The 46,560-nt window shown below is 60.9% G+C and carries 29 protein-coding genes and 2 pseudogenes (1 of these 31 cut by a window edge); 3 read left to right on the forward strand and 28 right to left on the reverse strand.

Annotation, left to right across the window (positions count from 1 at the left end):
* From LIX91_RS22300 to LIX91_RS22430, 27 genes and pseudogenes are all read right to left on the reverse strand, one after another.
* A protein-coding gene (locus LIX91_RS22300) for a DUF4011 domain-containing protein (RefSeq protein WP_226489179.1) crosses the window boundary here: on the reverse strand, positions 1–496 show its 5' end (the start). It extends 4,706 nt beyond the left edge of the window; only the first 496 of its 5,202 coding nucleotides appear in the window; the start codon lies at positions 494–496; the stop codon falls past the left edge of the window.
* 306 nt (positions 497–802) lie between these two features.
* A pseudogene (locus LIX91_RS22305) lies at positions 803–1,948 on the reverse strand (diguanylate cyclase domain-containing protein).
* 387 nt (positions 1,949–2,335) lie between these two features.
* Positions 2,336–2,845, reverse strand: coding sequence for a methyl-accepting chemotaxis protein (locus LIX91_RS25965; protein WP_226489189.1), 510 nt, complete (start codon positions 2,843–2,845; stop codon positions 2,336–2,338).
* A 30-nt stretch (positions 2,846–2,875) separates the two neighbouring features.
* Positions 2,876–3,697, reverse strand: a pseudogene (locus LIX91_RS25970) (PAS domain-containing protein); the annotation flags it as partial.
* Positions 3,698–3,853: 156 nt separating this feature from the next.
* Positions 3,854–4,504, reverse strand: coding sequence for an RraA family protein (locus LIX91_RS22320; RefSeq protein ID WP_226489180.1), 651 nt, complete (start codon positions 4,502–4,504; stop codon positions 3,854–3,856).
* Positions 4,495–5,274: an IucA/IucC family C-terminal-domain containing protein gene (locus LIX91_RS22325; RefSeq protein WP_103695817.1), complete on the reverse strand. Its 780-nt coding sequence runs from the start codon at positions 5,272–5,274 to the stop codon at positions 4,495–4,497. Before LIX91_RS22325 ends, LIX91_RS22320 begins: the two co-directional genes overlap by 10 nt.
* Entirely contained in the window at positions 5,271–6,062 is a 792-nt protein-coding gene (locus LIX91_RS22330) for an ABC transporter ATP-binding protein (RefSeq protein WP_003318733.1), read from the reverse strand. The genes LIX91_RS22325 and LIX91_RS22330 overlap by 4 nt, the downstream gene beginning before the upstream one ends.
* A gap of 10 nt (positions 6,063–6,072) precedes the next feature.
* Positions 6,073–7,104 (reverse strand): FecCD family ABC transporter permease, encoded by a 1,032-nt coding sequence (locus LIX91_RS22335; protein WP_103695816.1) that lies wholly within the window; start codon positions 7,102–7,104, stop codon positions 6,073–6,075.
* Positions 7,097–8,086 carry a FecCD family ABC transporter permease gene (locus LIX91_RS22340; RefSeq protein WP_003410493.1) on the reverse strand — a complete coding sequence of 330 codons (990 nt, stop codon included), beginning with the start codon at positions 8,084–8,086 and terminating at the stop codon, positions 7,097–7,099. The genes LIX91_RS22335 and LIX91_RS22340 overlap by 8 nt, the downstream gene beginning before the upstream one ends.
* Positions 8,083–8,988 carry an ABC transporter substrate-binding protein gene (locus LIX91_RS22345; protein WP_032698518.1) on the reverse strand — a complete coding sequence of 302 codons (906 nt, stop codon included), beginning with the start codon at positions 8,986–8,988 and terminating at the stop codon, positions 8,083–8,085. The genes LIX91_RS22340 and LIX91_RS22345 overlap by 4 nt, the downstream gene beginning before the upstream one ends.
* Complete coding sequence (locus tag LIX91_RS22350) at positions 8,978–10,861, reverse strand: IucA/IucC family protein (RefSeq protein ID WP_226489181.1); 1,884 nt, start codon at positions 10,859–10,861, stop codon at positions 8,978–8,980. The genes LIX91_RS22345 and LIX91_RS22350 overlap by 11 nt, the downstream gene beginning before the upstream one ends.
* Positions 10,862–10,864: 3 nt before the next feature.
* On the reverse strand, positions 10,865–11,638 hold the full coding sequence (locus tag LIX91_RS22355; protein WP_003416706.1) for an HpcH/HpaI aldolase family protein: 774 nt from the start codon (positions 11,636–11,638) through the stop codon (positions 10,865–10,867).
* Entirely contained in the window at positions 11,638–13,497 is a 1,860-nt protein-coding gene (locus LIX91_RS22360) for an IucA/IucC family protein (protein WP_103695813.1), read from the reverse strand. Before LIX91_RS22360 ends, LIX91_RS22355 begins: the two co-directional genes overlap by 1 nt.
* A gap of 21 nt (positions 13,498–13,518) precedes the next feature.
* A complete protein-coding gene (locus LIX91_RS22365; protein ID WP_226489182.1) occupies positions 13,519–14,925 on the reverse strand; it encodes a DHA2 family efflux MFS transporter permease subunit in 1,407 nt (468 codons plus the stop codon).
* Positions 14,922–16,130 carry a type III PLP-dependent enzyme gene (locus LIX91_RS22370; protein ID WP_226489183.1) on the reverse strand — a complete coding sequence of 403 codons (1,209 nt, stop codon included), beginning with the start codon at positions 16,128–16,130 and terminating at the stop codon, positions 14,922–14,924. Before LIX91_RS22370 ends, LIX91_RS22365 begins: the two co-directional genes overlap by 4 nt.
* A complete protein-coding gene (locus LIX91_RS22375) occupies positions 16,123–17,907 on the reverse strand; it encodes an IucA/IucC family protein (protein WP_226489184.1) in 1,785 nt (594 codons plus the stop codon). Before LIX91_RS22375 ends, LIX91_RS22370 begins: the two co-directional genes overlap by 8 nt.
* A gap of 197 nt (positions 17,908–18,104) precedes the next feature.
* Complete coding sequence (locus LIX91_RS22380) at positions 18,105–19,481, reverse strand: diaminobutyrate--2-oxoglutarate transaminase (RefSeq protein ID WP_003416699.1); 1,377 nt, start codon at positions 19,479–19,481, stop codon at positions 18,105–18,107.
* 349 nt (positions 19,482–19,830) lie between these two features.
* Entirely contained in the window at positions 19,831–22,239 is a 2,409-nt protein-coding gene (locus LIX91_RS22385; RefSeq protein ID WP_103695810.1) for a TonB-dependent receptor, read from the reverse strand.
* Between the two features lie 69 nt (positions 22,240–22,308).
* Positions 22,309–23,274, reverse strand: coding sequence for a FecR domain-containing protein (locus LIX91_RS22390; protein ID WP_032661730.1), 966 nt, complete (start codon positions 23,272–23,274; stop codon positions 22,309–22,311).
* On the reverse strand, positions 23,271–23,780 hold the full coding sequence (locus LIX91_RS22395) for a sigma-70 family RNA polymerase sigma factor (RefSeq protein ID WP_003318943.1): 510 nt from the start codon (positions 23,778–23,780) through the stop codon (positions 23,271–23,273). Before LIX91_RS22395 ends, LIX91_RS22390 begins: the two co-directional genes overlap by 4 nt.
* Before the next feature lie 280 nt (positions 23,781–24,060).
* Positions 24,061–25,236, reverse strand: coding sequence for an MFS transporter (locus tag LIX91_RS22400; RefSeq protein ID WP_226489185.1), 1,176 nt, complete (start codon positions 25,234–25,236; stop codon positions 24,061–24,063).
* 22 nt (positions 25,237–25,258) lie between these two features.
* A complete protein-coding gene (locus LIX91_RS22405) occupies positions 25,259–25,879 on the reverse strand; it encodes a hypothetical protein (protein WP_226489186.1) in 621 nt (206 codons plus the stop codon).
* 10 nt (positions 25,880–25,889) lie between these two features.
* Complete coding sequence (locus LIX91_RS22410) at positions 25,890–27,371, reverse strand: aspartate aminotransferase family protein (RefSeq protein WP_003410468.1); 1,482 nt, start codon at positions 27,369–27,371, stop codon at positions 25,890–25,892.
* Positions 27,368–28,051 carry a class II aldolase/adducin family protein gene (locus LIX91_RS22415; protein WP_003416683.1) on the reverse strand — a complete coding sequence of 228 codons (684 nt, stop codon included), beginning with the start codon at positions 28,049–28,051 and terminating at the stop codon, positions 27,368–27,370. Before LIX91_RS22415 ends, LIX91_RS22410 begins: the two co-directional genes overlap by 4 nt.
* Positions 28,048–29,676 (reverse strand): xylulokinase, encoded by a 1,629-nt coding sequence (locus LIX91_RS22420; protein WP_003416682.1) that lies wholly within the window; start codon positions 29,674–29,676, stop codon positions 28,048–28,050. The genes LIX91_RS22415 and LIX91_RS22420 overlap by 4 nt, the downstream gene beginning before the upstream one ends.
* A 10-nt stretch (positions 29,677–29,686) precedes the next feature.
* The gene (locus tag LIX91_RS22425; RefSeq protein ID WP_046235580.1) at positions 29,687–30,568 is read right to left on the reverse strand and encodes a TorF family putative porin; all 882 of its coding nucleotides are present in this window, start codon (positions 30,566–30,568) and stop codon (positions 29,687–29,689) included.
* Between the two features lie 28 nt (positions 30,569–30,596).
* A complete protein-coding gene (locus LIX91_RS22430; protein ID WP_003416677.1) occupies positions 30,597–31,022 on the reverse strand; it encodes a DUF2147 domain-containing protein in 426 nt (141 codons plus the stop codon).
* A gap of 159 nt (positions 31,023–31,181) precedes the next feature.
* Between LIX91_RS22430 and LIX91_RS22435 the strand changes: the two genes are divergently transcribed.
* The 3 genes from LIX91_RS22435 to LIX91_RS22445 all read left to right on the forward strand — a co-directional run bounded on the left by LIX91_RS22435 (position 31,182) and on the right by LIX91_RS22445 (position 34,515).
* Positions 31,182–31,865, forward strand: coding sequence for a TetR/AcrR family transcriptional regulator (locus LIX91_RS22435; RefSeq protein WP_003410462.1), 684 nt, complete (start codon positions 31,182–31,184; stop codon positions 31,863–31,865).
* Positions 31,866–32,053: 188 nt separating this feature from the next.
* On the forward strand, positions 32,054–33,490 hold the full coding sequence (locus LIX91_RS22440; protein WP_226489187.1) for a coniferyl aldehyde dehydrogenase: 1,437 nt from the start codon (positions 32,054–32,056) through the stop codon (positions 33,488–33,490).
* Between the two features lie 356 nt (positions 33,491–33,846).
* Positions 33,847–34,515: a helix-turn-helix transcriptional regulator gene (locus LIX91_RS22445; RefSeq protein ID WP_032698894.1), complete on the forward strand. Its 669-nt coding sequence runs from the start codon at positions 33,847–33,849 to the stop codon at positions 34,513–34,515.
* A gap of 117 nt (positions 34,516–34,632) precedes the next feature.
* Here LIX91_RS22445 and LIX91_RS22450 read toward each other — a convergent pair.
* Positions 34,633–46,560: non-ribosomal peptide synthetase (locus tag LIX91_RS22450; RefSeq protein WP_317135439.1), on the reverse strand; the 11,928-nt coding region annotated here is incomplete at its 5' end.

A 46,560-nucleotide genomic window follows, 5' to 3' on the forward strand; every position in this document is an offset into this window, starting at 1 on the left:
TGCTTTCATAGCCGTCAATGCCATCTTTCTTGCCCGCGCGCCGCAAAACCTGTGAGGCCGCTTTGAGTACGCGATCGACCGCCGGATCATTGGGCATGCAGAAAGCCGCAAGCAACTCCGGCATGGCGCTCAAGCCGCCCCATTCTGTGCGCGCCAGCAGTTCTGTCGGGAAGCGCTGCTCGACGAGTACATTGTCGCCCTGGGACAAGCGCATCACCACGTCAGCGCTAAGGCTTTCAGTCAGCCCGGACAAATAACCTGCGTTAAGCTTGATATCACGCTCGGAAATGTTGAGGCGATCACCTGCATGAATGCGGTCTATACGCCAAGTGCGGCTCTCTACGAAATCCGGATCGGTGCTTAACGTCAGGGTCAGGTTTTCAAAACCGCTTTCTTCCTGGTTCCAGATACTCAATTCACGTACCAGCGGTACGGCGTTCTGGTGGGAGGCGAAACCGATCTTCCGGGCGATCAGCGCCTCAATCTTGATGTTCATTCACGGGCTCCTGCAGATGCGAGCGCTTGCCTCAGAGAGGCAGCCAAATGGGCATATAGTCCATGAGTCATCGACAATAAGGAATGCTTATATCTGAATAAGGCACCTTATCCGCATCAGGCACTCACGTTGACGCTATCAGCGCCAATCCCGATCACAGTTTCACGAGGGCGCCGCAACTCGCTGCACTGGCAGAAAGCCGCAAGTTTTATTGAGCGTCGAGTACTAAAGAGACTCTCATCGCCTCTGGTGAATCCAAAGTTCCGCATTGAAGTTCGAGAGCGCCTGACTTGAAGCGCATGCCCCTTATTTGCCAGGAACCGCCAACGCCCTGACCGGCCCTTCGGAAACACTCATTGCCAGCAGCTCTTTCACCTGGTCCAACGGCAAGGGCCGTCCGAACAGGTAGCCTTGGGCAAAGTCGCACTCATGGGTGGCCAGCCAGTCCGGAAAGTCCGGACTTTCGATCATCAGTGAGGTGACATTGATTGCCAGCGTGAAGTCGCTTGGCCAATCGCGTGCCTGATCGAAGGCTTGAAGCAAAAGAGTCGCGGTGAGTGGTTTGATCAGCCCCGATTGTTCGGCGACGGGTATGAAGTCAAGCGGCAGGATGATCCCACGCTCGGGATGCAGCCATCGCGCCAGCAGTTCGAACCCCGCCAGGCGTTGTTCGGGAAGGCTGACGATAGGCTGATAGAACGGTTGAATATCCTTCTCTTCGATAGCCAGGGTGAGCTCACGCGCGAACTGTTCCTGCAGGCGCTGCTCGCGCTCGAAGCTGACTTCATAGAAATGAAACCTGGCTCGGCCACTGGTCTTACCGCGGTACATGGCGCTGTCCGCACGTTGCAGCAAGAGGTCGGGGTCTGAGCCGTCCATTGGCGCAATGGCAATGCCGAGGGTTGCACTCAGGACCACACGCGGCAGGCCAACGCTGGATGCCGAAATTTTGGCCAGAATGTTTTCAGCGAGCGGTGCCAGTTCTGCGTGACTGAAGTCACCACTGACCGCCAGGCCAAACTCGTCGCCGCCCAGTCGCGCAACGGAAGCCTGCCACCCGACAGTGGCGTCGCGCAGGCTTTCGGCAACGGCGCAGATGGCCGCGTCCCCTGCCGCATGCCCGTGGGTATCGTTGATGAGCTTGAATTTATCCAGGTAGATCAGAAAAACCGCGGTCTGTGTCGCTGGCTGCTGCAGACGCGCAACCAGTTACTCGTGAAACACACGCCGATTGAGCAAGCCGGACAAAGGATCGTGGCGGGCCAGAGATTCGCTGAGCGCCTGTGACTTGAGCAAGTCGTTGTAGCTACTGTGCAGTCGTTGCATCAAGCGTTTCAGAAGAATGAACGGTATGACCATCGACAACACTGCAAAGCCGGTCGAGGTGAATACAAAACGCCAGCGCTCGGCATTTTCGAAATCCTCGTCATAGGGCAAGCCCATTGCGATCATGGCGACGGATTCAAGTTCGAACTCCCACGCGATTGCGAAGAGGAAAATAGAAAACACATAAAACCACAGCAAGGTGTACAGGTACTTACGAACCATTTGTGGGCTGCGCAGGAAAGGCATAGTGAAAGTGCTCGAAAGGACGGCGAGTGCAATGGCTATAAACAGGTCATCGTTAGCCGGATATCAACGTAGTGCGATGATTTTGATAGTATGCGCCTCGCACAAGTGCTGGCTCATGGATTGAATAAAACACACTCATTTAAAACTTTTATAGACAGAGGTCCCTGCCACTATCGATGAACGTTCTTTCCTGTTCGTTGGCCTGCTCAGCGAGTGACTCAGGGCAGTACGCTTTTGGCGTCCCTGAGTCGACCCGACTGTTCACACTTAGCTGGAGCGCTGGTCCACAAACCGGCTGACGGCCCGCACTACCGTGTTCGCGCCGTGCTGAATTTCCTGAATCACACGGTCTGCGTCGTTGGCCAATACCAGCGCCTCGGACGCCTGTTCGGTGCTGCGCACAATTACGCCTACCGCGTCTGAAGCCAGGCTCTGGTTGGTCTTCACGACGTTTACGATTTCTTCCGCCGCCTTTGTAGTGCGAGAGGCCAGCTGGCGCACCTCATCGGCTACTACGGCAAAGCCCCTGCCCTGTTCGCCAGCCCTGGCGGCTTCAATCGCTGCGTTCAGCGCGAGCAGGTTGGTTTGTTCGGCAATGCCGCTGATGGTTTTAATGATTGTTCCAATCACCTGACTTTGCGAATCCAGTGCTTCGATGCCTCGTGTGGCCTCTTCCATAGAAATGGTCAACTGGCCGAGCATCTGCAGCGTGTCCTTGATGACTTTTCGGCCCTGCTGCGCGCTGCTGTCAGTATCGATGGAGGTTTGATAAGCCATTTCCGATGCTTCGGCGACGGCTTTCTCGCGCTCGACCTGTTCAGTGATAACCGTCGCGAACTTGGCAATTTTATAGAGTTTGCCGTTGGCATCGGTAATCGGGTTATAAGACGCCTCCAGCCATACATCACGACCACCTTTGTCAATTCGACGAAAACGATCGACGATAAACTCACCCCGGCGCAGTCTTTCCCAGAACTGGGTATACGCGTCAGAAGCGGATTCTTCAGGCAGGCAGAAAATCTTGTGGTGTTTGCCCTTTATCTGATTCAGTTCGTAACCCATCGCCTTCAGAAAGTTGTCATTGGCACCGATGACAATGCCATCGAGGGTGAAATCGATAACGGCGGTGGAGCGTTGCAATGCATTGACCAGCGCCTCGTTCTCGCGGGAGGCTTCAATGGTTCGCGTCAGAACACTCGAGTACAGGGTAATCTGCTCGACGCCGCCGGTTTCGTTTTTGTACGGGACGACAATGGTTCTCAGCCACACCCTCGCCCCGGTCTTGCTGACCAGGCGCAACGTGCCGCTGAAATGCTTGCCGTCGCGAATTGCGGTCAATGCGCGCTTCTGGTGAACGTCACCGCTCAGTTCCGGCGGGCTCAGCTCAGACAGATTGCGTCCGACCAGTTCTGCTTGCGCGTAACTCATCTCCGTCTCGAACAACGCGTTGACGGACTGTACCTTGCCCGTGCCATCCAGCACGACGGCGACTGTCTCCAGATTGAGGATTTGCCCTGCTTGCTCAAGCATGGCGAGGCGGCGCTCCAATGCCTTATTGGTGTTTTTCAAATGCGAATTGAACATTGCGGCTATCCGGAACAGTTTGGGTTTGCACTCTGCATCGGTCATAAAACCGCAATCTTGAGCGGCGCAATCGAACTTAATACGAAAACAGCCTGCCTATTGTCCGATTGTGACTGTGGGATCCAAAAGTTATAACTATTGATCAGTCGACAGTGGTTATATTCATGAATCAAATCAAACGCGCTGTTTCAGGTTTCATTCTCACTGTCGAGTTGTGCTGACCGTATTCTCCCCGTTCAGTCTGCCGAGAAACTCCTCCCTTCTTTTTCGGTCCGCACTCTCCTTGCCCAGCAACTCGGGTAACAGTTCGTTCGCCTGTTGCGGACTCAGGATAAATACGCCGTCATCATCCCCGACTGCAATGTCCCCTGGCCTCACCTCCACGCCGCCTATATGGATCAGTCCATTGAGCTCGCCGCTTTCCCCGAGACTGCGCGTTGTCATTGCGCTGACTCCCCGGCTGAACACGGGAAGACGATGTTCGCGCAAGGCGGCAACGTCGGTGACCGCGCCCGAGACGATGACGCCGGCAAGCCCCTTGATCAGCCCGGCCAGGGTGCGCAGTTCGCCCCAGCAGGCGCAATGCTCGTCGCCTACACACTCAATCACCAGTACATCGCCTGGCAGGCTGTTCAGCAGTGCGTCGCGCAGAATGCTGCCGTCGGGCAGCTGCAGTTTGACCGTCACAACGTTGCCGACCAGCCTGGCACCCTCGAACAGCGGTCTGATCCCGCGCAGATAACCCACGTCGGTCAGGTGGCCAATGGTTGACGCGGCAATGTCACGGTATTGCTCTATGACGGCGTCGCTGAGTTGTTGCTGGCGGTGTGCGATCTGCTTGTTCATCGACATTTTTTGGGCCTCAGTAACGGACAGGTCGAGCAATACTCGACGGGGTTGCTGGCGTCGTAATAGAAGCAGCAGGTGCGCCGAAAACGGATGCTCTTGCCTTCGGCTTCCAGCACAACCGGTGGACGGCGGAAGTGTTTGAGCGGGTTGTAGGTCAGGCCGAACAACGCCGGATCGGCCTGATGCAGCAGCCAGTCGAAATCGGCTTCACAGCGCTGCCGGATCGCCGGGTCTTCAACCTTGTCCATGCGTTTGTCGTACAGCGAATACACACGTACCGCAGTGTTTTCCCACAAAATGCGTCGGGAAATGCCAGTGACACGGTTGAAGGTTTCCCACAGCGGCTGAAGCAGGTCGCGGAACAAAGTGGTGGCGACCTGATCACGCCATACTTCGCGAGCGCCCGGTTCATAGCCCACTGGCGTTGTATCGAGCAAAGGCATTGAAGAGGTCCAAAGGCCGTCATCGTGCGCGTATTCGACCACGCTGTTGTCCAGCGACAGAGCCAGGCCCTTGTCGTAGACCGACATCGCGTACAGGCAGGCACCGGTGCTGAGGAACGAAAAGCGCTTGGCCAGCAATGATGCCGTGATTGCCTGGGTCGGAGAACCGATCACCGGCCCCAGCTCGCCAAGCAGTTGCTCGCAGACTGCGTCGTCCAGCAGCGCGCGGGCCGGGAGTGAGCGCGGATCGTGCTCACCTGCCGGCCTGAGCCGCAGCGCCCCGGACAGCAACGCCCATTCGGATTCGCTGAACGCCTGCGCCAGACTCATTGCGGCAGTTCCCGGCCAAAGGGGATGCACAGCGGCGTACCAAAGAATGGATCGGCGATGATCCGGCAGTTGAGGCCGAAGACCTGCTTGACCAGCGCCTCGCTGAGAATATCCGCCGGACGCCCCTGGGCGAACGCGCTGCGTTCGTGGACAGCGACCATGTGATCGGCGTAACGGCAGGCCAGATTCAGGTCATGCAGGACCATCACGATGGTCTTGCCCTCTTGCCGATTCAGGTCGCGCAACAGGTCCAGCACTTCGATCTGATGAGCCAGATCGAGAAAGGTCGTCGGTTCGTCCAGCAATACAATGTCGGTATCCTGCGCCAGGGTCATGGCGATCCATGCGCGCTGACGCTGACCACCTGACAGCGCATCGACGGGTCTGTCGGCCAGGTCCTGCATGCCAGTTTGCGCCAGAGCCCGTGCGACCATGGCTTCATCCTCGGCGGACCATTGCTGCATCCAGTTCTGATAGGGATAACGCCCCAACGCAACCAGTTGCCGAACGCTGATGCCTTCCGGCGCGCTGGGCATCTGCGGCAGAATCGCCAGTTCACGCGCGACGGTCGCAGTGGACTTCTGATGGATATCGGCACCGTTGAGCACCACGGTGCCCTGCTGGGGTTTGAGCAGGCGCGCCAAGGATTTGAGCAAGGTGCTTTTGCCGCAACCGTTACTGCCGATCAGCACGGTCACCTGGCCTGCAGGTAACTGCAGATCAAGACTGTCGATGATCACCTGCCGCTGGTAACTCAGGGTCAGGTCGTGGGTTGCGATTGACGCCATCCGTAATTCCTTAATGCCGCTGGTTGATCAATAGGTACAGAAAAAACGGCGTGCCCAGCACCGCGACAAAAATCCCTGCGGGCAGATCCAGCGGCAGGAACAGCGTGCGTCCGGCCAGATCGGCAAGCATCACCAGATTGGCACCGATCAACGCCGCCATCAGCGCCTGACCGACGAACCCCGGCGGCATCAGGCGTTTGGCGATATGAGGCGCGATCAGCCCGACAAAGGCAATCGCCCCGCCCCAAGCGACCGCCAGCCCGGCCAGTGCGACGCTCACCAGCAGCAAACCGGCGCGCAGCCATTGCACGCGCACGCCGATGCCCTGGGCCAGCGCGTCATCCAGTTGCTGCATGCGCACCTGACGGGCGAGCAGTGCCAGCAGCGGCAATGTCATCAGCAGCCAGCCGGCCAGCGCGCGGGGCTCCGGCCAACTGGCACCATACACGCTCCCGGTCAGCCAGACATAAGCCGACAAGGTGGTGGTCAACGGGCTGAACACCAGAATGAACGTGGTGACCGCAGCCAGCAAAGCAGACACCCCTACCCCGATCAACACCATGCGCAAGGGTGAAGCGCCCTGATTCCAGGCCAGCAGATAAATGACCAGCGCCGCGAGGCCTGCGCCGGAGATCGCCGCCAGGGGCAGAAACTGCGCGCCCAGTGCAGCCGAGAAGAATGACAGGTACAACACGGCGGCGGCGCTGGCACCGCTGGTGATGCCTAACAGATCCGGTGAGGCCAGCGGGTTGCGAATGATGCTTTGCAGGATCAGTCCCGACACCGCCAGGGCCGCGCCGACCAGGGCAGCCAGGGCCAGCCGGGGCATGCGCAGTTGTTCGACGATGAAGACCAGGCTGGCATCCGCCTGACCGGTAAAAACATTCAGCAGGGTCGCTGGCGACAGATTGATCTTGCCCACGGCCAGTGAGCTCAGTGCGACCAGCAGCGTCAGCGCCAGGCCCGAAAGCAAGCGCGTCAATGCGGTCAGGCTGAACTGCCGGGAAAAGCTCCGGTAGCGCACGGTGAAATGCTTATCCATAGCGCGCGCCCCGCCGAACCAGTGCAATGAAGAACGGCGCGCCAAACAGAGCCGTCATCACACCCACCGGGACTTCCTGAGGGACAATCACGACGCGCGCCAGCGTGTCGGCCAGCAACAACAGCGTCGCGCCCAGCACTGCGCAGCCGGGCAGCAGCCAGCGATGGTCGATGGACAGCGTCTTGCGCACCATGTGTGGCACCAGCAGACCGATGAAGCCGATACTGCCCGCCAGCGCCACGGCGCTGCCTGCCAGAGCAATGATCACCACGCTCATCATCAGGCGAATCAGCCCCGTACGCTGGCCCAGAGCCGTCGCGATGGCTTCCCCGGTGTTGAGTACGTTGACCTGCCCCGCCAGCACCAGCGCGCCGGCAAGCCCCATGACCACGCAGACGAGCAACGGCGCGGCGGTACTCAGTTCGCGCTCCGACAAGGAGCCAGCCAACCAGAACAGCACGGTATCCAGACCGTCCTGATTGACCACCAGCAAGGCCTGACTGAATGCGGTAAACAAGGCAGTGATCGCTGCGCCGGCCAACACGATGCGCAATGGATTGAGGCTGCCCTGCCCCCGGTTGCCGATGACCCAGACAATCGTGCCCGCCACCGCAGCGCCGATGAACGCGCACCATAGCCACTGGCTCATGGACGACAGTGAAAGCAGCGACGAACAGGCGATGATGGCAAACGTCGCGCCGGCATTGATGCCGAACAGGCCAGGCGACGCCAGCGGATTGCGCGTCAGCGCCTGCATCAGCGCCCCGGCAACCGCCAGACTCGAACCGACCGCGACGGCCATCAGGGTGCGTGTCAGCCGTGTGTCGAGCAGCACGTGCTCTATAGCGCTCAGCGCATCAGCCTGCCAGACACTTCGTACAATGGCAGCGGGCGATATCCAGGTGGCCCCGGTGGCCAGACTCAATCCCATGCACGCTACCAGTATCAACAGCCCCAGGCCCAGTTTTGCCGCAGCCGTCATGAGGCGCGATCCGCCAGCGCCACGCGAGCGATCTCATCGAGCATGCGGTTGGCGCCCAGAATGCCGCCGGACAGGCTCCAGGCGACGGCATCAACGCGCCATACCTGACTGTCCCGTACTGCACGCAACTGTTGCCAGAACGGGTTCTGTACCAGCTTGTCGTAGGTGTGCTGCGCGGCGTTGCTGTCGGCGCGTTGAAAGACGAAGAACAGGTCGGCATCGACCACAGGCAAACTCTCTTTACTGCTGAGTTTAAGGGACACGCCCGTGGCTTGGCGGGCCGCGGGCGTCCAGGCAAAGCCCAGTTCACTGAGCACCGAGCCGGCAAAGCTGGCCGGCAGATAGCTACGGATATGGTCTTCGCGAATGTCGAGCACCGACACGGTGATTGGCCAGCGTCCGGCGAACTTCGCCTGCAACTGGCCACGCAGCGCTGCCACGCGCTGTTGCCATTGCCCGAGCAGGTCCATGGCCAGCTGTTGACGTTGCAGGGCCGCGCCCATCATTGCCAAGGTGCGCTTGAACTCGAACACCTCTTCGAGCATCAGCACCATGCCGATCTGCTCCAGCAACGGTGCGATGCGTTGATGACGAAAGCGTGAGGCGACGATCAGGTCCGGCTTGAGCAGCACGATATCTTCCAGGCTCGGCTGGGTTTCCAGACCCACATGCGGCACCGCCGCCAGCGCCGGGCGCAGGTAGCGGTACATCGGTTTTTCGCTCCACGAATCCACCACACCGCAAGGCGTTACGCCAAGGGCCACGGCAGTGTCGGACGCCCCCTGAAACAGGGTGACAACGCGCAGCGGCGCTGCCCGGGCAATGCCAGGCAGCGCCAGTAACCCCAGCGAAAGGCGCAACACGGTGCGCCGTGAAGGATGCAGGGTTCGGTCAGGTTGCACGGCGCAACCTGTGGAACGGGTTGACCACTTCGCCCTTGCCGAACGGCATGCTGCCCGGACCGCCCGCGCGCTCGATCATGGGCGTCAGCAGAAGTTTCTGCGGCCAGTTGGGGGCTTCGAACAGTTGTCGCCTGATCATGCCACGCGCCTCGTCGTCAAATTCGATGGTTGTGATCAGATTATCCAGAACATCGCGCAATACGGTCCACAGCGCAGTGACCGGTACGTCATACACTTGCGCCAGAGTATCCATGATTGCCCGCACGTTTACCTGAATACCCAGCGTCTGCAGCCAGAACAGCAAGTCCTCGGGGCGGTCATGATAAAGCGTATTGGCATGACCTTTCTTGATTCGATATTCCGGGTCGTGCATACCGTTGCGCTCCAGCCAGGGCACGAAAATACGCAACGAGTCGTGGTCACGCAACAACAGCCCTTGCGCCTGTCCGGCTTTCCAGACCATGACCGCGTTTTGACCATGCACTTCGCCGAGCATGCCCAGGCGGAACATGCGCAGGTTGATATCGAAGAAACTGTGGCTCAGTTCGCGAAACAGTGTCAGTACCGAAGCCTGATTGCGCGGCAGGTCGCGGTAGTCCATCCACTCGTCGAAGAAATGCCGATTGCTCCCCGGTAGCGGTGTACCCAGTGCCGCCATGGGCAGCAGGCGGCACTCCGGATCATCGAGCAAGGCGGCCGGATAGCCGCGCACCATGGCCGAAAGATGCCGAGGCCCTTCGTCGAACAGCGTGGCTTGCGGCTGCATGAATGCCCACCACTTGCGTTCGTCGCACAAGTGCAGCGAACGGCTCAGGGTTTGATCCTTGTCGACCACCTGACGCAGCAGTTTTTCGCTCAGCCCGCCGTTGATCATTTTGACCGCTGGCAGATAACGCGAAGCGCCGAGCGAATAAATCGCCATGGGCAGCTTCAGGTAGTCAGCGCTGTTGAAGCACGGTGTCATCGAACGCAGCGACGACGTGGCATGGACCTGCGCCTGATTGAAATCAAGCCGCTGGCAATCGCCCTTGGCGAACGCATCGCCCAGCTGAGCCTGCAGAACATGCTCGAACTGCCATGGGTGAACCGGCAGCGCAACATGGCTGTCGGCAATGCCACGCGCCTGCATCTCCTGGTCAAGCTCTGCTTGCAGGTTCTCGGGCAGCAGATAGCGGGCCGGAAAGGATGCATTCAAGTCCCCCACGCCGTCGCCGCATTGCAGCAAGGTCTTGTCGACGGCCACCCAGTTCAGCGCTACCGGCCGGGCGAATTCGGCCTGGTACTGTAAGTATTCCTGCTCGTTCAAGCCTTGTTTGGCCTTGGCCAGCGGGTGATACGGGCGGTCACGCAGTGACGCCCACTGTTCCATGGTCCTGAAGAAGGTGGCGCCGTCCTGAGCCATCAGGTTCTGCTCGTCGACCTTGTGGTCCAGCGACAGCGCGGTCTGCCAGACACTGATGCGCAACACCTCGAGAAACAGCGCGATACCCTTTTCGTTGTCCTGACGCTCGCTGTCCTGAAGCAGCGTCGCCTTGCCGGCGAACACCCACTTCATGAAGTCTTCCGGCGACAACTGCGTCCAGCGCTCGTCCTGTCGGCCGAGTACCGGGGTGCCGGGCACTTTTTCCCATTGCTGGGTGATGCCGGGGCGCAACGCGATGCTGATGAAGCGTTGCTCCGAATCATCGCAGCACCATTCCCAGATTTGCTGCGCGCTGCCCTGCTCTACCAGTTGCGGAGCCTGTGGATGGCGCAGTTGCCATTGGCTGCTGTCCTGCAAGCGCAATGGCTCGCGACCAAAGAAGTCCTCAGCCAGCAGGCAATCGACCAAATCCTGCATGACCAGGTCAGCGGCGAGTGAAGTGAAGTTCATGGGTTATTTTCCTTCTGCTGAATGTTGAGCCAGGCGGGCCTGAAGCGCGCGAAAGGCAATGCCACGCTCATCCCCGAGGACAAAGGTGTTGACCCCGCGAGCCTGCCAGCGGGCAGCGTCACCGGGTTGACGAGGGATCGCGCAATAGGCGACGCCCGCCGCATGGGCGGCTTGCCAGGTTGCAAGCAACGCGTTTTGTACATCTGGTTGATCGATCTGCCAGGGCATGCCCAGTGACTGCGACAGGTCTGCAGCGCCTTCAAGAATCATGTCCAGCCCCGGCACGCTGGCGATCTCGGCGGCACGGCGTACGCCTTCGGCGCTTTCGATCATCGCCACCACCATGATCTGTTGATTGGCGGCCTCCACGTACTGCGCCAGGCTGTGCTTGCCGAACGAGCCGGGACGTCCGGCATTAAGGCTGCGACGACCTAGCGGGTGGTATTTGCAGGCGGCAATCGCATCGGCCAGTTGCTCGGGGCTCTCGATCATCGGCAAGACGATGCCCTGCGCGCCGCCATCGAGCAGGCGCAGCAGGGTTTTCGGGTTGAGATCGGCGACCCGTACCAGTGGTGTGAGGTCGTAGCTCTCTGCCACACGGATCATGTTTTCCACGGTTTCCGGGTTGATCAGCACGTGTTCCATGTCGATGATCACGAAGTCGAACCCGGCCTCGGCGATCAACTCGATGGCGGCCGGGGCCGGGATCGAACTGATCACCCCGTGTGCCGGCTGTCCGTCGGCAATTCTGCTTTTGAGCGCATTGGTCCTCAGCATCATTGCGGCCTGTAGGTGTGCAGTGGGTTCGGTACCGAGCGGAAGCGACGCTCGCCATCCCCCAGCAGTCGACGCTTGGTCAGCTCTTCCACTTCGTACGATGGCGCAAACACGTCAAACAGCCCGAAACGGTCGCGGTGCTGCGGGTGAGCACGCTGATAGTCGAGAATGACGTCGGCGGTCATCTGCCAGAACAGCGCTTCGTCCAGCTGGTATTGCTGACGCAGGAAAATCGCCATTTCAGCCAGGCAGATGAAGAAGAAACAGTCACAGGAGAAATCGCGCACCGCGTTGACGTCATCGGTGATGATGAACGAGTTGCGGTTGAGTTTTGCATGGCTGGCGGGCAGCGGAACCAACTCCGGGCACAGTTCGGGACGTCCGAGGTGCGCAGGTGAATAACGCACGCCGTCATGGAAGTCCTTGAGGGCGATGCGCTGCGGCCAGCCCTGCTTGACGATCAGCACGATGTTCTGGCCGTGGGACTCCATGCCGATGCCTTCGGCATAGAGCATGTGAATGATCGGCGGCACCGTGACCTGCAGCAGTTGCCGGGTCCATTCCTTGAGCCCGTACTGGCTGACCCAAGCATCTATGAACGGCGTCTGCTGGCCATCACCGTAACGGTTTTCTACATGGCTGAGGCCGTTGAACGGCACCGCCTGCTCGTCGTCCCGGAGGTACTGATGCAGGCTTTCCCGCCAGATGGCACCCAGCGTGCCGTAGGTCTGCGTCGAACGTGATTCCGGCAGATGGCGGTAATCGAAACTCACCCCCGCCACCTCACCGAGAATCACGAAATCCAGCGCTTGAGCGGTGCTGTCGGTTGCGATCAACTGGTGCAGCCAATCGGTGATGATCGGGCCGTTCAACACCGTGTGGCGCGCCAGGATGCGTGTGCTGGAGGTATTGGTCATGCTCATCGCCAGCTTGACGTAAGGGCGCTGTGGCTGACTGGCGTTGGCCAGCGTGCGAATCGACTGCTGAGCCTTGTAGCTATCGGTCGAAGTACCCAGGTAAATCAGCTCGCCGCTTGCCAGTTCCGGGTAGAAGGTCGACACCGTGACGTTATCCCACTGCCACGGATGCACCGGCATCAGTTGATAGTCGTCGATGGACTTGCCCTGCGCGACCAGGTCTCGAGTTATTTCCTGCCAGCGTTGTGTGCCCAGCTCCTGACGAATGAACGCCTGAAAATCCATGCTCCGCGAGTGGCCGACCGAGGCGCTCGATTTCGCCACGGCCAGCCAGACTACCGCGAAAGGCGTGGCAAATTCTGGTCCGTAGTGGCGGTTGTCAGCCAGGGAAAAGCCGATCCGCGACTTGTAACATGGGTGGTAGCTGTGGGCATCCATGAAATGCTGCTCAAGCGCGTCGACATCCAGCTGATGCGCAGGCCTGGCGGGCTGATAACCCTGATTACGCGCCTGCAAGTCCTTGAGCTGGGTCTGCTCGATTTCCTGGATGAAGCGCGTCAGGTGCGGGCTGTCCTTGAACGGGCTGAGCAGCTCGGTCAACGCCAGATGCAGATCCGGCACGCTGCGTTCGCCGGCACTGTCCACCCGCTCAAGCGTGGCGTGATCGAGGCGGATCAGCTCAAAGCTGGTGCTCAGCAGGCCCTCGCAGTGGTATTCCACACCGCCACTGACGGCCACTGCAAAATGATGCCGATGATCATCCAGCGGCTCACAGCGGTAAGGCAGCGCCGCCTCGTACAGCAGGGTTTGCAGCAGTTGGCCGATCACGCGGCGTTGCACTTGCTGATAGCGCTCGGCGCTGACGTCGGCCAGCCAGGCACCAGTACCCGTCGTTGTCGTTGTCGAAGCGGCGTTACGTTGCAGCGGTAAAGGGGTAGCCATGTTCATACCTCGAACGAAAAATTATCGGGGTTCGACCGCGTCGGGCTGGGCCTCGGCGCGCTCGTCGTTAAGGGGGAAACGCCAGGCACAGGGCAGTGCCAGCAGGATCAGCAGGCCGGTGGCGATGAACACTTCGCTGATGGCCGAGGGCGTGGCGGCCGGTCCCGCGGTGTTGAGGCGAAACTCCAGCCACAGCGATGCGATGACGATGGCCAGCGACGCGACCAGACGCCGGGAAATGTTGTTCATCGCAGCGCCCTGAGTGACCATCGGCTCGGGCAAGGCATTGAGCCCCGCCGTGGTCACCGGCATGTAGGAGAGCCCGAGGCCGGCGCCACGAATCATCATCAGTACGAACACCACGCCGATTGCGGCATCTGCCTTGAGCATGCCCAGCGCCAGAGTCGAAACACCGGTCAACAGCAGGCCGACGGCGACGACGGTGCGGGGCCCATGGCGGTCCAGCGCCTTGCCGCCCCACTGGCCCAACAGGCTCGCGAAGCTGGCGGTACACAGCAGCGCCAGGCCGGTCCAGATCGGGTTGTAGCCCAGCACGCTCTGCACCAGCAGCGGCAACAGCACCAGACACTCGAACATGCCGACCGATTGCACCACGGCGATGATCACGCTCAGACGATAACCGCGCAGGTTGAACAGGCGCAGATTCAGCAGCGGTGCCTGGCGACTCAACTCGACGCGGACGAACGCAACCAGGCAGGCCACTGCGACCAGCACCATGGCCTGATTGACCGGATCGAGCAGCGCCTGAGCATGGTGCATGCGGCTGATGGCGATCATCAGCAAGCCAATGCCAGACGCCACCAGCAGGTAGCCGATCAGGTCGAACGGTTTGCGCTCGGCAGGCTCGGAGTCCGGCAGCACGCCGACGCCCAGCAGCAGTGCCAGCAGGCCGATGGGCACATTCATGAGGAACAGCGAGCGCCAGCTGAACCACTCCAGCATCAGGCTGCCACACAGCGGACCAAGCGCCGGTGCGAGCATCACTGCTGCGCTCCAGAGCCCGGTCACCCTGCCCCGTTCGTGCTTTTCATACACCGAGAAGATGATCGCCAGCGACAACGGGATCATCAGCCCGCTGGCAATGCCCTGTACCACCCGTGCGCTGATCACCAGTGCGATAGAGTCGGCCAGCGCGCCCAACAGCGAACCGCCAATGAACAGCGCCACACCCCACAGGTACAGGCGTTTGCGTCCGATGCGCTGACTGAGGAAGCTGGTCAGCGGCATGGTCATGCCCATGCTGGTCATGAACCCGGCGACAATCCAGGTGGCCAGCAGCGGGCCGATCCTGAACGCTTCCATGAAGGTGGGCAGCGCAGGGTTGAGCGAACTATTGCTCAGGCTGACCGTCAGCGTACCGAGCAGCACGTTGAACACCACCCAGCGGCGTGGGACGTTGAAACTCATTGGCGAACCCGTTCACCGTTGCGCACGAAGTGCTGTGACGGTCTTGGATGGCAGAGAAAGTCGGCGTGGGAGATGTTGTAGCCATACGCCCCCGCCAAAGGCAGGACCAGCAGATCACCAATGTTCACACCTTTGAGTAGCTGGCGACGGCTCAGTACGTCCTTGGGCGTGCACAGCTGCCCGACAATGTTGTAAGCCTGCTCTGACGAATCAGTGCTTTGCGGCGCAGTCGGCAAGTGGATAACCGGATGGTCATGGCTTTGCGCGACCGGCAGGCGAAACTGGTGAGTACCGCCGCGGCAGACCAGAAAATGCTCGCCGTGGCTGGTTTTGCTGTCCAGCACCTCGATGGCGTAATAGCCGCAATAGGCACTGATGAAGCGTCCCGGCTCGAAGCGCAGGATCGGCGCATCGTGCTGCTCGCCCAGGCGTTTTTCCAGATAACGGCACAGCCGCTGCCAGTCGAACTGCTGACTGTTGAGGTAATCGACGCCAATACCGCCGCCGACGTTGAAATGGGTGAGCTGGCCTGGGTCGCGGGCCAGAGCCTTCCATTCCTGCCAGCGCTGCAGGTAGAAATCGAGCAACTGCTCATGACGTTCGACCGACATCTGATGCGACATGGCGTGTACATGGAAGCCCTTGAGCGTCAGGTGGCTGGCGTTGTCCACGCGTCTGACCGCCTCGGCCAGATCGGCTTCGTCAATGCCGAACGGTGTCGCGGTCCCGGCCATCGCCAGCCTGCTCGACTGCGCAGCGGGCAGTTGCGGGTTGATGCGCAGGAACACCGGCTGCACGCGCCCCGCTTGTTCTGCGAGCTGTTGCAGACGCGCGATTTCGTTGAGGCTCTCCAGGTGGATGGCTTCAACCTTGTGCAGCAACGCCGAGCGCAGATCGGAATCGAGTTTGCCCGGGCCCGAGAACACGTAGGGCTTGCGTGTCGGACAGGCCATCACCCGCTCGATCTCGCCCCCAGAGGAAATTTCAAAGCCACTGACCAGCGGGGCCAGGGTTTCCAGCATCAGCGCCTCGCTGTTGGCCTTGATCGCGTAATACAGCTCGACACCTGCAGGCAGCGCCGCCATGACCTCACTGACATGCTGCTGCAACGCGTCCAGATCGTAGACAAAGGCCGCCAGCGGATCGGTTTCCAGCGCTTGAGCCTCCTTGATGGCCGCCAGTACGGTTTGCGGCACCTTATGCATAACGTGCCTCCGTGGCCCACGGCGACGCAAGACGCACATAGTTGGCTTCGCGATCGGCCTTGGCAGCGAGCCGGACCTTGAGGTTGGTCTTGCAGGCAATCGACTGGCCTGCGATCAGCGCGTCCAGCTCGGGCGCAGGCAGTACCAGTTCGTCACGAATACGCTGCAATTGTCGCTCGACGCGCTGCCACATCAGTGGTGCCAGGTGCGGACGCTCCCAGCTCAAGGCCAGCACCGCCTCGGACAGGTTGTTGATCAGCAGGCAATAGGTAATGCGGTTCCAGCCCTGCTCGCGGCTGTAGAGCAACGACTGGCGAATTCTCGGGTGCAGCCCCACCTGAATTGCCTTGATGCCCAACTCTTCGGTGAGCTTGACGCCTTCGAAGTCGCGCAACAGCAGCTGTTGCGGGCGTCCGTTATCGTGAATCAGCACTGCATTCTGCAAATGCGGCTCCATCACGATGCCATGGTTGAAGAACAACGCCATGACCGGGCTCAGCAGCAAGGCCTGGTACTCATCGAACCAGTCCAGCAGGTGCTGGTCCTCAAGCTCCCCACCATTGAAGCGCTCGAGGAAGTCGTGCACCAACGGCCGTGAACGCAGATCACGGGCGAACAGTGTGCCCGCCATCACGCTGCAATCGGCGCCGGAGCGGCGGCAGAAGTTTTCTCGCAGAATGGCGCCGGTCTGCTCGCGAAACCAGTGACCATCCGCCTCGCTCACGCTTTTGGGAGCCCAGCTCATCGAGCCGGGTTCGGCGACTGTAGACAGCCCGCCGAGGGTTTCCGGGCGGGTTTGCTGCAGGCGCTGGAACAGTTCGTCGATGATCAACGTGCTTTCCAGTTCATACCACGCGTTTTTCCTCACGCAGTTGGTGATTCGTACATTCAGCGAGCCCTTGATGAAGTAGTCGTGCCCCTCGATGTACCAGGTGCGCATCGACGCCGTCGGGCTGGCCAGCAGCCCACTGGCACCCAGGTCCGATATATCCCCCAGCTCAAGCAGCCTTTGCACGCGGCGGTCCTGCATGAACAGTTGCGCCTGTACCGGATGCATGCAGATCAGCGCATGCCCGGGCCGGGCCCGCGACTGGTCAGCGAAGCCTGCCATCACCTCGGCGTCGCTCAAGCCGTTGGAGGTGATTCGCAGCCCTTCCAGCGGCACTTCGAACAGATGCAGCGCAGTCTGCGCCTGAAACTCCGGGGCGTAGGTCTCCTGCGCCAGATGCTCAGGCCACAGGCGCGCCTTGGGCGCCGGATGGTTGGGGTGGCCGAACCACAAACCCTGCTCACTGGCCAGATAGCCGCTGAGCGGCGCCGGGTGCTGGCCGGTCATGTTATGGGCAACGATGGCGGCAGTCAGGTGCTGGCTTTGCAGGACCTGGTCCAGCAGCTCGTCATTGCTGGCACGGGTCATGTGCTCACAGGCGGTCAGCAGTTGCCGGGCGAATTCGGCGAACGCCAGACAGCGCCAGGTGCCCTGCCCCTGACGTGCGTAGACATCGGAAAGGTAGCGATGGCTGCCCAGGTGATCGCGGCGGTCCACCAGGACAAAGAACTGCTGCTGATTGGGCAAGCTGATGGTGAGCGGAATGCCCTTCCATTGTCCGCCATCGACGAAACTGCCAGGCGCTATGCCTTGCATGCCTTCAGGCCAGGTGTAATGCAGGCACTCTTCCGGCAGTGCGAATTCCTTGATCAGGCAATTGAGTAACGCGCGAGTGGTTGCCAACTCGCTCACCATGTTTGATAAGACGGTGCGATCGGTATTAGTCATGTCTGCTCCACAGTCGCTTTTACGCTGACCGTTTAAATGACGTCGCAACAAACGTTGATTTATCGCTTGCGGCACAACAATCGAGCTATCGAGGTGCGATAAGTTCGCCCAGCCAAACGTTGTGTGCGGGTGTTGTTTCAATCGTGATATCAGTGTCACGATGGTGGGCCGTTTATGCCCTGCTTATTACATAGCTTTTATTTACGTAGCTGGGACAGTGCCGCCTTGAGCGCTTGTTCAAAACGCTGGATCACCAATTGGCATTGCTCTTCGGTAATGATCAACGGCGGCAATAAGCGAATGACGTTGCCATTTCGACCACCGCGCTCAAGTAACAACCCCTGTTTGAAACAATGCTGCTGAATGGCGACAGCCAGATCCGGGTCCATCGGCAGGCTGCCGAGGCGGTCCGCCGGTTTGCGCTCATCGACAATCTCGATGCCCAGCATCAGGCCGCGGCCGCGCACATTGCCAATCGCCGGATAACGTTGTTGCAACAGGCCGAGCTGTTCCTTGAGCCAGTCGCCACGTTTTGCGGCCTGGCCAGCGAGGTTCTGTCGTTGCAGCACTTCAAGGGTCGCCAGGCCGGTGGCCATGGCCATCTGGTTGCCGCGAAAGGTGCCGGCATGATTGCCTGGGGACCAGGCGTCGAACTCGCGTTTGAAACCCAGCACTGCCAACGGCAGACCGCCGCCGACCGCCTTGGACATGACGATGACGTCGGGTTCGATCTCCGCGTGTTCGAAGGCAAACATCTTGCCGGTACGGCCAAAGCCGGCCTGCACTTCATCCAGAATCAGCAGAATGCCGTGCTTGCGCGTGACTTCGCGAATCTGCCGCAGCCATGCCGCAGGCGCCGGATTGACACCGCCCTCGCCCTGCACCGCTTCCAGAATCACCGCCGCCGGGAGCGACACACCGCTTTCCACGTCTTCGATGAACTGGGTGAAGTAGTAACTCAGCGCTTCGGTGCCGGCCTCGCCGCCAATGCCCAGCGGGCAACGGTATTCATGGGGGTACGGCAGGAACTGCACACCGGGCATCAGGTTAGCGACGGCGTTTTTTGGCGCGGTATTGCCGGTCAGCGCCAGGGCACCGTGGGTCATGCCGTGGTAGGCGCCGGAAAAGCTGATGATGTTATGCCGGCCAGTGGCGGTCTTGGCCAGCTTGATCGCGGCTTCGACCGCATCGGCCCCGGACGGACCACAGAATTGCAGGCAGTAATCACGCCCCTGTCCTGGCAGCAGACTCAGCAACGTTTCGCTGAAGGCGTCCTTGACCGCAGTGGTCAGATCAAGGGTGTGCATCGGCATACCCGAGGTCAGGAAGCTGTCGAGGCTGGCCATGATGGCTTCGTGATTGTGGCCCAATGCCAATGTTCCGGCGCCGGCCAGGCAGTCCAGGTACGTAGTGCCTTCAACATCCGTGACCCACACGCCATGAGCCTTGGCGATCGCCAGTGGCAACTTGCGCGGGTAACTTCTTACATTCGATTCAAACTTGCTCTGCCTGTCCAGATAGTTGGCATTGGTTTTCTGCGACGTAGTAGAGTGCAATAAGCCATTATTCAACATCTGTAAGTCCTCGCTGGATTTCCGGATGCAAATTATTATCATTTACCTAAAAGTGCAACCCAATATTTCGAAAACAAAGATGAAATTTAAATGAACTTTTCTAGGCACCTGATAATGAATAAGGCACACAGCTATACCGACAGGATTAATCGGTATGACTCAATGTGCCACTACCGAAAGTGGCCATTTATTATTTTGGCGTTATGACAAAACAGCCTATCTAAATAACAAACTGTTGTGTCGCCGTGTTGACGTTGATTATTTAATGCTGCACACAGGTTATCCCTCGATGAGGACTGCCGGTCGTTCGCTATGCACGTGAGCCCTTCCCTGGGCGTCACGTATCGACTCAGAAACCGATGGTGGCCGACAACAGATAGGTGCGCGGCGTCGACAGGGTCAGCCCCGGCTCGCTGTCATCCGACGCGCCTGCCGAACTCCAGTAGTACTTGTTCATCACGTTCTCGACATTGGCCCGCAGCGTGATGTCCTTCTGATCGACCTTGAAGGCATACCGCGCCCCTACGTCGAAACGCTCCGATGAATCGATGCTTTTGCTGTTCGCCTGATCCAGGTACTGCGAACCGGTGTAGATGCCTCGCCCGGTCAGGGTCAGGCCGTTGACGCCCGGGACGTCCCATTCGGCGCCCAGATTGACGTTGTACTTGGGGGTGGCCGGTGCGCGGTTGCCGTCGAATGTGCCGTTGACGGTATTGGTCAGTTCGCTGTCGATGTACATCACCCCGCCCAGCAGGCGGAAACCCTTCATCGGCTCACCGAACATGGTCAGCTCGACACCGTCGTTACGGCGCTTGCCGTTCGGGCCGAACACACGGGAGCTGGTATTGGTCTCGTAGGCCGGTTGTTTGATCCGGAATACGCTGGCGGTGAAAGCAAATGAACCCAGGTCGTACTTGGCGCCGACCTCGACCTGACGACTGACGAACGGCGGGAAGATCTGGTCTTCGTTCACCGAGGTCGACGGAGCGATCTTGCCCTGGCTCAGGCCTTCCATGTAGTTGGCGTACACCGAAAAGTCGTCGGTCACCTTGTACAGAATGCCGCCTGACGGTGAGACCTTTTCCTCGTCGTAGGCGGTGTCGCCTTTCACGTCATCGGTCCAGTCATCAACCTTGACACGCTGCCAGCGGGCACCGAGTGTCAGCAGCAGACGGTCCTCGAAAAATCCTAGCGTGTCAGTCAGCGCCACACCGCTGAAGCGGTTCTCGGTGTAAACCTTGGAGTCGGCTCGCGTGGGGTTCGAAGGTGTCGGCGTGTCGACCGGGTTGTAAAGATTGCTCGGCGCTGCCGCGTAGCGTGCACCACCGTTTTCAAAGTCCATGTAGAAATAGCTGGCAGCCAGATTGACCTCATGGCTGACCGGCCCGGTGTTGAACCAGCTGCGTGCGCCGGCAGTGGCGGTGCGCACATTTTCGTCACGGGTGAAATCGCGCGGTTGAACGCTGAAGTCACCCGCGTCGTTGGTGACCGATACCGCATGGCGCAGGAAGTCATGGTTACTTTTGCGCGCGCCGACACCGCCGTACAGCATCACCGAGTCGCTGAGGTCATATTCGGCATTCACTGCGCCGAAGGTATCCTTGGTGCGCGCCTTGCTCCAGGACTGCGCGTAGTTGTCGCGCACATCGTTGGCGTTGGGCACCTTCGCGTTGGCACCGACCTGCACGCGTTCCTGCGGAGCATCAGTGTCGCGTTCGGTGTGCCCGATGTCAGTCGACAGACGCAGACGGTCGCCGCGGAAATCCAGGCCCAAAACGGCCATGTCGCGATCGACGCTCTGATGATCCCATTCAGTGTCGCCGGACTGCTTCACGCCGTTGAAACGAATCCCGAACTTGTCGTCTTCGCCAAACCGACGGGCTACGTCGACTGCGGCACCCACCTGCCCCTTGGAGGCGTAGCTGGTGGTGAGCTCGGTGATCGGTTTATCCGTCGCGCGCTTGGGGACCACGTTGATCCCTCCGCCGACACTGCCTCGCGGCGAAATGCCGTTGATCAACTGGCTCGGTCCCTTGAGGATGTCCACCCGTTCGGCCATTTCCATGTCGATCGTGTAAGTGGGCAGGATGCCGTACAGGCCGTTGTAGGAAACGTCGCTGTTGAACAGGCTGAAGCCGCGAATGGTGAACTGCTCGTAGCGCCCGCCTGCGGGGTTGGTGGCGCGCACTGACGGGTCACTGGCGATCAGATCGCCAAGGGTTCGGGCCTGCTGGTTTTTCACCGCGTCCTTGGTGTAGGTGGTCATGCTGAATGGCGTTTCCATGAAGTCCCGGGAACCCAGCATGCCCTGCGAGCCTTTGCGTGCTACCTGACCGCCCGCGTAATCCTGACCGTCCGTGACACCGCTGTCGCCAACGATCGACGTGGGGGCGAGTTGCAAACCTGCGCTGGCGCTGTCAGGTGCCGGGATCAGCGTGTAAGCCTGCTCCCCGACGGGCATCAGCTGCAGGCCGGAACCTTGCAGCAGGCGCGCAAACCCTTCCTCGACCGCGAACTCGCCGGACAACCCCGAACTGTTTCGGCCGTTCACCAGTGCAGGGTCTACCGACAGATTGACCCCGGCCTGCCCAGCGAAACGGGTGAGCGCGGCACTCAGGCTGCCGGCCGGCACCTCATAGGCACGTCTACCCGACGTTTCTGCCCAACTGGTCGAGATGAACAACGGACTGGAACTCAACGTCAGCAACAGGCTGAAATGCAAAAGCGGACGCAAACGGTAGGAAGACACTGCGGACATAGAGGGAAGCTCTCGTATTTTTTGTGCACTTACCTGGAATGACCAGCGAGACAAAAAAAAGGGACAGCGTTACGCACTATTTTTTGTCGAAATGTTTTTTCGAGGCACCAGGGTCACCCAGTAACGGGTACGCATCTGCACGTCCACCGGCAGACTGGCCGCCAGCAAGGACAGTACGCGGTCGGTATTGTCGAGCCTGAAACTGCCGGTCACCCGAAGGTTTTCCAGCGCAGGCTCCCAGCGCAGCAGGCCCGGACGGTAGCGACCCAGCTCGCGCAGGAAATCGCCCAGCGGCTGGTTCTGCGCGGTCAGTACATCGTCGCGCCAGCCAGGCAGCAAGGCGTCGAAGGCACTGACAGGACCGATGCCGCTCTGCTTCAGAGTGACCTGCTGCTGCGCATTCAAGGCCAGCACCGGCCCGCGCAGAGGGTAAAGCTGCACCGTGCCGCTGACGACCGAGACCCGGCAGTCGCTGGCGTTGAGACGCACACAGACTTCGCTCCGACCGACCACGATACGGCCGTAAGGACCGTGGATGGTCAGCGGCGCGCTGCCAGGCACCTTGAGGGATATTTCGCCCCGCACAAGGGTGATTGCCCGGGCGCCCATATCCACGTTCACCGCACTGTCGGTATTCAGTTGCAAGGTGCTGCCATCGGCCAGCGACAGGCGCTTGTGCTCGCCGACTGCGGTTTGCAGGTCGGCACGCCAGACATCCAGCGGCAATTGACGCCCCAGCAGCCAGACTGCGGGGACCAGTGTCACGGCGCCCAACGCTCTTTTTAGCGTCGCGCGCCTGGCCTTGTCAGGACGATCAAGCGTCGCCATGGCCAGGTTGGCAGGCAGACCGAAAAAACGCTGACGCAGTTGTTGGGCCTTTTGCCAGGCGCGCTCATGACTGGCGGAACTGTCACGCCAATGTTGCAGCATGGCGTGATCTTCATCGCTGGCACCGCCGGACTCGAGAAGCGCCAGCCACTGCGCCGCTTTGCGTACGACCTCGCGTTCTTCGTTCGAAGGTGCCGGGCGAATCACCAGTCCACCAACAGACAATGCTCGTAGGCTTGCGCCATATAGCGTTTGACGGTGCGTTCGGAAACGCTCAGGCGTTCAGCGATTTCCCGATAGCCCAGCCCCTCGAGCTGACTCCAGAGAAACGCCCGGCGCACCACTGCCGACAGGCCATCGAGCAACTCGTCCAGCGCCTGCAGGGTTTCGAGCAGCAGCCAGCGCTGCTCCGGCGACGGCACGCTTTCTTCAGGCAACTGCGCCAGTGCTTCCAGATAAGCCTGTTCAAGGCTGCGGCGAGTGTAAAAATTACTCAGCAGGCGCTTGCCCACGGTCAGCAGGTAGGCACGCGGCTCCTGCATATCGGCGATCTGCTGGGAGCTGGAGAGCACGCGCAGGAACGTATCCTGACTCAGGTCAGCAGCATCCCAGGCATTGCCCATGCGTCTGCGCAGCCAGCTTTCCAGCCAGCCATGATGATCGCGGTACAGGGAATGCAAGGTCTGCTGTGATAGCGTCGCTGCTTGAGTCATGTCAAAAGCCTTGAGCGATGGGATGCGCCAAATGAGACTGATTCTAATTAGTGTTATATCCCGAGTCCACGCTCTTTTTTTCAAAAAGCCCATCGCCGCTGCGTGAAATCGGGGCTGTCAGCCCGCAACACGTTGATCCGCGCTGCATCCGGGCGATTCACCCAGACGACAAATGAGCGCTGAAAAAGCGTCCTGCGTGTCCTGTTTGTACGTTTTCCGAAACAAAGCCTGTCGGGATGGGTGAATCGGCTACTACGGTTACTGTTACGTACGCTGCCAATCAAACCCCGCCCACAACCCCAACCCTTCTATCAACTGCCCGCCGGTGCAGCAGCGCTATCAGGCACAAAGCCGATACCGACAGCCAGACGCTGACCAGCAGCACCGGTTGAGCGTTGTCGCCCGATACCCACTGCGACGCAAGCAGCGGCCCGAAGGCGCAGCCCAGCAATTGCATGCCGGGAATGAGCCCTGCGATGCGTCCCGAGGGATCGATTTGAAGCGCAATGCGTACCTGAAACGGCGTCAACATCAGGTAGATCAGGGCAAACAACGCGCACAGGCCCAGAAATACGTTAATCCCCTGATCGGCCGTTATGTACATGCCCAATGCAATGCCGGCCAGGAGAAACGCTGCGATGGCCAATATCGAGTAATCAGGCACCCTGCGTACCAGCAGAATGCCCAGGCAGCCGCCCAGCACTTGCATGAACAACATCGCGGACACCAGCAATTGCGCCGCATGAGCGCCCAGCCCCGCGTGGATGCCCAACGGTTCCAGATACGCCCACAACCCGCCAACGGCCGAGAGCTGCATGAACACCAGCATCAGCAGCAGCACTTGCTTCAGGTTCCATCTGAAACCTGCTGTATCCGGCTGCCTGTCAGGCTGCTGCGGCAAGCGTCCAGGTAGCCAGACAACGAACAGCACCGAGCTTGCGGTCAGCATTCCCAGAAACACGAACCCTGCATGCACGCTACGATCAGGCAGTATCAGGTACGCAAGCGCGGCGGCCATCAGTGCCTGGGCTAGCGTCTGCACGACCATGAACACCCCTGCCACCCGGTCCGGCGCCGGCCCCTGAACGATAAGGCTGACGGCGCCCCATAACAGCAGGCCCTCGGCCAGCCCCGCCAGCGCACGTGCCGCGGTCAACGGCCCATCGCCGGTGACATTGGCGGTGACCAGATCCATTCCGGCAGCGCACAGGATGGCGATGACTGTCAGCAGGCGCAGGTTGAGCACCGACCGCAGCAGATCGCCCAGCACCACACCGAGCCCCAGCGCGACGATTTCACCCATCGCGACCAGCCCGACACCTTCCAGTGATACATGGTCTTGCGCCAGTAACTCGCCAAGAAGCAACGGTTGCAGCCCTACCATCAGCACTGCGACAGAGCCCAGTGCCAAGGCGGCACTCAGGTGCCTGCGAGTTACAGCGGACGACGTTTGCATGGCATGCGCCTCTTCGGAAGTTTCAGTAACCGCGGGTTTCGGGCGGAATCCGGCCTTCGGCAAAACACTGCGCCGCCCGCTTCTCGTCTTTCATCAGCCTTCCGTTGGCCACCAGCACCACCCACCAGGGCAGTAACGTAAGGTGCGTGCCGCATGCCTTGGCCAGCGTATAGGCCTTGGCGCATTTCTCGAACAACTCTGCATTGAGGACCATTCGCGCCCCTGTAGTGCCCATCACCACCGGGGTGCTGTTGATCACCGCAGCATTTCCCCCGCGCTTCAACAGGCGTACCAGCGGTTGTTCGGAACTGGCGGGCGTGGCCATATGACCTATATGGCGTGCCTGCTCATCAAATAGAATCGGCAGGACTCCGCCAAAATCCACCAGGCTTTTGGCAAAGGCACCGCCGCCAAGCAGAACGGCGCCGACGTCAGCCCGGGCCCGGTAGATCGCCGCGTGCGTCTGTCCGTCGTCCGCTGCCGAGTCGTTGCAATCAACCACCTGCGGCGCCAGGTCATCGAGTTTGCCCAGCCACATGCTCTGTTCGCCCGGCAATCGCAACGAAACACTGCTGTGCGAGTCCACCTGGCCCATCAGGCGTTCACGCAGATCAAACCACTGCTGTCGAAGTGAATCGCGCATGCTGCTCACCTCACACCAGTTGAAAGACAGCGTCGAAGCGTTCGAGCGCGTCGTCGATGACATCGTCGGTGTCAGCCAGGCTGGTGTACAAACGGCTGCCGGCCAACGTGATCAGGCCGTGAGCGGTATACGCGGCGCCCATCTCTTCCATCATGTGCTTGCGGGTCTTGGCTTCATTGCGCGCCCTGAGCAGCTTGAGCGGGTTGCCGGTATCGAGCAGCAGGACGCCGGACGTCTGCAGGTGAACAATGGAGCCCATGTTGTACGCCACATAGGGCAAGCCGCGCCGGTTGATGATCTCTTCCAGTCCTGCGCGCATGCGGTCGCCCGCCCTTCCCGCCAGCGCCGGCGCGTTCAGGCGGCGGGCTTCGACCAGTGCGTAATAGCCAGCGACGCATGACAACGGATTGGCCGACAGCGTACCGCCGACGAACGCCCGTCGCGAGGATGTGCCGATGCCACCGGCAAGCAGTTGCATTACGTCCCGGCGCCCGCCAATGGCACCCGCCATGGGGTAGCCCCCGGTCAGGCATTTGCCCAATACCGTGATGTCCGGCATGACATTGAAGTAAGCCTGTGCGCCGCCCAGACCGGCGCGAAATCCGGTGACCACTTCGTCGAAGATCAGCAGGGCATCGAATTCGTTGCACAGCGCGCGCAGTTGTCGGTTGAAGTCGGCGTGCACCGGACGCGTACCGCTTTCCGGGCCAAAAGGTTCGACCATAATGGCTGCGGTGCCACCACGCAGACGATTGATTTGCAGCCTGCGGCGCAATGCATCGAGATTGTTGGGCGGGCTTTCCTGAGTGTTCGCGGTGGCGCCTCGGGGGATCCCCACCGCCTCCATGCGCCCGGTGCCCGGCAAACGCATGCCATAGACCAACTGGTCGCTCCAGCCGTGGTAGGCGCCGCCGATCTTGATCACCCATTTCTTGCGGGTATAGGCACGGGCCAGACGAACTGCGGCCATGACCGCTTCGGTGCCCGAGCCCAACAAGCGCAGCATGTCTACACCCGGCATCAATTCGCAGACCAGTTCCGCCAGTTTGACCTCGTATTCATGCAGCAAGCCGGTCACCGGCCCGCATTCGTCGAGAATCCGGTCAACCTGTTCGCGAATGGCCGGGTGATTGGAGCCCAGCAACGTCGGTCCACCTGCCTGCAGGAAGTCGGTGTAGCGATTGCCATCAACGTCGGTCAGGTGCGCACCGTGGGCCTGGGCGAAGGCCAGCGGGAACGGATAGTTGAACGCCAGGTTGTGTTGCACGCCCCCCGGTATGACCTTTTTGGCTGCCTCGGAAAGCCGCTTAGAGCCTTGGCAGCGCTCGTCGAAATAGCCCATGATTTTGTTCATCGCGTCGCGCTTGATCGGGCGAATCGGCTGTTTCACCAGCTCATCGAAGCGGCGATAGAGTGAGTCGACATCGGGCCATTGCGACACGGCCGATGCCGGAATGTCAGGGATGTTGGCGGGGTCGAGAGGTCTGTTCATGATTGAGTCTCTGAAAAAGTCTGAGGGCTGAGGGCGTGCGAGCCGGCACTGGTCAGGGCGTCGATCAGGCGTGCTATTGCAACGCGTGATTCGGGTTTGCCACGGCTGTTGGCTTTGATCTGGTTGAGAAGATGGTCACGACAGAATGTTTCCAGGTCTTCCAGGCGCTTCAGGGTGGTTTCTATGTCCGGGCCACAACACAGAACGCCGTGATTGCGCATCAGGTAGGCGTTCTGGTCAGGCCGGATGGTCTTTTCCAGCTTGCCCGCCAGCCAGCCGGAACCGGATGGTGCATAACCCACCAGCTGAATCCGCCGCCCTAGCGATTGCCATAGCGGCGGGTAAGGTACGTCCAGCGATTTGCCGAACAATGTGCAGGCGCTGGCCAATGGTTGATGGGTATGAATGCTGCAATTAACGTCCGGGCGACTGCGCAGGACTTTCGCGTGCAGCTCGCTTTCAACCGAGGGCGAACGTTCGCCCGACAGCTGCTTGAGGTCCTTGAGTCGCAATACGCAGACGTCCTCTGGCCGCATGCTGAAGTAGTCGGTGGCCGACGGAGTGACCGCGATGTGCAATGCGTCGATACGCAGCGCAAGGTTGCCGCCGGTTGCGGCAAAGAAGCCGCGGCGTGACAGATGCCGCGACAGGTCGACGATCTGCTGTTGAACATTGCTCATGGTGCCGTCTCCTGCGATGGGTTCAACCTGCGATAGAGCGGCGCCAGACGCTTGCGGACTTCCTTGAACGTGGCGAAGCGATCGTCATACAGGTTTCGGGTTGATTCGGAAGGTTCGTACAGCCGATGCGGCCGTTGCAGGGCCGGCAGATCGTTGAACTGCAGTTTTTCGAGCGCTACCGCAGCAATGAAGGCCGCACCGCGTGCGTTGGTTTGAATCGGGTTATGCGGCTGCTGAATGACCCGCCCGCAGACATCGGCCATGATCTGGCACCACACATCCGATTGCGCTCCGCCCCCGGTGGCGACGATGACTCCGCGCGACTGGCCGATAAACTGCGAGAACGGTTCCAGCATCCAGCGCGTGTTGTGCGCGACGCCTTCCATGAAGGCCCGAATGATGTCTTCCCGCGAATGCTCCAGTTTCAGGTTGATCAGGCCGGCACGCAGGCTCGGATCACCTACCGGAGAGCGCTCGCCACACAGCCAGGGCGTGTAGATCAGCCCCCGCGAGCCCGGTGGAACTCGGGCGGCGATACGGTCCAGCAAGGCGTACACGTCAGGCTGCTGCTCATCGCTCAACAACTCGTCCGGGTGATACAGCACCTTGTCGCGCAGAAACGACAGATTGGCACCTGCAGCCGATTGCATGGCCATCGCCAGATACCGGCCCTTGACCGCACTGGGTACTGCAGCGATGTGATGGCGTACGCTGGATTTCTTGAACGGCACGTGAGCGCCGACCCACGAAGAGGTGCCCAGATAAAGATGCGGAGCGAAGTCGCGCACGGTGGCGCCAACCGCGACTGCCGAGGTGTCCACGGCACCCGCAACCACGGGTGTGGATCGAAGCAGCCCCAGCGCATCGGCAAGCTCGGGCTTCAAGGTGCCGATGACTTCCGTCGAGCCCACCAGCTCAGGCAGTTTGCCTGCGTCGATACCCAGTGCCCTGATCAGGCTGGCGTCGTAACGGATGTGATGAGGATCGCGATTGTCGGTCACCCAGGCGGTCAGCATCGAGTCACCTGTGGCGCAGAAGCGCCCCGACAGGCGCATGTTCATGTAGTCGAGCACATTCAGAAACTTGTGCGTCTTGTCATACCTTGCCGGGTCGTGGTCAAGGATGTAGGCCATGTGCCCGGCCGAGTCCATGCCCGACAGCGACGCTACCCCGCCGGTCAGTCGCAGCGATTTCCAGAGTTTGAGCGGCCCGTAGCCGCCCAGATTGCACCAGCCTCCGCCCATACGTTTTTTGATCGAGTCGGCGCCGCGTTTGTCCAGCCACAGCAGCGCCCGGCCAATCGCGGTCCCCTCGCGATCGACACAGACCGTGCCTTCGCTTTGCGTCGAGCAACACACAGCCACCACCTGCCGACGCCTGAGCGGGTCGGCTGCCAGCAATTCGTGGGCACCGAGCATAAACGCGTTCCACCAGTCCTCGGGTTCCTGCTCGGCACTCAGACCACTGACGTGCAGCGGTACGCCGTGAAACGCCCAGGCGCGGATGTCTCCTTCCATGGAGACCAGTGCGCATTTGCAGCCGGACGTTCCCAGGTCGATCGCGAGGACGAGTTGCTCCAGGCCGGTAGCCGCCTCAGGCGTCCGGGAAATGAAAAGCGAAGTCATAAAGGTCTACTCAGAATGTGCGGGAAATCGACGCTACCCAGCGACTGCCGTCCGTGGTGCGCACATGTCCGTCGTCCTCGGCCATATACAGCTCGCGCGCTCTGGTCTTGGTCGTCACCCAGTCAAGCCCCCAGTCGAAGCCCCACCAGTGGTGGACCAGACCTGCGCCATAATCGGCAAAGTCGGCTTCCGAGAAGTTTTCGATCTGTTGGTAGCCGGCGTGCAGCTTCAGGTTGGTGTTGATGCCCAGCGCGTATTTGTAGTCGAGGTCATAGAGCATGCTGCCTCGGGAATTGCGGTCACCCTTGGCATAGCAATCGAGGCCTTTGGTCGGGTCATCGCGGAACTGCAATTGCGCGCCACACACCCCGCCGCTGTTGGCGCCCCGGTAGTTTTTCGAGAGGACCCGGGCGATTCGCCCTTCGAGCGCGCCGTAACCGATTTCAAGCACGGCAAACTGGCTGTTGTAATTGGTCGAGTGCTCTTCACCTGGCGTGAACGTCTCGAAATCGAACCGGTTCGGCGCCTTGAACTGAGCCCCGGGAAACATCTCGGCCGCAAGCCCGACGCCGTAGTGCCAGGCATCCGGATCGCCGAAGCGATAGCCGCCAGCCAGCAGTACACCCGCGCCGTCGCCATCAAGGAACTGTTTCTTGCTGACCGTGGTAAATTCGGCCAGCGCCACCAGGCCTGTTTCATGGGCGACCTGAATGGTCACTTTGGCCCCGGGGCGATTCAGCGAATCGGAAATCCCGCGGGTACGAATGTCCGAGCTGACCTTGGCGGTAACATCCACTGCGTAGCTCGACATTTCATCGGCGATGGCCAGCGTCGGGCCTGCTGCGGAGCACAGGGCTGCAGCCATTACATAACGGGTTGTATAAGTGCGCATGATTCTCTCCCACGCTAAAGTGCCGGATTTACGATTTGCAAACCGGGGCAGGAGGCAGTGTTGCGATTCGCTCGAATTGCTCTGTCTTGCCGAGAACTTCGGTGCCGACAAAAGCCCTTACATTGAGGCGTCCGTCCTTGACTCGAACGGCGCCCTTATATTTTTTCTGATCACGCGGGTCGTACACCCAGCCATCGCGCCAGGCGTCCTGGTCGTAGCGGGTCAGCTGCAGAATCTGTACGCCGCAATCACTCGACGTCGAGGCCGCATCCTTGACCCAGACAATCTGCCCGCAGATAGCGCCGGCCTTGTCTGCGCAGTCGTCAAGTCTGACCACCGCGTCCTTTTCCGCCGTCAGCCAAAGGCCCTTGGCCTCGAGCGGTCCGGCAGCAGCATGAATGCCGGTGGAGCACATCAGAACCGAAGAGAGGAAAAGCCACTGCCGTACGTTCATAGCGTCACCTTTTTTATTTTTTGTTTTGACAGACCGTCACAATAACGACGCTTCAGTTATGATAGTCATCGCTACACGATAGTTATAGCTATCATTTTATCGTGCAGCAACTGTTTTTTGATCCTCATGCTGGCGCCCCACTTTTCTTGACAGGTATTTATGGCCAGGCTGAAAACCGAAATCCTTCCCGAGCAGATCGCCGGGAAAAGCGTTGAACGCAAGAAGCTGCCCGCGCAGCAGCGTGCTACCGAAACCTACGAACGCATCCTGGTCGCCACGGCAAATACCCTGTGCGAGGTCGGCATAGAGCGCTTGTCGACCAATCTGGTATGCGAACGGGCCGGCCTCACGCCGCCCGCGCTGTATCGCTATTTCCCCAACAAGTACGCGCTGTTGACGGTGCTGGGCGAACGTCTGCTCGAGAAACAGAACGAGCGGATCGATCACTGGATCACCCCCGAGCTGATCGCAGGCACGCCACAGGCGCTGGAAAAGGCACTCGCCGAGCTGATTCTGGATACCTACCGGGTCACTGACGCCACACTGGGTGGCATGTGGACGCTCAAGGCACTGCGGGCGGTTCCCGCGCTGGAGCATGTACGGCTCGACTCACACCGCAGGGTTTCCCAGGCCCAGGCGGCGATCATTGGCAGTGCTTTTCCAGACGCCGATCCCGAGCGCATCGCCATGGTTGCCCGCGTCGCGGTGGAAATGATTCACGCGACCATCGAGTTGTTGTTCGATGAACCGCTGGAGCCCGCGAAAACCTGCGCGATGGTGGCGGCGATGATCGTCAGTCATCTGGATCGCCTGGCGTCCGAACCCGCGCATGGCGAGCAATGAGTGGCATGCAGGTTGGCCGTTTGGACCACGTTAACCGGCCGGTTCGCCCCTCCATCGGCCGGTCAGGGTCCTATACGGTTACGTGAGCCAGGAAATACACACCACTGCTGACGCGTCTGCAGTTGCGGCAGATTCCATCTGCCGTCATGCAACCCCTATAAAAACCACGCAGCCACAGGAGCAGCGTCATGAATCAACCCGCCAGGGTTCCGCCAGCCACGACGTTCCACGCGGCCGGGCTAACCGAACTGTTCGAGGCACAGCAGGCTGCATTCCTCGCCCAGGGTGCGCCTTCCTTCGATCAACGAATCGCAGACCTCAACGCCGTTCTGCGTATGGTCAGCGATAATCAGGACAGGTTGCTCGAGGCGGTCAGCGCAGACTTCGGCAACCGCTCGTTCGACGAAACCCGGCTCGGTGAATTGATGCCGGTGGTCAACGGCATCAAGCACATCCGCGCGCACCTCAAGGCGTGGATGCGCCCCTCCAGGCGCAAGGCGGGTATTGCTTTCAGGCCCGCCACAGCCCGGGTGGTTTATCACCCGCTGGGCGTCGTCGGCATTCTGGCCCCGTGGAACTATCCGCTGACGCTGACACTGGTGCCCTTGATAGAGGCGCTGGCTGCGGGTAACCGGGTAATGATCAAGCCTTCGGAACTGACACCCCGAACCTCCGAGCTGCTCAAGCAACTGCTGGGCGAAGCATTCCCGGCTGAACAGGTTGTCGTGGTCACTGGCGACGCCACGCTGGCGGGCCAGTTCAGTGAGCTGCCTTTTAACCATCTGCTGTTTACCGGCTCGACCCACGTGGGCCGCCAGGTCATGGCGGCGGCGGCACGCAATCTGACACCGGTCACACTGGAGCTGGGCGGCAAGTCTCCAGTGGTGGTGTGCGACGATTTTTCTATCGGTAAAGCCGCGCGGATGATCGCTATCGGCAAACTGTTCAACGCCGGTCAGACCTGCGTAGCACCTGACTATGTGCTCGTGCCGCGCGAACAGGTGGACAGCTTTGCCAGCGAGTGGCTGGCTGCGGCAAAAAAACTTTACCCGACCCTCGATGGCAATCCGGACTACACCTCGATCATCTCCCAGCGCCACTATGACCGGCTTATCGCGATGGCCAGCCAGGCCGTCGCGACGGGGGCCAAGGCATGGCAACACAATGCGCCTGCGACGGCGGGCGAACGCAAGATCGCACCGATGGCACTCACCCAGGTGTCCCTGCAAGCAGATGTCATGTGCGAAGAGATTTTCGGACCGCTGCTACCGATCCTCGCGTATGAGTCGCTGGATGAAGCCATCGCCTTTATCAACGCGCGCCCGGCACCGCTGGCCCTTTATTGCTTTTCCAACGATCAGACCTCTGTAGACCGGGTGCTGAACCGCACGCGGTCCGGCGGCGTGACCATCAATGGCACCATGCTGCACGCGACTCAGGATGACCTGCCTTTTGGCGGTGTCGGCGACAGCGGCACCGGGGCCTATCACGGCTACGAGGGCTTCGTTCGTCTGTCCCACGCCCGCGGGGTTCTCAAGCTCGGTCGTTTCAACATGTCCGACAAGGTCTCGGCACCTTACGGACGACTTACGCGCCTGGTGACCCGGTTCATGATCGGAAAATAGACGCATGCCAAACGGTATTTCCCGCCATGTCGCAACTTTATGTGCACATGCGCGGGGATCTTTTTCACTCCCTACTTCCCGTCACAACATCAGGCGATACGAGCTGACACTGGTTCGCCCGACCGTTTCCTGCCCCCTCCTTGCCCACCGTCCGACCGATAACCATCACTCTTTCTGATAGTGAAGTATTTAGGTAACCTCAGGACGATAGTCTTTGCTGTACTTCACTGGCGGTGCTCTAGCGAGCATCTAACGCTGATTTCGTGCCGGAAACGCCAACGTCCAAGTTGATGTGACCGCGCCATGCTTACAGCGTCTACACCATTGTCAGCAGTTTTAAATTCATGGATGACTACATGCCTAACACACTACTTCCGCAGATTGGCAGGGCCATAGCCAGCATCGGTAGCGGGAATTTTTCCAGTATGTTCCACAAACTGATCGACACTCAGCTTGCGGTAGATGCCACGCACCTTTCCTCCCTGCCTCAGCCCTGGCAAACACCGCCTGCCGCCGCACTAACGGTCTTTAACGAGACCGTGACGTCATCACGGGGCACGCTGTTGCTCAGTGACTCGATTCATCTTTACCCTGATCAGGCCTCGGAAAGCTTTAGCTGTAAAATAACGGTATTTCGGGCGCTTCCCGCGCACGAATTTTCAGAAAAGGAACGCCGGCAACTAGGCGATATTTCTCCTCTGCTGTTTTCGATACTTGAAAAACATGTCAATGCCCTGCAATCGGCAATGCCCGGCATCGAGCCTAAAAAGCCGGAAAGCATTGAAAAGCGCTTTCAGGAACGACTGCGCGAAACAGGACTGACGTTATCCGAACGCGAAACCCAGGTGTGCCTGGGACTGCTCGCCGGCCATACTGCGCTTGAGCAGGCCGAGCGGCTCGCACTCAAGGTCAATACCGTGGGCAGTTACCAGCGCCGCGCGGCGATCAAGCTGGGCATCAGCGGTCGCAATTCACTGATGCGCTGGATGTATGGCTCATCAGCGGGCGTTTTTTCAACCTGCTGAACGCCAGTCGATGTAAAGGACGGGGCGATATCGATCGCCCCTCCCGGATCCGCCCTCACTGCCTCCGATGCCAGACCTTCTTGCGCTTGCAATGGCTCATGCCCCATATCCCCCGGTTCATTGCGTTTCCCTCACACCCACTGCCAACCCGTCATACCACCAGGCCGCCAGGCTATAGACGTCCGGCGCTTTCAGGACGCTGAAGTGGTTGCCCGGCCCGTGCCAGAGTGAAAGCTGCGGCAGCAAGTGCTGCCATTCGCTTGCGCAAGCGGCATGCTCAAGTTGATTGTCCAGCGCATCCAGTTGCGGATCATTCACCAATACCAGACTCGCCCTGCCGCTGTAGCCTCCCGGCTCAGGTCGATAGACCGTGCGCAAGGCGCTGGCAAACGTGCGGACAATGCCTTGCAGGGCCTGTGCCGCCAGACGTGGCGGCAATAACCCGACGCGCACCATGGCCTGCTGAAGCAGGTGCATTTGCGTGACCGTATCGCTGTCGGCAAAGGCCAGCGGGTCAAGCTCGAGGCTTCTTCCGCTGGACAACTGTAGCGCCTCGATCAGGCGTTCCAGCACGGCGGTGGCAGTATAAGGTTTGCCGTCCAGGCCCTCGCCGCCAGGCGCTTCGCTGTCGATCAGGGTCAACGAGACAACCTCGCGGCCACGGGCCTGCAGCTTGACCGCCATGGCGTGCGCTGCCCAGCCGCCGAAAGAATGCCCGATCAGATGCAGCGGGCCTTTCGGATATAGCGCTTCGATGGCCTGCACATGGCTCTGCGCTGCCGCTTCCACCCGGCTGTGTGGAACACTGCGACCGTCCAGGCCACGCGGTTGTAGGCCGTGGATCGGCCAGTCCGGCCCCAACGCCTCGGCCAGGCCAATGAAACTGGTGACGCTGTCACCGGCGCCCGGTACGCAAAACACTGGCGCATGCCCGTCACGCCCGCTCTGGATGGCAAGCAGCGACTGATGAGCCGGTGCCGGCGGTGGCGTGGCAGGCACGCTGTGCAACGCCTGAACGATGTTCAGACCGAGCACGGCCACGTGCGGTGCCTGCATCATCGTCATGTGGTCCCCCGGGACATCGACGCACTGCAGTTGATTTCTGGAGAGAATCTCACCCCAGCCCAAGGTAGAACTGCTTCCGATCGGCGCCATTGGACGCTGTTCGGCGCGGAACAGGTGAATCGGCAGGCTGAGCGGCTCCAGCTGGTAATGCGCCAGAGCCTGACCATGCGCCACTTCCCGGTCCAGGTAATGGTGCAATTGCTGATCGCTCGCCAGCGCGAGTTCCTCGTACAACAGGCCTTCGTCACGGCACAGTTGCAACAGCGTCGCGAAGTCCGGCAGCGGCGCTTGCTCGCTCAATGAGTTCAGACGCGCCAACTTCGCAGCGCCCTCACCCGCCTGGGCTTGCCAGTGCGCAGTGCAATGCGAGAGCAATTGCCGCTCGAGCAAGTCAGGTCCCTGCCAGCGCGCCTTGCCCTGATCGGTCAGGCGTGGCACATAGCTGTCGATCAGGCCGAGGAATGTCACGGCCTCGTCCATGCCCAGCAGTTGAGTGGCCACTTCGTAGGCCAGAACCCCGCCAAACGACCAGCCGGCCAACCGATACGGGCCGCGCGGCTGGACCTGACGAATGCGCTCCACCATACGCGCAGCCAGGCACTCCATGGTGCGTAATTGCTGCTGCCCAAGGCCAATGCCCGGCAAGCCGTAAATCGGGAAGTCGCCTTGCAGATGTTGCCCAAGCACAGGGAAATAAGCATCCAGCCCTGTGAAATCGTGCAGCAGAAACAACGGTGACTCGCTGCCACCGGCACGCACTGTGATCACCTCACGAGCTTCGTCCGGTGATCCCGGACGCTGGTCAAGCAAGCCGGCCAACGCTGCAACGCTAGGGTGCTGGAACAGCTCGGCCAGCGTCAGTGACACGCCTGCCTTTTGCAACAGGCTGACCAGACGGATGGCCGATAGCGAATGGCCGCCCAATTCGAAGAAGCTGTCGTGCCTGCCGATTTTCCCGACTTCAAGAACCTCGGCCCACACGTCCGCCAAACGCTCTTCCAGAGCCGTTGAAGGCGCTTGGTAGGCGAGGTTTGCCAGTGCGTTCAGGTCCGGCGCAGGCAATGCCTTGCGGTCGACCTTGCCGTTCTGGGTCAATGGCAGCGCATCGAGGCCTACAAACACCGCAGGCACCATGTACTCCGGGAGTTGACCCAACAGATGCGCACGCAAGGCGGCACTGTCGAGCGACGCGTCACGACGGGTGAAGTAACCCACCAGACGCAACGTGCCATCGTCCAGACGCTGGGTGGTCACCACCGCTTCGCCAACGCCCGGGCATTGCGCCAGGTGCTGTTCGATCTCGCCTGGCTCGATACGCACACCACGAATCTTCACCTGATCATCGTTGCGGCCCAGGTATTCAAGCGTCCCGTCGGACAGCCAGCGCACCAGATCGCCGGAGCGATACATCCGCGCACCGGGCCTGTCGCTGAACGGATCGTCGAGGAAGCGCTCTGCGGTCAGGTCCGCACGGTTCAGATAGCCGCGAGCCACGCCTGCGCCGCCGATGTACAACTCGCCGGGTACTCCGAGTGGCACTGGCTGCCCACGCGAATCCAGTACGTACAGTCGGGCATGGGAAACCGGCTTGCCGATGTGCAACACCTTGCCTGGCTGCATCCGGCCAGAGCTGGCCACCACCGTGGTCTCGGTCGGGCCGTAGTTGTTGACCACGGCAAAACCCGGATCACGGTTGAAATGGCGCAAGCGATCACCGCCAATCAACAGGGTTTGCAGCGTCGGGTGGTGCAATTCACGGCTGAAGGCATATTCGGCCACCGGAGTCGGCAGAAACGCCACCTGCAGCGGCTGAACCAGCCACCAGTCGAGCAGCACATCGAGCTGTTCGTTGCCAATCTCCGCAGGCGGCAGATGCAGCACTGCACCGGCACACAGCGCAGGCCAGACTTCCCAGGCCATGGCGTCGAAACCGAAACCGGCAACGCTGGCGGTATGACTGCCGGCACGCAGGTTGAAGGCTTCACAGTGCCAATCCACCAGATTGTTCAGCGTGCGGTGCTCGACCATCACGCCCTTGGGCAGCCCGGTGGACCCCGAGGTGTAAATCACGTAAGCCAGATGCTGCGTGGTCATTTCCGGCACGGACGGGTTGTCGGTGCGCTGTGACCAGTCCGGGCGATCAAGCGCGATCAGCGGCACCTGCAGTTCGGGCAGACGTGTCAGCAAGTCGAATTGCGCCAACACCACCACCGGTTCGCTGTTCTCCAGCAGGTAGCTGATGCGTTCATCCGGATGCCCGGGGTCGACCGGTACGTAGCTCGCCCCGGCTTTCAGCACTGCCAGCAGACCGGCCAGGGTCTCCAGACCGCGCCGCGCGACCACCGCCACCCGGTCGTCAGGACGTACGCCCAGTCCGATCAGATGATGGGCCAATGCGTTGGCACGGGCGTTCAACTCGCCATAGCTCAAATGCTGATCGCCCGCCTGAGCAGCCAGTGCGTTCGGTTGCTCAAGCGCCTGCTGTTCGATACGCAGATGAACCGGCAGCGGGCACTCCGCCGTAAGGCGATCGGCATTGAAGCCATCGAGCAGTTCGCTTCGCTCGGTGCCGGGCAGAATATTCAGTGCTTGAATCGGCTCGGACGGCGCCTGCTCGAGGGCGTTGACCAATCCCTCCAAGGCGCAGAAAAGATACGCGCAAATACGTCGGGCATCGATGCCTGTCGAGGTCAGCGCAGTCAGGTCGAACGCTTCGCCCAGATCATCGACGCTGAGCGTCAACGGATAGCTGCTGCGCTCGCCAGACTGCAACAGCTCGATGCCCTGCCAGGCCTTGCCGGCAGCCTCGTTTGCCTCACCGGGCGCCGCACTGTGGCGGTAATTCAACAGCGCACTGAACAACGGTACGCCCGCAGGCAAGGCGCTGCAACGCTGAGCGATTGCCAGAGAAGCCTGTTCGTGGGCAAGCAATCCGGTCAGGCGGCGGTGGGTCTGGGACAGCGCATCGCGTGCACTCTGATCGGCCAGGTCGATGCGCAGCGGCAAGGTGTTGATGAACACCCCGAGTGTGCGTTCGGCACCCTCGCTGCCGTTCAAGCGACCCAGCAGTACGGTGCCGAACACCACGCTGTCACGCCCGGACAAGCGGACCAGTACCTGCGCCCAGGCCAGGTGCATCAGGCTGGCAGGACTGACACCCAGCTGCCGCACCTGATAGCGTAAACGCCTGCTCAGGTCCGCATCCAGACGCAGTCGGGCCTCGCCTGCAACCTCCGGCCCCGGCAACCAGGTCTGGGCATACGCCAGGGTCGGCTCATCCAGATCGCCCAATTGCTCGCGGAAGAACGTTTCATGCGCATCGTCACCCGCACCCAGCAAGGTCTGCGCGATGTAGTTGCGGTAAGGCACTGGCGCAGGCAGTTGCGCTGCCTGATTGAGCAGTACCGCCTGCAACTCCTGGCTCAGCAGGTCCAGGGCAACGTGGTCCATGATCAGGTGATGGAACAGCAGGACCGCGACGATACGCCCGTTTTCCGGGTCATCGGCATGAACCAGACGCAACAGCGGTGCACGCACGAGCTCCAGCGGCTCGGGAGCATCCAGCGCCGCCAGCGGCACCTCGATCACCGGCAGATCGGCATGTCGCCAGACCACTTGCACAGGCGTTTCCAGGCCTTCCCAGCACAGCGAAGTGCGCAACACGTCGTTACGGGCGATCACCTGTTGCAGCGCCTGGCTGAAAGCCTCCAGCCGCGAGCGGTCGGCAAAGGCGAAGCGTGCCTGCAAGCGATAGGGATCATCCTTAGATGCGGACAAGTAGTGATAGAAAATACCCGCCTGCAGAGGCCCCAGCGGGTAGATGTCCTGAATATTGCTCGCGCCGCCGGTCACGCTGGCGACGACGCGATCGATCCCTGCCTGATCCAGTTTCACCAGCGGCAACAGGTCCGGGGTGATTGATGTACAATCCGCACCGATCAGGTTGGCCGGAATCCTCACCTGAGCGCCGCTGCCGACGGCACGCGCCAGGGCGGCCAGGGTCGGCTGGGCAAACAACACGCGGATATCGGCATCCATGCCACGGCGACGCATGCGTGCGATCAAAGTAACAGCGAGCAGCGAATGGCCGCCGAGTTCGAAGAAGTGATCGGTGCGCCCTACTTGCTCGACTTGCAGCAAATCGCTCCAGATGTCGGCCAGGGCCATTTCCAGCTCGCCTTGCGGCGGCTCGTATTCACGTCCTGGCAATGCGTCGCGATCCGGCATCGGCAAGGCACGTCGATCGACCTTGCCGTTGGCGGTCAATGGCCAGGCATCGAGGCGCACGAACGCACTCGGCACCATGTAGCCCGGGAGACGGTCCAGCATGTCGGCACGCAGACTGGCGATATCAAGCGCCGGGCGCGGACCTTGTTCAATGAAATACGCCACCAGACGTGACTGTCCAGGTTCGTCCTCGCGCGCCACCACCAGCGATTCCTCGATACCCGGCAACGAGGTCAGTTGCGCCTCGATTTCGCCCAGTTCGATGCGCATACCGCGGATTTTTACCTGATCGTCGTTACGCCCCAGATAGTCCAGCGTGCCGTCGGCATTCCAGCGCGCCAGATCGCCGGTGCGGTACATGCGCGCCTGCGGGTTCTCGCAGAACGGGTCGCTGAGGAAGCGTTCGGCAGTGAGTTGCGGCTGATTCAGATAGCCGCGCGCCACGCCTTCACCGCCGATGTACAGCTCGCCGGCAACACCGGTCGGCACCAGCTGCTGCTGCTCATCCAGCAGGTACACGCGGGTGTTGGCGATCGGCTTGCCGATGTCGAGGCTGCCGTCAGGCAACAAACGACCGGAAGTGGCAACCACTGTGGTTTCGGTCGGGCCATAGTTGTTGATCACGGCAAACCCCGGATCGCGGTGGAACTGCCGCAGGCGGTCGCCACCGATCAGCAGCGTGTGCAGCGTCGGGTGATAGAGCTCGCGGCTGAACGCATATTCGGCCACCGGTGTCGGCAGAAACGCCACGTGCAGCGGCTGCGCCAGCCACCAGTCGAGCAGCAGGTCGAGCTGTTCATTGCTGATCTCGGCGGGCGGGATGTGCAGCGTTGCCCCCGCACACAGGGACGGCCAGACTTCCCAGGCCATCGCGTCAAAACCGAAGCCGGCCACAGTGGCCGTATGGCTGCCGGCGTGCAGAGCGAACGCCTGGCAATGCCAGTGAACGAGATTGGCCAGCGTGCGGTGTTCGACCATCACGCCTTTCGGTTGTCCGGTCGAGCCGGAGGTGTAAATCACATACGCCAGATCGTCTGGCGTCAGCCCAGACACCAGCGGATTTGCCGGTTGCTCAGGCCATTCAGGTCGATCAAGCGCGAGCAGCGGCACCGTCAGTGCAGGCAGGCGCGCCATGAACGCCTGTTCGGCGAGCACCACTGCTGGCGCGCTGTCTGTCAGTAGGTAGTTTATGCGCTCATCGGGGTGCGCGGGATCCACCGGCACATAGCAGGCACCGGACTTGAGCACGGCCAGCAGACTCACCAGCGTGTCCAGCCCACGGCGCGCGACGACCGCGACGCGATCATCCGGGCGCACGCCCAGGCTGATCAGATGATGAGCAAGGCTGTTGGCCTGACGGTTCATCTGCGCGTAGCTCAGTGACTGTTCGCCGACCCTGGCGGCAACGGCTTCGGGCATGCCTTCGGCGCGTGCTTCTATCAGGGCATGAATGGTCTGACCTTGCGGCAGGCTCACCGCGCTGGCGTTAAGAGTGTCGAGCAGATACTCGCGCTCCTGCAGGCCCACCAGCGGAATATCAGCGAGCACCACCTGCTGGTTATTCACCAGCGTGCGCAGTAAGTGTTCGAAATAACCGCAATAGCGCTGCACCGTTGCCTCGTCGAACAGCGCAGTGGCGTAGTCCAGCGTACCGAACAAGGCATCACCCTGTTCGCCGAGGTTGAGCGACAGATCGAACTTGGAGACCTGACTCTGCTGTTCGACCGTCGCCAGCGACAGCCCGTCCATCTCCGGCAACGTAGTTTCCCCGGCCAGCCAGTTGAGCGTCGTCTGGAATAACGGGCCATGGGCCAGGCTGCGTGTCGGGCGGACGATTTCCACCACCTGCTCGAACGGCAGGTCCTGGTGGTCCTGAGCCTCCAGGACTCGCGTCCTGACCTGTGCCAGCAGCGCATCACCGGTGGTTGCCGATGCTGTGTCGATGCGTATGGCCAGCGTGTTGACGAACAGGCCGATCAGCCCTTCCAGCTCGGCGCGACCACGACCCGCGATCGGGCTGCCGACCACCACCTCGGCCTGACCGGAAAGACGCGCCAGCAGTGCGCCCCACGCAGTCAGCAAGGTCATGTACAGCGTAACGCCTTGTCGTTGTGCAAGCGCACGCAGGCCGGCAGTCAGTTGCCCATCCAGCCGTACATTGAGGCTGGCACCGGCGAAATCCTGCTGCGCCGGACGCGGTCGGTCGGCAGGCAGGGTCAGCAGTGTTGGTGCGCCTTCCAGCGCCTGCCGCCAATAAGCAGCCTGGTGTTGCAGACGTTCACCGCTCATCCAGCCCTGCTGCCAGACCGCATAGTCGGCGTACTGGATGCCCAGCGCTGGCAGCGGATCGGCCTCGCCGCGACGCAGCGCCGGATACAACGCAAGCAGTTCGCGGGTCAGAACACCCATCGACCAGCCATCGGAGACGATGTGGTGCACGGTCAGCAGCAACACGTGCCGCTCGTCGTCCATCTGCAGCAAGCAGCCACGGATCAGCGGCCCCCGCGTCAGATCGAACGCAGCGGTGGCCTCCGCTGCGACGCGTTCGGCCAGAGTTTGCGGGTTTTGACGCAAGTCTTCGATGTGCAGGAACGACATGGCTGTCGGTGCGGTGAACACGACTTCAGCCCCCTCCTCGCGGGCAATGAAGCGGCTGCGCAGGGTTTCGTGGCGCTCGACGATTCGCCCAAGCGCGGCTGTCAACGCGGCGACATCCAGCGATCCTTGCAGACTGAGGGCCAGCGGGATGTTGTAGGCCTGATTACCGCCTTCCATTTGTGCCAGAAACCACAAACGCTGCTGGGCAAACGACAGCGGTAGCGACTGATCACGCGGCGCAGGCAGGATCAGTGACAGTTCACTGCGTCCCGTACCAGCCAGCGCACTGGCCACGGCTGCCAGTTCGCCCAGCGCGAAGAGTTCGCCCAATGGCAATTCCATGCCCATCTGCTGACGCACCTGCGACACCATGCGCATGGCCAGCAGGGAGTGCCCGCCCAGATCGAAAAAGTGATCGTGGCGACCGACCCGCTCGAGCTGCAGAACTTCAGCCCATATCTGTGCCAGAGCGATTTCAATCTCGCCCTGCGGTGGCTCGTAGGCCAGCCCCAACAGCGACGAATGATCCGGTTTGGGCAGCGCACGGCTGTCCAGTTTGCCGTTGGCGGTCAACGGCAAAACGGTCAGCTCGACAAAGGCCCCAGGCACCATGTATTCCGGCAGGTTAGCCTGCAGGTGAGCACGCATTTGCTCCGGTGCAGGCGCCTCGGCGTCCAGCCGGCTGGTGAAGTAGGCAACCAGGCGCACATGCCCCGGCTCATCCTCGCGCGCCACAACCACAGCCTCGCGGATGCCCGGCAACTGGTGCAGACAATTGACGATCTCGCCCAGTTCGATACGGAAACCGCGGATTTTCACCTGGTCATCGTTGCGCCCCAGGCATTCCAGCTGGCCGTCCTCCAGCCAGCGGCCCAGATCGCCAGTGCGGTACATCATCGCGCCAGGCTGATCGCTGAACGGGTCGGCAATAAACTTCTCTGCGGTCAGGTCCGGGCGATTCAGATAACCCAGCGCCACACCGTCGCCACCAATATAAAGCTCGCCAATCGCCCCCAACGGTGTCAGGTGCTGATGAGCGTCGAGCACGTAAACCGTCGTGTTGCCGATAGGCCTGCCAATTGGTACCGACTCGGCGTGATCGGCCAGTGCTCTTACATCACTGGCTGTAGCGAAGGTAGTCGTTTCAGTGGGGCCGTACGCGTTCAACAGGTGCAGGCCCGGAGCCTGGGCAAGCAGCGTGCGGAAGCTCGCCGGATCGGCGCGCTCACCGCCGGAAAGCAACAGCCGAAGACCGCTGAGTGCCTCGGGGATCAGTTGCACGTACTGATTGAACAGTGCGCTGGTCAAGAACAGCACGCTGACATTGCCGTGACGCAGGGCCGCGCTGAAACGCATCGGGTCGATCAGCGTGGTGTGCTCGATCACCAACAGCTGTCCACCGTTGAGCAAGGCACCCCAGACTTCCATGGTGCTGGCATCGAACGCCGGGTTGGAGGCAAAGGCGATGCTGTCCTGCTCGTTGAAGTCGGCATAACCGTTGTTCAACACCAGCCTGGCAATGCCGCGATGGGCCACACGGACGCCTTTCGGGGCCCCCGTCGAGCCGGAGGTATACATGACGTAAGCCGCGGTGTCGGATGCCTGTGGCAGGCCCGGGTCATGCGCTGGCTGGTCGTCAAGGTTCAACTGGTCCAGATCGATGCGTTGCACCGTCGAGCCCATCGAGGTGGCGCTCTGTGTCAGCACACATTTCGCCTGGCAATCATCGAGCATGTAATGCTGGCGTTCGGCAGGCGCATTGACGTCCAGTGGCACGTAGGTCGCTGCGCATTTGCCGATCGCCAACTGGCTGATCAGCAGTTCCAGTGAGCGCGGCAGCAGAATCGCCACATGCTCGCCGGGCCGCACACCTTGCCCCAGCAGGTAGTGAGCCAAGTGGTTGGCGCGCTCGTTCAACTCACCATAAGTGAGTGAGCGACGGCCATGCACGGCCGCCACTGCATGCGGATGAAGCGCAGCGCGGCGTTCGAACAGACGGTGCACGGGCTGCTCGCGGGGGTAGTCACGCCGGGTATCGTTGAATGTTACCGACAGACGCTCGCGTTCTGCCTCCGGCACCACTGACGATTCGATCAGGGCTGCTGCCGATTGCTGCTCCAGGGCCCGCACCAGATGGACAAGGGCTTGTTGCACGTAGGCGCAAATCCGTTGCGGATCAATACCCGGCGCAGCCTGGGCTGTCAGGCTGAAACCATCGCCGAAGTCATCGATACTCAAGGTCAGCGGGTAGTTACTGCGCTCCTCTGCGTGCACGACCTCAATCCCTTGCCATGCCGTGTTGTTCGCCTGGTCATCGACCTCAGGCACAGCGCTGTGGCGATAATTGAGCAGCGTATTGAACAGTGGCGCACCAGCCGGCAAGGCACTGCAGCGCTGGGTCAGAGCCAACTGAGCGTGCTCATGGGCAAGCATCCCGACCAGACGACCATGAAGGTCGAGCACCGCACTGCGCGCGCAATGCCCGCCCAGATCCATCCGCAATGGCAATGTATTGATGAACACACCCAGGGCGCGCTCACCGCCTTCACCGCCGCGCAGGCGTCCAAGCAGCACGGTGCCGAATACCACGCTGTCACGCCCGGACAACTGGCCCAGCACCTGAGCCCAGGCGAGGTGCATCAAGGTGGCGGCACTGACACTCAACTGCCTTGCCTGATCGCGGATCTGCCGGCACAGGTCGCTGTCCAGTGTGAGTCGTGCATCGCCAGGAATCTGCTCTGCGGATGCCATGGCCAGGCCGTAAGGCAAGGTCGGCTCATCGATATCGCCCAACTGCTCGCGGAAGAACGCTTCATGGGCGTCCTCGCCAGGCCCTCGCACAACATGGGCAATGTAGTTTCGGTAAGGCACAGGCGCTGCAAGCCGAGCTTCGTCGTCCAGCAGGATGGCCTGCAACTCATGGCTCAATATGTCGAGGGCGATGTGGTCCATGATCACATGGTGGTAGCGCAGCACCGCTGCGATCCTTTGGTTGGCCGGATCATGGGCATAGACCAGCTGCAGCAGCGGCGCCTGCGTCAGGTCCATGCGCGGCGCATTGAACAGGTCCTGCAAGGCTGTCTCTTCAACCCGCAAAGGCGCCTGACGCCAGACCACCTGCACCGGTGCTTGCAAACCTTCCCAGAACAACCCGGTGCGCAGAATATCGTTGCGCTCGATCACTCGCTGCAAGGCATGGCAAAAAGCCTCGAGACGCGAGGCGTCGGCGAAGGCGAACTGCGGTTGCAACAGATAAGGATCGCGGTCCCCGGCGGTCAGGTGGTGATAAAGAATACCGGTCTGCAACGGGCCCAGTGGGTAGATATCCTGCACATTAGCGGCACCGCCCGGCACCCGCGCCACGATACGCTCAATGGCGGGCTGATCCAGCGCTACCAAGGGCAGCAGTTCGGGGGTAATGCGCTGGCAGTGCGCATCGATCAGGTTGGCTGGCACATCGATTTCAGTGTCGCCACCGACGGCCTCGGCCAGCGCCGCCAGCGTTGGCTGGACAAACAGAACGCGAATGTCCGCACGCATGTCCAGACGACGCATACGCGCAATCAGGGTCACGGCCAGCAACGAGTGGCCGCCCAGTTCAAAGAAATTATCCTGGCGACCGACCTGCTCCACATGCAGCAGCTCGGCCCACAGGCTTGCCAGGGCGATTTCGATCGGTCCTTGCGGCGCTTCATAGGCGCGGCTGGCGATGCTGTCGCGGTCCGGTGCCGGCAGGCTTTTGCGGTCCAGTTTGCCGTTCGCCGTCACCGGCAGGCTGGCCAGCCGTACATAGGCGGCAGGCACCATGTATTCGGGCAGCAGGCCGGACAGCCAGGCACGCAACTGTTCGATATCCAGCCCGGCTTTATCTTCAGCCGAGGTGTAATAGCCAACCAGTCGTTTGTCGCCAGGCACATCCTCGCGCGCCACAACCACAGCGTCGAGAACATCTGGATGATCGTTCAGGCGCGCTGCGATCTCACCCAGTTCGATACGGAAACCGCGAATCTTGACCTGTTCGTCATTACGGCCCATGTATTCCAGGCTGCCATCGGCCAGCCAGCGGCCCAGGTCACCGGTACGGTACATCCGCGCATTCGCTGCGTGGCTGAACGGGTTGTCGAGAAAGCGTTCAGCCGTCAGAGCTTCACGGTG

The sequence above is a fragment of the Pseudomonas sp. B20 genome (assembly GCF_020515755.1).
Classification (GTDB): domain Bacteria; phylum Pseudomonadota; class Gammaproteobacteria; order Pseudomonadales; family Pseudomonadaceae; genus Aquipseudomonas; species Aquipseudomonas syringae.

Coding starts and splice junctions, on each gene's coding strand:
- LIX91_RS25965 (WP_226489189.1), bottom strand. CDS start 2,845: ATGGCTTATCAAACCTCCATCGATACTGACAGCAGCGCGCAGCAGGGC.
- LIX91_RS22320 (WP_226489180.1), bottom strand. CDS start 4,504: ATGTCGATGAACAAGCAGATCGCACACCGCCAGCAACAACTCAGCGAC.
- LIX91_RS22325 (WP_103695817.1), bottom strand. CDS start 5,274: ATGAGTCTGGCGCAGGCGTTCAGCGAATCCGAATGGGCGTTGCTGTCC.
- LIX91_RS22330 (WP_003318733.1), bottom strand. CDS start 6,062: ATGGCGTCAATCGCAACCCACGACCTGACCCTGAGTTACCAGCGGCAG.
- LIX91_RS22335 (WP_103695816.1), bottom strand. CDS start 7,104: ATGGATAAGCATTTCACCGTGCGCTACCGGAGCTTTTCCCGGCAGTTC.
- LIX91_RS22340 (WP_003410493.1), bottom strand. CDS start 8,086: ATGACGGCTGCGGCAAAACTGGGCCTGGGGCTGTTGATACTGGTAGCG.
- LIX91_RS22350 (WP_226489181.1), bottom strand. CDS start 10,861: ATGAACTTCACTTCACTCGCCGCTGACCTGGTCATGCAGGATTTGGTC.
- LIX91_RS22355 (WP_003416706.1), bottom strand. CDS start 11,638: ATGCTGAGGACCAATGCGCTCAAAAGCAGAATTGCCGACGGACAGCCG.
- LIX91_RS22360 (WP_103695813.1), bottom strand. CDS start 13,497: ATGGCTACCCCTTTACCGCTGCAACGTAACGCCGCTTCGACAACGACA.
- LIX91_RS22365 (WP_226489182.1), bottom strand. CDS start 14,925: ATGAGTTTCAACGTCCCACGCCGCTGGGTGGTGTTCAACGTGCTGCTC.
- LIX91_RS22370 (WP_226489183.1), bottom strand. CDS start 16,130: ATGCATAAGGTGCCGCAAACCGTACTGGCGGCCATCAAGGAGGCTCAA.
- LIX91_RS22375 (WP_226489184.1), bottom strand. CDS start 17,907: ATGACTAATACCGATCGCACCGTCTTATCAAACATGGTGAGCGAGTTG.
- LIX91_RS22380 (WP_003416699.1), bottom strand. CDS start 19,481: ATGTTGAATAATGGCTTATTGCACTCTACTACGTCGCAGAAAACCAAT.
- LIX91_RS22385 (WP_103695810.1), bottom strand. CDS start 22,239: ATGTCCGCAGTGTCTTCCTACCGTTTGCGTCCGCTTTTGCATTTCAGC.
- LIX91_RS22395 (WP_003318943.1), bottom strand. CDS start 23,780: ATGACTCAAGCAGCGACGCTATCACAGCAGACCTTGCATTCCCTGTAC.
- LIX91_RS22400 (WP_226489185.1), bottom strand. CDS start 25,236: ATGCAAACGTCGTCCGCTGTAACTCGCAGGCACCTGAGTGCCGCCTTG.
- LIX91_RS22405 (WP_226489186.1), bottom strand. CDS start 25,879: ATGCGCGATTCACTTCGACAGCAGTGGTTTGATCTGCGTGAACGCCTG.
- LIX91_RS22410 (WP_003410468.1), bottom strand. CDS start 27,371: ATGAACAGACCTCTCGACCCCGCCAACATCCCTGACATTCCGGCATCG.
- LIX91_RS22415 (WP_003416683.1), bottom strand. CDS start 28,051: ATGAGCAATGTTCAACAGCAGATCGTCGACCTGTCGCGGCATCTGTCA.
- LIX91_RS22420 (WP_003416682.1), bottom strand. CDS start 29,676: ATGACTTCGCTTTTCATTTCCCGGACGCCTGAGGCGGCTACCGGCCTG.
- LIX91_RS22425 (WP_046235580.1), bottom strand. CDS start 30,568: ATGCGCACTTATACAACCCGTTATGTAATGGCTGCAGCCCTGTGCTCC.
- LIX91_RS22430 (WP_003416677.1), bottom strand. CDS start 31,022: ATGAACGTACGGCAGTGGCTTTTCCTCTCTTCGGTTCTGATGTGCTCC.
- LIX91_RS22435 (WP_003410462.1), top strand. CDS start 31,182: ATGGCCAGGCTGAAAACCGAAATCCTTCCCGAGCAGATCGCCGGGAAA.
- LIX91_RS22440 (WP_226489187.1), top strand. CDS start 32,054: ATGAATCAACCCGCCAGGGTTCCGCCAGCCACGACGTTCCACGCGGCC.
- LIX91_RS22445 (WP_032698894.1), top strand. CDS start 33,847: ATGCCTAACACACTACTTCCGCAGATTGGCAGGGCCATAGCCAGCATC.